Below are 57,671 nucleotides of genomic sequence, written 5' to 3'. Positions count from 1 at the left end.
CAATCAGCCGATGTGATCCAAGTCATGTCCAGAGCGGATGCAATCGATTGGGAGCATCACCATTGGCTCAGCGAGACACCGATCGGCATTATATTTCAGTTGGGCGTCTTTCTATCGATGATTGTTGGCGCAGCGATCGTGTATATGGTTCTTGCGAATGAAGTCGCCAATCGGCTCAGCGAATACGCGACGTTAAAAGCCATGGGTTATACGCAATGGGCCGTTTCCGCCATTATCCTTCGGCAAGCTTGGATGCTCGCCGGACTCGGATTCATCCCAGCGTTTTTAATGGCACAGCTACTATACTGGACCACTGCGATGCTGGCCGATTTGCCAATTTTCATGACAGCCCCTCGGGCAGTAGGCGTGGCTATACTTGCATACGGAATGTGTACAGTGAGCGGTTTGTTGGCGATTCAGAAACTTTCAAGGGCCGAACCGGCTTCACTTTTTTAGCGGAAACGAAACGTGTTTTCTGTCCAGCGAAAAACGCCTTTGGCGTGGCAAAACCTCACCACCAGTTGGCGAAAACTGTTCCTCGCCAGCTGCGGCGTAGGCTTTGCCGTTTTGCTCATGTTTTCGCAAATCGGCTTTCGCAACGGCCTCTTTGACAGCACGGTACAAATCGTTCGGATACTTGACGCCGATCTGTTCATAATCAGTAAGGCTCGTTACACACTTTCGAGCGAACAACGTTTCGATGGTGCGTATCTTAATCGAGCGCGCACGATCAACGGCGTCCGTCGAATTCAACCGCTGTATGTTGGTCGTGTTGGCACCGAGCTGCGCGTCATCGGAAAGCCATCTCGTTCGATTCGTGTTATCGGTGTTCCGTTGGAAGGTCAAGTCTTTAATAGTGAAAGCATGGACGCCAAACGAGAAGCGATACGAAAAAATGGAACAGCCTTGCTCGACAACCGGACCAAACGCATGTATGGACTTGAGCGACGCGACCTCGAGCGACTCAAGAAACAAGCAGTGGAACTTTCTGACAAAACAATCAACTTGGTTGGCTTTGTCGAAATTGGAACAGACTTTGTCAATGATGGCACTTTGGTAATGTCCAGCCAATCTTTTGCTGAGTATTTCCCATTTCGCGACGGTGTAACATCCGATCCTTTAGCATCAGTCGACATTGGCATGGTGCAACTTGCCCCGCGTGCGAATATACGAAATATTCAGTCGGAGATTGAAAGCATAGCGCCCCAACATTGGGAAGTGATGACCAAGCAGGAAATAATTGATCGAGACATCCGGTTTTGGGGACAGTCAACTCCAATCGGGATCATCTTTACCGTCGGGACAGTGATGGGGCTCGTCGTAGGAACAATCATTTGTTATCAAATTTTGTTCACAGAAATTTCTGACCACATCGCTGAATTTGCAACTCTTAAAGCGATGGGTTACCCGCCGTTGTTTTTCTTTCGGTTGATCATGACACAATCGATGTATCTGACGCTGTTCGGATTCATACCGGCTTCTACATTGACCGTTTTGATGTTCTGGGGAATCAGCGAGACGACAGGGCTAATTATGATTCTTACCCCCGCACGAATCGCTACCGTCTTTGTTCTGACGTTGCTCATGTGCTTGACAGGCGGAGCTCTCGCGGTCCGCAAGTTGGTTTCTTCTGATCCAGCGAGCTTGTTTAAGTAACCGTATGAGCTCTTTCAGTAGTGGTCAGACGCACTTACCATAGTCATAATGCAGTCAAGCTGTCCGTGGGATTTTCCCCATTGATGTCAATTCTATATCGCAGGCGGTTAACAGCATGAGAAACTATGACGTCGTATTTAAAATCATCGCGATGGCTTGGCTGACGCTTTCGCCAATTTCGTTGGCATTTGCAGCAGATCCCGAGGCGGTTGCCACAGCCTCAAAGAAGCAGCCCAACATCCTCTTCATTTTCGCTGACGACATGACTTGTCAAGCGATCAGTGCCTACGGTGAAAAGCGAAAGCTGCTTCAAACCCCCAACATGGATTCGCTCGCGAGCAGCGGCATGAAATTTAACCGATGCATGGTGACAAATTCTATCTGTGGACCAAGTCGAGCAACCGTTCTGACCGGCAAGTATTCTCACCTGAATGGTTTTTATAACAACGCGAATAGCCGTTTTGACGGAAGCCAAGTGACGTTTCCGAAGATGCTTCAATCCACTGGTTACAACACTGCGATCGTTGGAAAATGGCACTTGGAGTCAGACCCGACGGGCTTCGACTATTGGCATATCTTGCCGGGGCAGGGAGTCTATTACAATCCGCCGATGATCGATAACGGCAAGCGCGTTAAACATGATGGTTACGTAACGGACGTAATCACAGACCTAACAATAAATTGGCTAGAAAATCGCGATCAAGAGAAGCCTTTCATGATGATGATGCAGCACAAAGCGCCTCACCGTGAATGGGAGCCAGCTCTGCGAGATCTCGGTTGGAACGGAGACGCTTCTTTTGCAGAACCCGATACACTGTTTGATGACTTCGACGGCCGCGGCCTCGCGATTCGCGACCACGACATGGGCATTGCTAATACATTTGGTGATCGAGATCTCAAACTGGTTCCTCCGCCGCAGCTCAACGACGAACAACGCAAGGCATGGGACTCCTATTATGGACCTCGCAATTCAGATTACCGAAAGTCTGCCCGGACGGCAAAGGAGGAGGTACAGTGGCGGTATCAACGCTATATGCACGATTACTTGGCGTGCGTTAAAGCTGTCGATGATTCGATCGGTCGCGTCCTGAAGTATCTAGATAGTAATGGTCTAGCGGACAATACAATTGTAATCTGTACCTCTGATCAAGGTTTCTTTCTTGGCGAGCACGGCTGGTTCGACAAGCGTTGGATCTTCGAAGAATCTGCACGCACTCCGCTGATTGTTCGCTGGCCAGGAGTTGTCTCACCTGGCTCCCAATGCGATGAACTTGTTTCCTTAATCGACTTTGCACCCACATTTTGCGAGCTGGCCCAACTCGAACCAGATCACTCGATGCAGGGACAATCGCTCATTCCACTTCTTCAAGGAAAATCCCCCGAGGACTGGCGTGATTCTCTCTACTACCACTATTACGAGTTCCCGGTTCCACATCGCGTTCGCCCCCACTATGGCTTGATCACTGACCAATACAAGCTCGTACACTACTACGCGCCCGACGTCGACGAATGGGAACTTCTTGATAGAAAAACGAACCCCGAAGAGACGAAGAACTATTTTGAGGACCCAGCGTACAGCAAAATCAAAAGCGATCTTCTAAAACAGCTCGCACTTAAAAAGTCGGAAGCGAAAGACACTGCCCCCACGCCCGCGGAAGCCTATGGAAACCAACGATTTTCCGAATAGATTCCCGATCAAGAATGACGACAAGATAGTTCTTTGTAGGATTGATATCTCACACTTTGTTTCGAACTAAGTTATGTTTGAACGCAAAAGCCTAAAATGGCCGATCACGCTCGCAGTTGTCATGATCGTCTTGATCGGCGGGCTCACCGTCGGCTGGATCCTACTTAACGTATTCGGTGCGAACTCCAGCGAAAAGTCCGCGGGCCTTTACTGGACGTTACTTACCATTGGATCCGTGATGTTCGCCTGTGTGCTCACGGGCGTGATCTTGTATTTGATCCTAACGATCAAGCAGCACAACCTAACCGCAAGGCAGAGTAACTTTATCGACGCAGTCACGCATGAGTTGAAAAGCCCTATTGCGTCCTTGAAACTCTACCTCCAGACGCTTAACCGGCGAAGCATCGAAGAATCGCAGCGACAAGACTTCTATAGTTCAATGTTGCTAGAGGTTGAACGTTTAGATCAGTTGATCAACCAATTGCTTGACGTCGCACGAATCTCCCACCACGAAATTTCCGATGAATCGAGCGTCGAGTGCTGTCGCGTCGACGAATTTGTTCGGGCCGCAATCGATGACGTTTTGAAAAAATACAAACTGAATCCAGATTGCATTAAATCACATCTTGAACCGATCGAGCTCGACTGCCGGAAAGCGGATCTGGAATTGATTCTGCGTAATTTGTTAGATAATGCTGCCAAATATGCGGCAACGCCGCCGATGATCGAGATCTGTTCGGAGTTTGACGGAGCATCGCGAAGCGTTATCACCACGATCGAGAACAATGGTCATACCATTCCACGACATCTTCGACGCCAGATTTTCAAGAGATTTTATCGAATCGGCAATGAACTGGAGAGAACCAAACCAGGAACTGGAATTGGGTTATTCTTAGTCAAATTGATTGTCCGTAGAATGAAGGGCAAAATCGTCGTCGTCGACTCACGAAATCAAAACAGCACAAAAGTAGCACTGACGCTACCCAATGCAAAGCTTGTTCAAAGTAAATCAGTGCAGCAAGTGCCACGCGGCGTAAGAATTGGAAAATAGAATGAGCGTCAAAAAACATATTCTTGTGGTTGAAGACGAACAACATATCGGCGCTATGATCAAGTACAACCTTGAAGCTGAAGGTTATCGAGTCACTCTGGCAACAGATGGCCAAACAGCTTTGAAATTATACGACGCCGATCATTTTGCATTCGACTTGATCATTCTCGATTTGATGCTCCCCGGTATGAGTGGCTATCGCGTCTGTGAAACGATTCGCAAGACAGACGCTGAACTTCCAATCCTGATGTCGAGTGCACGCTCGCTTCCAGAAGACCGTACGCGAGGTTTTGATCTAGGGGCTAATCAATATTTGACCAAACCGTTTGATTTAGATGAATTGCTATCTCGCGTTCGCAACTTGCTGCGAATGCGAACGACGGCGGCAAACGCGGCACATAGCAAGGAAAATCAAAAGGTTACGCAGGAGCCCGTAAAGTTTCTAGAATTCGGTGACTCGGCCGTGAACTTCGAAACTCATGAAGTCTTCGTCGCAGGAAATCGCGTAAAACTTACCACAAAAGAAATTCAACTCTTAAGCTACTTTGCAGCAAACGAGAGTCGCGTCATACCACGTCACGAATTGCTGTCGAATGTTTGGGACGTTCCCGGAGACATGCAAACTCGAAGCCTTGACCAGTTTATGCTCCGACTAAGAAAGGTCTTTGAACCTGATCCAGCCAAACCGCAATACTTTCTGACGATCCGTGATGCTGGCTATCGATTTATTTCCACCGCCGAGTCGCCCGTCAAAAGTGAAACTGATTGATAGTCCAATTTGGCGTTATAGATACATACCGACGAATCCTTGACGGTCTTCCATGTCCTTTTCCAAGGCTTCCATGCGATCAAAAGTACGTTTAAGATCGCCGGCCGCGACGAAACTATTGAACTCCACCAACACAGCTTGACGCACAGTCTCTTTCAACCAATCGACGATCGCTTGGTTCAACCAGTTACAATCTTCGTTACGCAGCGATACGTCCAGGTGAGCTGACATGGCGGCCACGTCTTGCTCACAAGTGCACACGACGCCTTCAAAAACGAAGGCTACCAAACCTTTTGATTCGTCATTGGTAAAATGAAACACACACTCGGCATTATGCAAATAGTAAGTGTTGTGTGTGCCATGCGTTTGAACCGCTTGCTTGATTCGAATCGCCTTTGCAGCCAGTTCCTCGTCAGCATCCAAGGGGGCATCAAATCGAGGCAGACTGCGTAGAGGCAGGCAATCAAATGCGATCTCAACCCAGCGATTCATAAATTCCTCCGTCAATGATGCCCAAGAAGCTGGACACTTACTTTCAAGTTCCCTTAAGCGGGCGACTTGCAATTATGCACGTTGGAAGAATTCTAACCTGTTAAAGGCGACGAAGCAAAGAAGGGGGAGGCATTTGTAATTTTTGCAAACGCCTACCGCACTCGCGATAGACTTGATGGCATCAATTGCGAATGCTGTAAGCTCGTGCCAGTCAAAGCCGGATTCGTGCCAATGGGGCCGTCGTTACCGGCCAGCGACGTCTCAGCCCTCTCGGTCTGCACAGTCGAAACAATTTGCTGTGCGATTTGCGGCCGCAGAAACAGGACGGCTAAGATTAAAAAACCACATTCCGCCCAGTAAGTCCTAGCTTTGCGACCGACTTTTGAACGTCGTCGGGAAAATCTGTCAGCCGAACTTGTAGATCCCAAACGAGAAAGGCTCCGTGCCATACCCTAACCCTCCTAATTTAACATTGGATTCCGTAAGCGCTAGACTTTCGGTGCTCCGTACTATTGAATACGCTAATGACATACCGTCAAAGCAACACTTGAGCCAACGCTGCAGATTTAACCGCAATCTCGACAGAACTCTACGCATGCCTGTGCAGCAAGAAAAGCCCAGTACCAATATCTATTCTGATCGGACTCTATGAAGCTCCCAAAATGGATCAAACTAACGCTGTGGGTTTTCAGCGTCATCGGAGTCCTTGTCACTGGCAATCTTATCAGTCAGTGGTTTTATATTGACTCCAATATTGAAGTGTCTTCCCAGACGACTTTCATAACAGCCCCGCTGCACTCGAACGGCTTGCCGAATTATGCGCAAGCATTTGTCGATCGATGCACAAGCGAACTTAAGTCAGAAAACGATTCGGACGATTTACGTCTCACTGCGTTTATTAACGCGATGTGGCCGGAATTACCGGGAGAGAGTGCGGGAGTACCGTTGTGGCAAAAGGTTGCAACCGAACCAGGGCCTGAAATGGACTTCGACATTCTTGCACTCCAAGCTGGAACGGGCGCGGCGTTTAACACTGCTGAGCTAACTCGCTACGAGTGGACGCGAGAAGACGCTCCAACCGCTGCCGACTGGATCGAATCGCACGCTGCAGATTACAACAGCCTAACTCAAGCGTCTTCAGCTGGCCGGTCGTTTCTACCGGAGAATATTACCGCCGCCAATGCATTTCACGCCGACCGCTCTCGACTGCATGTCGCTTTTGCCTCGGCGGTTGCCAACTTGTGCGCCCGAGCGATGTTGCACCTTGGCAACACTGATTCCGTTCAAGCTTGGCAAGACTGCAAGTCTGCTTTGCAAGTCGTCAACTGCATCCCATCTTGCACGACTGCAGATATTGCGTTGCAATGTCAACTGAAAGGCAACATACTCGATTGTATCGTTTTGATAGCCTGCAAAAACACCTCCACAGTCCAAACATTGCTGGAGATCGAACAGGAGTTAAATCAGCTTAAAATCGATGATCGTTTATCGCGGTTGTTCAATGAACATATCCGTCTGGCAATTTTGGAATCCGCTATTGAAAGCCTTCAAAGTCCCCGCGCCCCAGCCAACCGAAGGTCAATGGTCCTGAAACTTCAGAAGTCTAAAGACCGTATTGATGCCAATATCGTTCTTGCGGAACTAAATGACATTTTGGACGACCTCGTCAAGAAATCGCGAATTGTTCCTGGGATCGACCGCAGTGAATCGATCCGAGAGATTCTTGCCGCTATTCGGGTCAAAGCAAATAGCAAGTTGTCGAATGTCGAATCTGCTTACAGCGTTCGAAACCGATCCAGGCAAGTCGCGCACATCTTAGCGTTACCACTAAGCAACATTGAGAGCCTGATTGTCGCTGCGGATACGACACGCATCCGTGCGCAGGTCCTTCAAGTGACCTGTGCCGTTCATCGCTTTAAGCAAGAGACGGGTGAATACCCGGCTCACTTGACGGATCTGGTGCCCACCTATCTCAACTCCCATCCTTCCGATGTTTACACGCATTCACCTCTGCGTTATCGGGTGAGTAGAAGTGGTTGCATGGTATATTCTTCAGGACTGGATGCCAAAGACAATGGAGGCAATTGCCATTTGCCTGACACAACTGAGCGTGATGAAATTGCACGATGGCAGCCAACGATGTTTTCATTCGCATTGGAGAACTTCAACGCATTAGAATTTAGCGAAACACGCCCTCGACCATCGAAGCAGGTCAACCCCTCTATTCCATTGCCCGCCGACGATATAGCGCTCGTATTTCCACTGCCAAAGTCACTGGCGAATTTCTAGTCCGAGGAATCACGCACGTTCTAGTAGTTACCTGGCGTCGAGAAATCGTGCTGGGCGTTGAACTCGTTGTACTGTTCGGAAGCCTTGTTTGAGAAACGAGTGTAATCTCGCTCCCAAACGAGTTCCACGTCGCCGACAGGGCCATTTCGTTGTTTAGCAATGATTATTTCCGCTGAACCCCTGAGTGCATCAGCCTCTTCACCTCGTGCATAATAGTCTTCGCGGTGCACGAACATCACGACGTCCGCATCTTGTTCGATCGCTCCACTTTCGCGCAGATGGCTCAGCTTCGGCCGGTGATCTTTGCCTTCTTCAGCTTGACGATTAAGCTGAGCCAAACAAAGAATTGGAACTTCTAACTCTCTGGCGAGCATCTTTAGGCGACGCGCGATTTTTGCGACTTGCTCCTGCCGTGGATCTTTAGGATTGTCTGGTTCCAAAAGCTGCAAATAGTCGATAACCAACAACCCAAGCTTGCGTCCATTATCTTTTTTTAGTTCCGCCTGTGTTATACGCCGTGCAACAGCCGCAATTTCACTAACCGTTCGGCTGGGTGCGTCATCAACGTAGAGTGCCGTTTGGCTCAACTCAATCGCTTTATCAAGCAGCCTTTGACGCTCTTCCTGCGAAATCGTACCATTCCGCAGTCGAGAGCCGTTTACACGTGCTACGGAACATAACAAACGGTCGGCCAATTCAATTGCAGACATTTCAAGTGATACAAACAGAGCCGGAGCCCGCTCTTGCATCGCAACTTGCTCAGCAATATTCATGGCGAATGCTGTTTTTCCCATACTAGGACGAGCCGCTAAAATCACGAGCTCGCCACTGTGAAGGCCGCCGGTCATTGCATCAAAGTCGTGAAAGTGTGTTAGCACGCCGTCCGACAATTGTTCGCCTTTCATACGTGCGTTGATACGCTGCATGGCACTCTTGAGAACATCGCTGATCGCAGATGCCGAGTTAGCGCTGCGGTCGTCTTGAATTTGAAAGATTCGCTGTTCCGCTTGTGACGTGAGTTCCTTGGCGTCAAATGATTCCTCGTACGCGTCCTTAAGAATGCTCGTCGACGCTTCAATCAATCGACGCATCGTCGCTTTCTCGCGAACGATCTCGGCATAGTATACGGCATGCGCAGAGTTTGGCACGGAGTTGGCCAGCTTTGCCAGATAAGCCGGACCGCCAGTCAGTTCGAATTCTCCTGCGTCCTTCAGACGGGAAACCAACAACGTCACGTCGATCTTCCGTCCGCTGTTATGCATCTCTTGCAGATGCGTGTAGAGCTTGCGATGTGCGTCATCATAAAAGTCGTCGGGGCGAATAACCATCGTCAGGTCATTCAAGACGTCGGGATTTAGCAGGGTGCTTCCCAGCACGGCCATTTCCGCCGTGAGATCGACGGGTGGGCTGCGGTCGAGGTAGTCGGATGGCCTCGCCAACTTGGGCTCGTCCTTGCGAAATTTCGATTTCCGTTCGTTCTGTGCCATAAAAGTGCTCCCTGCGTTTCGGCAAAGCCTGGACGAATAAAAATGACGCAATAAATACTAAAATCCCAGGAAAAATCACCATTTGCGACTTTCCTGCATCGATTGGCGGTGGTCGCCAACCGAGGGCGTGATATCTTACCAAAGACATTTTTGACGGCGAGACTTGACGTAGCACAATTCTTGCGGACGGCCACGTTCGTCGGGTTTTTTGCTCGAAAGACGCCGCCTTTAATCTTCGCAAATTTTATGGGCGCCGCTTCAAAGTATTGTCGCCCGTGAAGCGGACGCCACTGTATGGACGCGCGATCGACTTGTTGTGTACGATCCTGCTTACCAACTCCCCCTCCTAATTTCGCTCTGATCGTTGGAAATTTTTTAAGAAATATGATGCAAGTTACACCATTCAGTTCCAAGCTGAGCTATTGCATGAATGTTCACCCAGCAACAGATCTAGCTTCGGTCGAATCCAACCTAATCCAGTACGCGGGTGTCATTCGCGCGAATCTTGCTCAGGATGGCACGTACAGCGAGAGCGAACCTTTGGGTGTCGGCCTGTGGCTTTCAGAGCCCGTCGTGGCTGATTTACAAAACCCACAAAATCTTGATCGCCTTAAATCGACCTTACAATCGCAAAACCTTGAGCCATTCACTTTTAACGGATTTCCGCAACATAATTTTCATCAAGCTGTTGTAAAACACGAAGTGTACAAACCGACGTGGTGGCAGTCCGAGCGATGCGAATACACGATGAAGCTTGCGGACATCATGGCCAGCCTACTTCCAGAAAATGCCACTGGGAGCATCTCCACTTTGCCTATCGCCTGGGGCGAGCCGATGCTAACAGATGACCAGCTCCAAGCGGCAGCAAAGAATCTACATAAAGTTGCCTTGCATCTAAATCGAATTTACGAGACTCAGGGCCGGACGATTGTTGTTGCCATCGAACCCGAACCTGGCTGCGCACTTGGAGACTGCTCGTCCATGCGACAGTTCTTCATGCGATACTTGCTCAAAGGAGCCAATGCCGACATTGCGAGGCGGCACTTGTCCGTCTGCCATGATGTCTGTCATGCGGCTGTGATGCGGGAAGATCAGCAACAACAGATTCAAGCTTACCGTGACTGTGGGATAAAGATCGGTAAGGTGCAAGTCTCTTCGGCAATTCACGTTGACTGGGATTTGATGTCGGAGCAAGAACGCGGCGAAGCCTTTGACCAAGTAAAGAGTTTTGCCGAAGACCGCTACTTGCACCAAACAACAATGCGAAATGGACCTGTCGGCTCGGTGCGTTTTGTCGAAGATCTCCGTGAGCTGGTCTTAGGAATAACGGCCCCAGAGCGCCTGGTCGGGAATTGGACGATTCATTTTCATGTCCCCATCTTTATCGAAACCTTTGGCAAACTACAAACCACACAATGGGCGATTCCCGAAGTCCTGACGGCTCTTACCACGCTGCCGTCAACGCCTTGCTCGAATGGCAAAATGGCAGAGGCCGTTGAATACCTCCGGCCAATGCAGCAAAATGAATTAGAGAACTTCTTCACCGGCCATTTCGAAATCGAGACGTACGCGTGGTCGGTCCTGCCTCAACAGTTCCGCGCTAAAGGCCTCGTGCAAGACATTGTGCAAGAGTTCAAATACCTCAAGCCTCAATTGATGTTCGAACGTCAGGTCTCCTCCGTAGCATAGCAACCACACGCAGGCAAAGGGACAAGATGTCTAGAACCGACGAACATATTCAAACAACACCTCTCGGACGTCACAAGAGCAAAGCACGCCGACGAAAGTCCGCGTGGCGTGGCGCGCGACGTGTATCTCCTCCAGGTGCAGCTCCTGGCTCGATGCATATCGATCCGTCCGCAACCCCCACCACAATTCGGGTCATATCTTGCAGCGAAGGCCATTGTACCGACCGCGAGAATGTCTCAGTCGTCGACCTCACGCGCATCTTGCGATCCGCAACGATGACTTGGGTTGATGTGACTGGCCTGGGTACGGATACGACGCTGCGGAAGATTGCAGAGCTAATTGAAATTCACCCCCTGGCGATGGAAGACGTTCTGAACGTCAACCAAAGAGCAAAAGTCGATCAATTCGGGGATACACTTTTCGTTGTAGCACGGATGGTCGACACGAACGATGCTAGTGAAAGCGAACAAATTTCGTTTATCCTCAAACCAGGAGTTGTGGTTAGTTTCCAACAGCGTCCCGGAGATTGCTGGGGCGGTGTTCGAAATCGGCTGCACGATGGCCGTGGAGCAATTCGAAATCACGAAGCCGACTACCTTTTCTATTGCTTGCTGGACTCTGTGATCGATAGCTACTATCCCTTCATCGACAACCTCGCGGATGAATTGGACCAAATCGACGAATCGATCACCCTCCAGGTCGCAGACGGTTCGTTTGATCGTCTGCATCATTTGAGAGCGCAGCTGTTAACACTGCGACGGATCATCCGACCTCACCGTGACATGGTCAATCAACTTATTCGGGATGAGTATGCGTTGATTAAGCCGGAGACTCGCATTTTTCTTCGCGATTGCTATGACCATGTGATTCACGTTATCGATTCAGCCGAGACATACAATGAAGCAGCCAATGGAATTCGCGACTACTACATGACGATGGTCAGCAACAAGATGAACGAGATCATGAAAGTCCTGACAATTATGTCCAGCATCTTCATCCCTTTGTCGTTCATTGTGGGGCTGTATGGCATGAATTTCGATACCAGTTTGCCGGGAAACATGCCCGAGCTAAATCTGCCATATGCTTACTTGGTGGTGCTGGGCTTTATGGCGAGCGTTGCTGTTGGGCTGATACTCTACTTTCGCCGACGTCGCTGGATTTAATATCGGGATTTACGGCGATCGCGAATCTGATGTAACCTGCCAATCCACGCAAACAAATTCGCATTCTGGAGCTTGGGAGGGCAACTATGCCTCGTCCATTAAGAGAGTATGCTGCAAGCGATTGGGTACGCTTGCGACCGCTAACGCATTGGATGAAAACGCGGCGCTATCACCGAATCGATCAACGTTATTTAAGCCAGCCGTGCGAGCCTGGCACCATTTCTAGCGTCCTAAAGCAAATCAGAGATCGCCAGACGATTATCACGATTGCATTTAACGATGTCGAAGCAATCCGCCTTCAAGTCTCTCTCGTCGCAACATACATTCCGCATGCCGTTCATTTGATTGCAGACAATTCGTCAAAGCCCGCAGTTTCGGAAGCGATCTCCGCCGCGTGCGCAGATAGTGGTGTAACGTATCTTCGAGTCCCAACAAACCCGTGGACAGGACGCAACGCAAGTCGTTCCCACGGATTTGCTATGAACTGGGTTTGGCGACATCTCATCAAACCCAGTAAACCAAATCAGTTTGGATTCATCGATCACGATCTCTTTCCCACTGCCCATACCGATCCCTTTCAAGATCTTGCCGGACTACCCTGTTACGGTGACAAGCGTTGGGCTGGAAATCGCTGGTTTTTGTGGGCCGGCTATTGTTTCTACGACTTTCAGCAGATCCAGTCGCTACCGCTCGATTTCGGTCTGGACTGGTTTGCTGGCTTGGATACGGGCGGCGCAAACTGGGACGTTTTGTACAAGGACATGATGCCAACGAAGCTTCGAGAACGTGTCATCCAGCCGCGGCAAGTTTGGCCCGAGATCGATTTGCGAGACGCGTACTTTGAATGGCGCGATGAATGGGTTCACGAAGTCGGACTCGACGGACGGCGCGACCTCAGAGATGCCAAACGAACGGTGCTATTCCAGTTGTTACAACCGTATGCGCACCAGTCCACCAATCTTGAGCGTCAAGTCGCTTAGTGCTCTGGATTTCTTCGGTGTGTTACGCAGCGATCTTCGCAAACGTTAGTTTGTTTTTTGATGTGTAAACATCTGCGAAACTTAAGTAGTCGCTATAGAGTGTTTTGACCGCTGCATAGTTATCCTGGATAGTCCAACTTTCAGCAGCCTGTCTCGCTGCTCTTCCAAGTCGACTTCGCACCTGTGGATCGACTAACAAGGCGAGCAATTCTATCATTTCCTTAGTATGCTTAGCGCTGTCCAGCAGCAGGCCGCTCTCACCATGCACAATCCGCTCAGAAGCTCCGTTGCATTTCGTGGTTATTGCAGGCACACCGCAGGCCATCGCCTCCAAAACTGAAAGGCAGCATGCATCGTAGAAAGTTGGGTGAAGATAGACGTCGGAGGCTGCATAGATACCTAACGCACCGTCAATGGCACCCGTAAAGGTCACTTGATGACTCCCGATCTTAAATTCACGATATCTTTGCCGATGGCCTCCCACGACGAGGAATCGCACGTCCGTAGGAAAGTCCTTCGCAATCTGAAGTGCTTTGAGGACCTGTCGGACGCCTTTTAATTGATGGTTGTGCGCGATGATAGAAACGACAAAGGCATCCCGGGGGATGCCAAGTTTTGCTCGCGATTCAGATCTCAGCAAGAGACATCGTTCAGGATGATACTTCGCAATGTCGACACCGTTGGGGATTACGCGAATCTGGTTTTTCGCAATGGAATCCCATTGATGAAGATCGCTGGCCACCATTTTTGAAACGGCAACATACATTGCTTTTGGATGCGACGACTGAAGTGCTGCAAGGTGTTCGACTCGACGACTGCGGAGTGCGAGCGGACAGGCAATCTTGCGAATTAGTCTTTGTCCGAAAGAAAACGAGTTCGTCTTGCCGCGTTCCATCGCCATCAGCGATCCACAGTGTGGTTGAAAGATGTCGAACTGATACCCCAACCCCATGTCGTGAACGATATCGAAATGCTGAGTTTCCAACCATTTGGCAAGCCGCAGGGCTGCTTCAAGCCTGCTTTTGGAAGCCTTCAGAAGATGAATATTCCGAGCGGGAAATGCGAACTCTGGAGCCACTTTGAGCCCCACAAGGTGCACCTCCTGACCTTGATCCGCCAACCATTTTGCCAGCCCGAGCGACCACGATTCCGCACCTCCGTGCTTGGGATCGAGTTTTGCTGTGGCAATCGCAATACGCATTTTCAGACCTGTGAAAACTACCTTGTCTCCGCCGCTATTTGTTTAGTTATCGCACGCGTTATAGTAAAAGCCGAATCGTTGCGTCTATAGCGTTGCATCAGCATGTTAGACTTTTGCATCGAACGCGAATCGATCTTTCCTCAAACCTGCGATTTGACTACTTTCTGCACGAATTCGCAAGAAATCTTGGCTGAAGCAAGGGGAGAGAAAGAGTTCTTGGGCCCCGCAATCAATCAAGCTGATTCAAAATTGCCACAGCGACGTCACGGAAGACTTCGATGAAAAATTCAAAAATTTGGTTCGACGCCTCCACCGTCAAGAAGCTTCGGAACCATTCCCCAGTCGGCCTGACTCGTGTGGAAGCGAATGTTCTGCAGGCGGCATTAGACTTACCCCAGTCGATTGTCCGATTCTGCACCTTCAATCGCTACGGCAAGAAGATCGAAGAGTTTTCGCGATCGAGTGTCCAAAATTTGCTCGACAATTACGGTTCTGCAGGTGACTCTGGCCATGGTGTGCGAGCCAAACCGTCTAAGTTCCCGAAGGCAATGGGCCGCTTTGTCGAACGTCAAATCCGCGTCGCCTCGCGCAGTGCATCTACGCACTTAAAACAAACGTTTGGCTTAGAGCGACAGTTCCCCGAATGGAACGCTGGTGACGTGTTTGTAATCAGCGGCGCGACATGGGATTCTGTGGACGACAAAGTGCTCGAAAAACTCGTAGTCGACCAAGGGCTCAAGCTTGTCGCCATCGTCGCTGATATGATCCCCGTTATTTTCCCCCACCAGTTTCAAAGCCAGGAAACCCTTGACAGTTTCTCACGGTTTGCCGAATTGGTCGCTCGCTACAGCGCATTGCCGGTATGTATTTCGAAGTCGACCCAAAATGATTTTGAGAATTTTGCGACCGCGCGAGGTATTTCAGCAGGCAAAAGCCAAGTCATCTATCTTGGTTCAGAAACGCCAACTCCTATCGAAAATGTCCCGCCGGGACTTCCCACTTCGCTCGATGATAACGCTTTCGTAATTAGCGTTAGCACGATTCAGGTGCGAAAGAACCATCAACTACTCTATCAACTCTGGCGTCGTTTTGCTGAAGAAGGACGCAATGAAGTTCCTCGCTTGGTTTTGGTTGGCTCGCCCGGTTGGCTCACAAACGATCTACGCTGTCAAATCGCAAATGATCCGTTGGTAAAGGATTCGATTCTTGTTCTCAATCACGTCAATGATGCGCAGCTCAACTGGCTTTACAATCGATGTGAGTTCTCCCTCTATCCGTCGTTGTACGAAGGTTGGGGATTGCCGATTGTTGAAAGCTTAAGTCGAGGCAAGCCGTGCATTGCGTCGAATACTTCGTCGATGCCCGAAGCCAGTCAAGGACTCGCGTTGCATTTGGATCCCCACGACTTCCGCCAGTGGCACAACGCAATACTGCATTGGTCGTCCAATAAGAACGAATTAATGCTTGAATCAGAACGAGTCAAAAGCAACTTTCGTTTTCGATCTTGGGCGGACTTTGGGCAAGAATTTTGCTCCCAAGTTGAAAACCTCGTGCGACCTCCAGTACAAACGAGAGCGGCATGAGCCCAAAAATAAGTGTACTGATGCCCGTATTCAACGGTGCCCAATATCTGCGATTAGCAATTGACTCTGTCCGCAGCCAAACGTTTGAGAATTGGGAGTTGCTTTGTATTGATGACGGATCATCCGACTGCTCAAGAGAAATTGTAAAATCGATTTCGCATCTCGACGCACGTGTTCAACTCGTCGCACTCGAGCACCAGGGAATCGTTCCAGCACTAAACGAAGGAGTGCGCCGAAGTCATACTGAATTCATCGCAAGGCTGGACTCTGATGACCTTGCTAGCCCCGATCGATTTGCTCAGCAACTCGATTGGTTCGCAATTCATCCGAACCTAGCCATGATTGGTGGTGGCTATGAAACGATTGACGTCGATGATAACGTCTGGAAAGTTCAACAGCCATCTTCATCGCCATCAGAGACGAAGCAAGCTTTGCTGCACAGCAACTGTATTGCGCATTCGGCAGTTATGGTGCGTCGAAGTGTACTTGCCAAGTTTTCAGGTCCTTATCGTTCGCATTTCCCTCTAGCAGAAGACTATGACCTGTGGTTACGGATTTCAGAAGAACATGAGCTGGGCAACTGTCCGAGTGTTGTTTTAAAGTATCGACGTGACCTGCAGAACGTCTCGCCAGCTCGCATCATCCAGCAAACATTATCAACCCTTGCAGTTCAGCATTCACATCAATGTAGACTTCGCGGAGAGAGCGATCCCGCGGAGCGCTGGCATGAAGTCGATTTTGCGACATTAGTCAGCTTAGGAATATCGCCAAATATCGTCAAAGCCGCAATTCGCCGGATCTTGCTGTCAGAAGCTCGATTGACTGCCAAACATGGTTTTTCGGCGAAATCTCAAGAACTACTTAAAGTTGCGCATCAATATCGGCCAGCCGACGAAGGCGTTTTGTCCATGTTGGACTACTTATGGCGACGTACTAAAACGCGATTCACCAGCGTCAGCAAAAACTTACCACCACGCAAGCGTTGCGAGAAAGTCGCGTAGCTGTTTTCCAGCCGTGTTGCTGGGGCCGTCTGACAGCGAGCACTTGGCTCCGAGCGACTCAACTCGATAGCCTCGTTTCTGCGCATTTGCTTGTACTGCCTCGACCGACTTATTCAGTTCCCCAAACAGGAAGTCAATCGCGAGTTGAGGTTCAGCAGCCGGCATCCGCATTCGACTTGGACCTCGGTCGTGCCCAAAGTATAGTGCGCGGAAGTCTTTGAGATTCTCGAAGGCTTCGACCAAAGCAATCGTGCCACCTGAGTTGAATCCACCAACGACAAGGCGTCGCGAATCAAGCGTATAGTGATCGCGTAAATGTGCCAACGCTCGGTCAAAAACTTCAAGCTCTTCCATCGACCAGGCTTGTGGAGCCGCGGATGAGACCACACACAAAATATAATCTTGTTCACGACAAAAAGTCTGCCATGCATCAACGATTTTCTTCCGGTCAAGTTCAACACCTGGTTCGGCAGCAACCAAGAATAACCCGACTGGCTGTTTCTTGTCGCCGTCTGGCACGTAGGCAAAAACTTTGTTAGGCACATCAGCAAAGGGAAGATCCACCAATCCCGCTTCGCGCAATTCCGTTTCGCTCGCTTGCTGGTCTTTAATGGCCTCTTTCTTCAACAATTCTTGCAACACGACGACTTGCAACTCACTGGATTCAGGCCATTTTTCGAGAGGAACCGTTACGTCGCGAGAATCGCCGCCTTCTGATCGCACGCTTAACGTTACCGGTTGTCGATAATCGGAAAACGTCAGTTTTGAACTAAAGTCGTCAACCGTTTCGAGCTTCGTTTCGCCAAACGCCAGAAGCGCATCGCCAGGCTTGATCCCGGCTTTTTCAGCAGGTCCGCCTTGTTCGACGGCCAACACGTGCACCGGAGCATCTTCCGAGTCTTTAGCGAGGAGCAAACCGATAAATGGGTTGCTATAGACCGGCAACTCTTTGACCAACTCACACTCCCGGGAAATCAGCTCGCCGTCACGCTCTACCGTAAGTTTAATTGTTTGCCCAGCATCAAAAGGCCCCATCAAGTGACGCAGCTGGTTCACGAACTTGATCTCTTGGCCATTGATTTGTTTTAACCGGTCTCCTTTGCGGAATCCAGCGGCAGCCAGCGGAGTACCAGGAATTACACCTGCGACGACGACGTCCTTGGAAAAATCGTCGCGACTCTCTGGTCGGAAACCAAGCAATCCGGCATGGATATCTTGTCCTGTTTTGAGAATTGGAAGGCGTTGCAAGATATCCTCTAACGGAATCGCAAAACCTACGCCTGAATCATACCATTGCTGGACTTCACCTTCGGTCGCGATCCCCGGATCGATAGGAGCAAGAATCCCGAGCGTCTCACCATAAAGATTGACCAGTGGACCGCCGTAGTTCAATGGCGAAACTTTAGCGTCCGTTTGAATCGCTTTATCCCAAATCCTGCGGACCGCGCTCAGGATGCCAACCGATCTCGAAGCGACTTGCGGATCGAATGTTTTACCAAGTGCTATCGTCCACTGGCCCGTGACCATTTTGCTGCGTGACACCGGCACCGCAATCGGCAATGGCTGGTCGACTTCAACCTTCAACAACGCAAGCTCGCGGTTGTGATCGCGAGCGACAACCCGAGCGGCTTTACGTTGACCATCGGCAAGCACCACAGTGATAGATGCAGGATCATTCCGAAACTGAAAGAGACTGGTAATGATCCAGCCGTCACTATCCACGACTGTTCCTGAAGAAGGCCCTTCCGAGACCGTTTCGTTGGCAACCATTTGCAGTCCGCCGAACGTTTCGATCTGTACAACGCAGTCCTGTACCCGGTCAGCGGCCGCTTGCAGCGCGTCTTCTTCCGCTTGCATCAATTCCATCGAGGCTGTTGATTCCAACGCGCCTTGCCCTACGAGGCTTTGCGCCGGAGCGAGACCTGCCGTGCTGCAAAGTCCGCAAATTGCAAGCAGAAATCGACAATAAAATTGAGTTCGCATAGACCTTTCCATAGTCGATTTGAGTTGCATGCAGTGCACGCTAGGAGTCGGAAAACTGGAACGTGCTGTCTTTGAAGGCCGTCGCAAGCGCTTTGGGCACTTCCGCTTCCGCCAACACCAAAGCCGCTCTGTTCTCCGCAACCTTAGCCTTCATTTCCTGCTCGGTCGCGATCGCTTCTGCTCGACGGCGTTCGGCTTGTGCTTGTGCCATGCGTGTATCCGCTTCGGCTTGGTCAGCACGCAGTCGAGCTCCAATGTTTTGCCCAACTTCGATATTCGCAATGTCTATCGATACGATCCGAAACGCAGTTTGGTTGTCCAGCCCACGCTTCAAAACCTTTTCAGCGATCAAGTTCGGTTTTTCAAGCACCTCTGTGTGGTCCGTTGCCGATCCAATTGCACTGATCATGCTTTCGCCCACACGAGCAATTACCGTTTCCTCCGTTGCACCACCGATTAGCTGATCCAAATTCGTTCGAACCGTTACGCGTGCGGTAACCTTAAGCTCAACTCCATCGCGTGCGATTGCCGACAAAGTTCGATTAGCCGAATGGTAAGGATCTGGGCAATCGATAACTTTGGGATGCACACTTGTTTTGACTGCATCGAGCACATCGCGGCCCGCCAAATCGATGGCTGCAGCTCGATCAAAGTCCAGGTCGATCCCGGCGCGATGCGCCGCAATGATGGCGGTAATTACATTCATCACGTTTCCGCCCGCCAAGTAGTGCGCTTCAAGGCGTTCCGTTGTTATGCCATGCGGGCGTTCGATGCTCAAGCCAGATTGTGCAGCCATAATCTTGGCCGCAACGATGACTTGCGAACGGACTTGGCGAAAATACATGCCCACCAAAGCGGTCATCTTGACGTCAGCGGCCGACATCCAAGCTTGGAACCACAGCGAACCAAAATTCCAGAACACAATGATCAAGACTAAGGCGATGACTGCGAAGAATGCAATCGCGGCGAACTGGATGATTTGCCCAAAAGGTATTCCGCCGCCAAGCTCCTCTTCAAATTGCGCAAGCAAGAAAAAAGCGTTCGAACTAAGTTGCGATAACATGTTAATCATAATTTATGTCGATTTTTCTAGATTGTCATCAATGCGAGATCTCGCATCATTCGGCATGCTCGATCCAGCCGCCACCCAACACACGATTGCCCTCGTAGGCCACTGCCAGTTGTCCAGGCGCGACAGAGTCGACGGGCGATTGAAACGTGACCAGCATCCGATTTTGGTCTCGCTTAATCATAGCTGGGTGCGACGACGAATTGTAACGGATTTGTACACTTACATTCGCATCATCCAAATTTTTGTCAGTCAACCAGTTGCAGTCCTTGGCCTGCAGCGTCGACCGAGCAAGCTCTGCCCGCGTGCCGATCACGACGCGATTCGCTTCGCGGTTTAGCTGGACGACGAAATAGGGTTCCAACATCGCAACGCCGAGCCCTTTGCGTTGACCGATCGTAAAGTTCTCGATACCGTCGTGCATACCGACTTGCCGACCGTCGGTGGTGACAATTATTCCCTTAGGTTGATTGGACGCTCCCGCAATTCGATTGCGGACAAATTCGCCATGGTGCCCGCTGGTGACGAAGCAGATTTCTTGGCTATCCTTCTTGTCCGCGACGTTCATTCCAACGCGAGCCGCAAGCTCTCGAATGCGAGTCTTCTCAAAGCCACCGACCGGCAGCAGCATTCTTGACAGGAATTTTCGATCAATCCCGGCCAGCACGTAAGATTGGTCCTTGCGATGATCGATGCCGCGGAAAAGCCCCAGCGGCGACTCCGGATCGTCTTCGACGGGCAACAGCTGGGCATAGTGCCCCGTCGCGACAAATTCAGCGTCGACAGCGTCGGCGTAGTCGAACAACGCTCCAAACTTGATCCAATTATTGCACTGCACGCAGGGATTCGGAGTCCGACCAGCGCGGTATTCGTCCACGAAATAGTCGACAATTCGGCGGAAATCGGCCTGCATATCGAGTGCAAAAAACGGAATATTCAACCGATCTGCGACTCGGCGAGCATCCATGGCGTCGGTCGCGCTGCAGCAACCTTGCTTGTGGTCGCTACGCCCCTGGACGACTGGCAGGCTGCGAAGATGCGGCCGTTCGTCTAAATCCAACTGGCAAGCGACCGAGGATTCCTCCCCGTGCCGCATGAAAACGCCAATGATGTCGTAGCCCTGTTCCTGCAGCAAGTGCGCAGCAACGGACGAATCGACCCCGCCGCTCATTGCCAACACTACGCGCTTCATAAATGCCTATTTGAGTGAATACCTGGAACACCAAGCAGCATCTTACCGCAAACTGCCTCACTCGAGCAACAAAGGCCGTTCCCCCCGACGTAGCCTCTTCCCCTGGCTTTCCGTTGGCCTTACCATTAATAGTGTCTCCGCCCCGAAATTCGATGACTTATCGAGCGTCCTTAATGTATTTGCGATTCGCCAAGCGACTGCTTCTCGAGACCGACAAAAGGCTTCTCTGGAAGCTCGCATATTCCGCCGGCTTTCGCGGGCTGCGCAGCGTTCAAAAACACAAGAAACGGCTCCGCACGGGCCAGTTTTTTCCTCCGTTTTTGTACCTATCGATCATCAACAGTTGCAACTTGCGTTGCCAAGGGTGCTGGGTCGACGTCGCTGGAAAGCAAACTCGCATCGAATTGGATGCGGCCAATCGCTTGATCAACGAAGCCAAAGCGATGGGCAACGCGTTCTTCGGCATCTTGGGCGGCGAACCCTTTATGCACAAAGACTTGCTCGACATTCTGGAATCGCACCCAGATGCTTACTTTCAAGTCTTCACCAACGGTCATTTTATCACCGACGAAGTTGCCAAACGACTTCGCAAAATGGGCAATGTTACGCCGCTAGTCAGTGTCGAAGGTAGCGAAATCGTTAGCGACACACGACGCGGAAAAATGAATGTGCTCAGCAAGACCATGGAGGGCCTGCAGAACTGCCTGAACAACAAACTCATGACAGGCGTGTGCACCAGTGTCTGCAAAAGCAACATTGACGATCTACTGAACGACCGCTGGGTAGATCGCTTGATAGAAATGGGTGCAATGTATTGTTGGTTTCACGTCTATCGTGTTGTTGGGCCAGAATCTTCGCCTGAACTTGCATTGAGCACCGAAGAACTATCGCGTGTGCGGCGATTCGTCGTCGAAACCCGCGTGAAAAAGCCGATCGTCGTGGTCGATGCTTACCATGATGGTCAAGGTCGCGCCCTTTGCCCGGCTGTGACAGGTTTTACTCACCACGTCGGACCGGGCGGACATATCGAGCCATGCCCGATTATTCAGCTGGCGACAGAATCGATTCACGACCAACGTGCCATGAAGGATGTCTTCAACGAAAGCGAATTCCTACGCGACTTTCGCGAGACAGTAGCCAGCCAAACTCGCGGCTGCGTTGTGCTAGAGCGACCGGACATCCTCATGAAGCTAGCAGAAAAGCATGGCGCCAAAGATACGACTCAGCGTCAAACGGTCATGAACGAACTTGCAGCAATTTCGCCACGACGATCTCAATACGTGCCGGGAACCGAAATTCCTGAACAATCGTGGGCGTACCGACTGGCCAAGTGGTATGCGTTCCACGACTATGGAACGTATACGCGTCATTTCGAACCTCAGGCATGGCAAGACCCCGAGAAGGTATAGCGGCCGTCTGCTCGGGTGCTTATTCTGGTTTGTAGTCTTTCCACATCCAGACCAAGGTATCAGCTAACGTTGCTTGAAATACCTTGCCATCACAGTGCCGCGTTGCTTTGCTGAAGACGTATCGATAATCGTAGCCCTTTGCTTTGAGAGCTTCGGCGGTGCGATTGTTCGCCATAACCCAGTTGTGATAGGTTTCTTCAGGATCTTTCGCTCGCAAGTCATTTTCGGACACATGCGTAAAAATCCGCAGTGGCTTCTTCTCGGAATTTTCAATTAGTTTCATGCTCGAGTGATACTCCCATGCTCCCAGCGGATAATCGGCTTCCTCAGGTGCATCGTCGTCTTGTTGGTCGACAAACGTCCCGGAGTAAGTAATCAGTCGGCGGAAAAGATCGGGGCGAAACCAGCCCATGCTGAGTGCTGCTGCTCCACCAGAACTGCAGCCCATCACGGCTTTACCCCAAGGATCTTCGGTGAAGGCAATATTTGGATACGCAGCTTTGATTTCTGAATTGTTCAGTACTGCGGGAAGGACTTCGTCGTTAATGAAACGAGCGAGTCGATCGGACATCGTGTCATACTCCAGTCCGCGCTGGCTTCCTTTGCCATCATTGCCACCATTCTGTACCGCGATGGCGATGAAGGCCGGCAACTGACGCTCAGCGTCTTTCGATATTGTCAAATTGTCGAGAGCGTTGCGAACTAGGTTCAGATTGCTGGGACCATCGTGCATTACCAAGATCGGTGCCTTTGTACCATCCACATAACTCGCTGGAACATAGACAGTAATAGCGCGTTCGGTCCGAACGTCCTTCGTAGGATCCAATGTTTTGTCATCACCACGGAAGATTTTGCTGTCCGCTAATGGCATCGTAAATTCGAATTGCTTGCCTTTAGGATTACCTTTGTCCGTCAAGTCAGCTTGGAGTTCGTATTCGGGTCCAATTACGAAATTTCCATTTTCACCGGAGGATAGATCCTTGTTATCTGCTTCCTGTGCAAGTGCAAGAGAAGAAAGTGAAACGCTCAGAAGCAGCGTTGCGGATTTGCAAAAGTTCATTGAAAAACGTCGAGCGAGCATCATAAAATAATCGTCCTCAAGAAGCGAAATTGTTCGAACTACCCAGAGATGTACCTTCAATCGTAGACTCCAGACGTGTCGATTGGAATCACCCAAAGCCAGTTGGACAGGTGTGCGTAAGCCACTTTTTAAATGGCTTGGCAGAATGCATGCAAAACGATTCTTGCTGTGGAAATAGCATTTACCGATCTGTTCAAGTGTGAACGTAAGAAAACTGGTTGTCTTTCGTAGATGACTGATATTTCGCTCTTTACCCAAACTGCGCCTCTGGGGTAATGTACTCATATTCATCCCGCATAGGCTCCGCCCAGAAATGATCAGGGCGGTGAAAGTCATTGAAGACAAATGGTTTGGCAAGGAGGCAAGAACGATGCGAGTCGTAAGTATTGATATTGACCCAAAAGGTAACTTACACCGAATTCACTTAGGACCATTCGTCGCAGGTTTAAATGCGGTTTATGGTGCGCGCGGCGCCGGCAAGTCCACAATTGCCAAATTCATCCGCCAGCTTCTGTACAGTCGAAATCGTGATCGCTCTGGGACCGACTATCGAACCACCGACGAATTTGTTGGTTCCTTACAGTGGGCCGATGCCAATGGTAACAGCCGAGTTATCTCGACCTCCGATCCAGTTGATGTTAATGATTACCGCTTCAATGGAGCGTATCACTGGAGTGCTCGGCATGATGCTTTGAGTGCGAATGCATCCGATACCTTTCGACCTTCCGAACAACCCTGGCATCGAATTGGCGGTGAGACCTTTGATGCGGTCTTCTGCGGACGATTGGGAGAGACTCTGCCTGAACGTTTGTGGGCAGCGGCTCGTGAGCTCGGTATTGCGATTCGTTTCGATTTAGAAGACGACGAGACTTACCGCCGTCTTCGCGCTGAAGAGCGACGCCTTCAAGAACGCTTACACCACTTGCGAGTCGACGATCGCGACCAAGCTTGGTGGACGGCGGAGCGTCGACGTTTGGCAAGTCGACTAGAAGAATTACACGCGCACCCGGAACTGGCTCGCAACGAACGCGAACCAAGCCATGTTGCCTTCTCGACTAACGAAGCTCGTCCAGTCGTTCAACAATGGCGTTCACAACTGACGGAACTGCAAAGTCGGTTGGCGACGATGCAACGTCAGGAAGCCGAGATTGCCAAGCAAATTGCTGATACAAAATACAATCTTGACCATTTTGCTACCATCCAGCGCGATGACGCAACCTTTAAAAATGGTTCTGCAACCAATTCCGCATTTCGCCGCTCGACACAGATTCGCAACGATGCCTACGGCTCATGGGTTGGTTATGCTGATCGACTGGATGAAAACGATCCCCATTACACAAGCTCCGTTCGCACGTATGCGACCGGCGCTGGGCCTATTGGCGTAGAAAACTATTCTGCGCTTGAACGAAATATCATTGCGTTGCAAGAACAACGCTTGAAGGTCCGCAACGAAATCGCCAACCTTCATCGCAGTATTCGAACTCTCGAAGGCAATTTGCAAGGCGCTCGCAACGAAGTGCGTGTAGATGCCACGCTGTCTTGGGAAGTAGAAGAACTGCAGAAGCGACTTGCTTACGCTGATGAAGTCCTGCAAAGCTGGACGCTTTATGAGCAAACGCGTGCTCGACTTGCTGAAATACAATCGCAATTGCGAGGCCACGGTCCTTATCGCAAAGGCATGGACACCTCGTTCCTTAACTCAGTCGAACGGTTTGTACGAGAGCTCTCTGCGGGTGCTCTACGTGGGCTGCCAACTTGGGCGATGGAAGCTCTCCGACGAGATCAAAGCTACGTGACCGGTCTTTCCAAGAACGGCAAACCAGAAAGCTATCGCGAGGTATATCGCGACTATCGACCAGACGCTTCGCAGATTGACTTCGTTGTTCCGCCATCGACTGCGCCGGAGCGACAGATTGTCGAGCTGGCTATTCGTATGGCCATCATTGACGCATCTGCCCATCGCATCGGCCGCCTGCCATTAATTCTGGACGACGCTTTGGATGGTTTTCACGGCCAACAGTTAGAGCACTTGGTCCGCGTGATTATGCAATTTGCACGTGACGGCATGCAGGTCCTGTTGCTGACCAGCGAAGAAGAAGTAGCCCAACGTGTTCGAGCGCAACAAGGTTGGGTATCGCACCTTACCGAAGCGCGGACTGCAGACCGGGTCGCAGAGAGCATTGATCGAGCAATCGACTATCGATACATTCCAAACCGAACCGAACACTTCCGCGAACGAGTCGTGCCAGCGGTTGCTTATCAAGCTCCAAGCTATGTTCAATACACGGCTGCCCCAAACTATTCGACGATCGACATCAATCGTGAATTGGCTGCAGAAGCCGAACTGCGATATGCGGCCAGCGAACGCCCCGTCGTTGTGAATCGTTATTATCACACAGAACCTAAGATTGTAGAAACAGCCGCTCCTACCGTTAAACTGCATCCACAGTTTTTCTTGTCGGAAACCAGTCGCGTTGAAGATGCTCCAGGAGTAAGCAATGTTATCGCCGAACGTCTTCGAAAGCTTGGCATTTTAACTGTCGGTCAGTTTATTGAAACCGATGCAAATTGGATCGCCGATTCATTGCGTGTTGTCGATTTCGGTGCATCCGAGGTCCGCTCACGACAACGTGAAGCACTTTTGATGTGCTGCGTTCCTCAGCTACGGGCCTTTGATGCGCGGGTACTTGTGGGCTGTGGTATCGACAAACCGTCGATGTTAGCCGATATGCGACCAGCTCAACTGCTGCAACGGGTAGAAAGCTTCCTTGGTACGGACCACGGCCAAGCGATTCTACGAAGCGGTACCAGTTACGAACTGTCGCGGATTACGACTTGGATTGCCTCCGCACGACGTTCAGTACAGCGAAGTAGCCAACCTTCCGAGAACACTGTTCGTGAGCCACGCTATCGCGATGTCGAACGCCGCTCGCTCCGATCGCCCCGCTCCTACGAATCCTCAAATTCTAGCGACTACGGACCAAGATTCTCAGATCGAGTCCGCGGAGAACGACGGCGAGTTGACCGTGGCGTACGTCCAAGCACTCGGCCCGAGACTGTGCGTGAGCCACGCGAACGTATCTTGAACGAACGCGTTGCCAGTAGCCGTACCGATAGAAGTTTGGAATCACAACGGTCTTCTAATTCGGCCGCCAACCCAGGTTTTGTCCGCGTCGAACGTACAACAACGACTCGGCCAGCGACAAATCGCCCTGCGGCAACGAGGAGTGTGGTTCAAACGACCACGCGAACATCGCAACGTGGCCTCCGCTTCTACCTGGAACTAGATAGCCCCGTTGTTGACGCTCCTAGCATCGGCCCTCGTATGGCCGAGCGACTTGCACCTTTGGGAATACTAACGGTCCGCGATCTACTCGAGTGCAACCCGCAGAGGATCGCTGCCCAGCTTGACGACAAGCGATTCGATGAACAAACCATCATTGACTGGCAAGATCAAGCGCGAATGGTCTGCACCGTTCCCAACTTGCGTGGCCATGACGCACAGATTTTAGTGGCCTGCAATGTTCGCACGGCAGATCAACTTGCGACGCAACAAATAGATTCGTTGCTAGCAAGCTCGACGAGCTATGTATCCAGTAAGGCCGGACAAAGACTGCTTCGCGGTGCCGAAGCTCCAGACCGAGCTGAAGTTACTGACTGGATCAGCTGGTCGCAACAAAGCCGTTCGATTAAAGCGGCCTGAATAGAAATGGCGAGCACAGATCCGGCTCAACTTCCAGCCTAACAAAAGCATAAGCGAGTAGCAGTTCAAAGAACCACTACTCGCCGTCTGCCTTTGGGGTGTCCACCTGTTATCGGCGTTTGCCGCATCGAACTCGACTATTCTTCACCGCTTCCGTTGACAGCTGCATCAAGCGCTTCTACTTCTTCGCTGCTGCTGGACGAATCGGAAAGTGCTGGGGCTACAGGATCAACGATTGGCAATGCATCTTGCTGGTAGTTTGGAGCGGGCAGCGTTTGGTAATTTCCAACCATTCCCGGGTTATAACCACCATCGGAGACCGAATCGGGGGAGACTTTAACAGTCGCGCCCGCGTCTCGTGGTGTAAAATGCCTTCCGCGTTGATAAGCATCGCGGTAAGCCGCGGGCGAATAGCCGACTTCAGCAAGTTGAATTTGGTTATAGGCCAACAGCGAACCCTTCTGAAGATGGAAATCGCGAATAGCAAGCGTATAGTCCGCAAGAGCGCGATGGTAAGCGGCTGTACTGGATGAAAGCTGTTGTTGGGCTTGCAACAAGAAGTTAATGTTGTCGCGACCATTTCTGTAGCGTTCATTGAGAACTTCCACTTGACGCTCGTCCGCAGCCACGCGGTTGTAGTTATTCTGGACTTGAACGTAAGACCTGGAGATACTTCGCGACGCACTACTCAAATCATGAATAATTCTTAGCTCAACTTCGCGGAGCACGCTGACCTCCCGCGCTAGATTCAGTTGAGCGTTCTGTTGGGCCGCACTTGCTCGCCGTAGCCCGATGTTGTACTGCCATTCCAGACCGGCTTGCCACTCTTGGAAATTGCCTTCTGTAATATTTTGGGCCAAACTCTCAAACTGATTGTCCGGATTACGCGAACCGATTAGGTGATCGCCTAAACCTCGCCAACGATAGGCTGTTACCACATCGAGCCTTGCGCGGCGATTCAATCGCGATGCCAGCAATTCCAACTCGCGTCGCTTGATCAGCCATTTTTGCCGGCGAATTTCAACGCGATGCACTAGAGCATCTCCGATCGCACTGTACCAATCAAAGTCAACTTCAGCCAATATCGGTTTATCGATCGGCTTAATCAGTCGCCCGTCTGTCGGCGGAACGCCCATCATGTAGCGAAGCCGCTGTTCCGATGCATACAGCCCATTCGCTCCGGTAAGAGCTTCCGTAACTTGTGTTTCGAACAGATAGTACTGCGAACGAGCTTGAGCTTCAGCATCTGCTTCGCCACCGCGAGCTCCAACCTTTTGCAATTCGTTGATACGTTGCCACGTTCTTAAAGAGCTTTCGCGTCCCAGTAATTGCGCATCTAAATTGCGATAAGCGTAGTACAACTCCCAATACGCAGTTTCGACGTCTCGGATCAAATTAATTGTTCCGCGTTCGAAATCGGCCAGCGAGACGTCGGAGTTGATTCTTGCTATCAAGACCCCGTTATATTGGCCTACGACGTTGCCTGGTCCAGCGATTCGATTGTATGTTGTGCCAGCGCCTTGCATCAAAGGTTGACGCATGCCAGCTTCGATGAAGCCCACAAATGCACTTTGAAACAATCGAGAAGGAATGTTATTTCGATCGTAGGCGATGTTGCTGGTTAAAGAGTACGTCGCACCGGTCGCGGTCGTCTTGCTCAACGTCGAAATGTAGTTCCCTGTCGTCTGCTGCGTTGCAGGTGGGAACAATCCCGCGAAGAATTGGTTGTTAGGCTGATTGTTCTTTTGCCAGAACAATTGCGTGGAAACCTGCGCATCGAATGCAGACAATGCTGCTTCAACGCCGCCTTGCGGATTGGTGTCGGTGACTGCCGGGTCGTAAACAGTTGGCAGCGCAAATCCACCTTGGACGATCGACCCGCCCAAATCACGAAAGATCTGACTGCTTTGAAGCGCTGAAGCCAGTACGTCTTCAAGCCGCATATCCCAGACGGGTAGTTCGGCTGGATTTTGGACTGACAGCGGTAGCGGCGTCGAATCCAAGCCTGGATTGGGACACGACTGAACTTCTGGATATTCGATCTGCGCTACAAAGTTCTGATAGTAAGAAGTGTCGCTACTATCCCGCCATGCTTCGAACCGCTGGACGGGCGACTTGCATCCACTAATAACGACCGCAGCACCAACTATTGCAGCAAGATGCTTTCGCAGCCGTTTCTTTGTATTCCCTGAATCGTTCAAAGCACGATGGATCTTGAATTCCACGTTCATATTGCGACTTCCCTATCGCCCGCCCGAAGGCAAACTTGACTCGTTTTTTGCTAGCAATCCGTCACAGCAGTTATAACTGCGCTAGATGCTTCAGAAGTCATCGGCGTCCCAGCAGCAGTCGGACTACCCTGCATGGTGCAACCGGCCATAGTGCTGCAATTTTCGAGCGATTAAACGTTAGGAAAGGAAGAGATCGCCCGACCGCTAAAGTCGCCGCGGCCCCCGCAAGGGCTCAGTGCGGCCACAGCGTCTGGCCTTTGAACTGGTCAGAAATTTTCGACGATTGCTGCGCACACCAACGAAGCTAGCAAAGTTGTGTATAACAATGCGGTCCTGTTGAACAACGAAACTGTAGCAAGAACCGTTTTTATGAGCCGTAATTTTGGCGTTGGTCTCGTCCTCTTTACAATTTACTGCGTGTTATATCTAGGGTTTGTCCTGATCAATACGTTTTCCCCCACGTTGATGGAGACCCAGCCCGTACTAGGCATTAATTTATCGATCAGCTACGGCTTTGCTTTGATAGTGATAGCTTTCGTGCTCGCCATGATCTACGGTTTGACGTGCCAAGCTAGCAATGACGCGACTGGCCAGCCGATCCGTTCTGCTGATCACCAGAAAGAGGTGCAATCGTGATTTACGAAGCCTCTTGGTTAGCCATCGCCGTCTTTGCGCTGTTCGTTGCGATTACTTTGGGAATCAGCTTTTATTTTGGACGTCGTGCAAAGTCAGCTCAAGGATACTTTGCAGCCCACGGTCAAATTCCCTGGTTTGTAAACGGAGTGGCATTCGCTGGCGACTATCTTTCAGCCGCATCGTTCTTGGGCATCTGTGGCATGATTGCTTTCTACGGTTACGACGGCTTCCTCTACTCGATCGGCTATTTAGCTGGTTGGATCGTAGCGTTGTTTATCGTTGCCGAACCGATGAAGCGACTCGGAAAATACACTTTCGCCGATGCGTTGGACGCGAACTTTAGCTCACCAGGCATCAAGCTGGTGGCCGGAATCAGTACCCTGGCTGTCAGCGTCTTTTACTTGATCCCGCAAATGGTAGGCGCAGGAGCTCTGATCCGCCCTTTGTTAGGTTTCCCCCATTGGGCTGGCGTCGTCATCGTCGGCTTGACTGTCGTGATGATTGTTGTAACCGCAGGCATGGTGTCGACAACCTATGTTCAGTTCTTAAAAGGCTTTCTGTTAGTCTTCTTTGCAGCTGTTTTGACCATGATGCTGCTGGCTCGTGGGTTTGAAACTCGGCAAGGAGGAAACGACGGCTACCAGTTCACTACGATCAACAATCTTTCAGAAGGAGATTGGCGCAGCGAACTGCGCCAGAGACCGGGTTTTGAAGAGGCTACGATCATCGAGCAAGACGGCGTCTGGGCTGAACAACCGTTTGTTCGAATACAACGAGGCGACTCGCCGATGGTTTTTGCGATCTCAGAATCGGAGGGGAAAGTCACTTTGGCGGAATCGCAAACGCTGGTCACAAAGGCCGACGGCACGGTATTGGTCAATGGCAAAGTGAAGGGAACGAAGGCGGGTGAAGCGGAACTGCATCCCGTCGGTTTTTTAGCGGAACTTCCTGACGGAGCACAGGAAACAGGGCCTCTTGGGCCTTTCGAATTTTTTAGGACGCTGCAGAAAAGCAAGGTCGTGTTGTGGTCAGAAACGAAGTTCACCGACGAAGACGGTTCTAGCGTCAGTATCTACTCTCCCCGAACTGCAGATGGCAATCAAGTGTTACGACCTGGCGAGCACCCGGTCTTCAGCGGCATCCGTTCGGAAAAGTTCTCGGATAAACTCAACTTTTTATCCCTGATGTTGGCACTGTTTGGCGGCACGGCGTCGCTGCCGCATATCCTGATTCGTTATTATACGGTCAAAGACGAGGCTAGCGCTCGGAAGAGTACCATCGTGGGAATCGGAACGATCGGTTTCTTTTATATCCTCACGCTCTACCTTGGGTTGGGTGCGATGACCAGCGGAGCGTTGGACGTGACCGATTCGAACATGGCGGCCCCATTGCTCGCACGCAGCATGTCCGAGTTGCTGTTCGCGATCATATCGGCAATCGCCTTCACCACCGTGTTAGGCACGGTGAGCGGCCTGATTCTTGCATCCAGTGGAGCGGTCACGCACGATTTGCTGACCGGCTACTTTGGAATGCATCTTTCAGATGAAAAGAAGGTCCGTGTCGCTAAAGTCGCGGCTGCCGTGGTTGGAATTTTTGCAATTGTGCTCGGGATACTGTTCAAGGAAATGAACGTCAACTATCTCGTCGGATGGGCGTTTAGCGTTGCCGCATCTGCGAATCTGCCATCGCTGGTGATGATGTTGTTCTGGAAGCCAACGACACGCCAAGGAATCATCGCAGCAGTTACCGTTGGTATGGTCAGCTCTTTAGGATGGATTTTGTTGAGCGGTGACACCTACTCGAAAGTCTACGGAATTTCGGCGAGTTTGGCGCCCATGCCATTCAGCCAACCGGGCATCATCACGATACCGTTGGGATTCCTCGTTTTGATCGTTGTTTCGCTAATGACACAACAAAAGAAAGTCGCTTGACCTTAAGTCGTTAGCGTTTTGGAATCAGGGTAAAGAAGCGGCCCCCTTCGCGATGCACTTTTATGGGTACTTTGTAGACTCGGCTGAGCGTTTCGGAAGCGATTACTTGCTCGATTGCACCGGAGGCCGCGACACGCCCCTCATCTAGCAAAATCACTTGCGAAGTTCCCTCAAAGAGTTCTTCGGTGTGATGTGTTATGGTGACGATCGTCAACTCGGGCGTATTGATTCGTTCTCGCAGGGAGGCAATCAGATCGAGCAGCTGCTCGCGTCCCAAGATGTCTAGTCCTGCGGTTGGTTCATCCAACAGAAGAAGCCTGGGCTTCGTTACAAGTGCGCGAGCAATTTGAGCCCTGACGCGTTCTCCAGTACTTGCAAATCGATAATAGCGATCAGCCAAGCGAGCAATTCCTGCGATTTCGAGCATCGCATCTGCCTTCTCAAGCTGGGCGGCACTCGGTTCAAATCGCAACACCATCGTCGACGTAAAACCAGTCAGTACGATCTGTCGCAACGTCAAGTTCGGATCCAAATCAAATCCGCCACCGGGCTGCACCAGCTTGATTTGCGTGCGCAGCCAACTTAGATCCACGCTTCCAAACTTTTCGTTCAGGACTCGCACGCTTCCTTGGGACGGCCACAAGTATCCCATGATGACTCTTGCCAGCGTACTCTTGCCGCTTCCGTTGGGACCTAAAATAGCAGCGTCTACACCTTGACCTACTTCTAAATCCACATGCTGCAGCAACCATGTTGATTCTCGTCGGAGCGAAACATCGCGAAGCTGAATAGTGCTGGCAGGCATCTGAAACTGGTATACCGGAACACGTGAAGTTGTTGACTTGACGGAAGTGGCTAGTCGGCCACGCCATCTTTATCCAGTTGGATTCGAACTTTCGTAACACGGTCATCCGCAACCGACATCACTTTGGCTTGCAGTCCGTCAAGTTTGATTTCGTCACCTGCAGCCAACAACCGTTGCGCTTTGTGCATTAGAAGCCCACCGAAGGTGTCCACGTCAACGTCCTCAAACTTAATTCCTAAACGCGTCTCGACATCTTCAACCGCAGTAGTGCCTTCTATGATAAAGACGCCCTCACCATCGGGCACGATTTCAGGATCCTCAGAATCGAACTCGTCAGTCACATTGCCAACAATTTCTTCGACAACATTTTCTAACGTCACGACGCCGATGATTGTGCCATATTCATCGACAACGAACGCCATATGCTGGTGAGTCGCTTGAAAATGACCTAACAAGCGGTTGATCGGCATGTTCTCCGGAACTTTTTTCGGCGGCCGCATAATACTGCGCCAGTCGAAGTCGGCTGTGACAGTGCGCCCAACCAAGTCTTTGATGTGAAGTATTCCAAGGATATTGTCCAGCGACCCATCGCAGATAGGGTATCGCGTATGCTTGCTGCGACGAATGGAGGCGAGGGCGTCTAAAGGATTCTCGTTAATATCGACGAAATCTATATCATTGCGCGGCACCATGATTCGCCGACAAACAATATGGTCAAAGTCGAATACTGCGTCGATCAACTCGCGTTCAGTACGTGTGACGTTGCCTTGGACCTGCGCCTCGTATAGAAGTGCTCGAATTTCAGGTTCAGTAAAAGCAGCGCTATGAGCATCGCTTTCGTTCAGCCCCAACAATCGGAGGAAAGCCGATGTCGATTTGTTCAAACCAATTACAAACGGATAGCTCGCGAGATAGAAGAACTTCATCAAGGGAGCGCAGATCAGCAACATCGTCTCTGGCTGCCGAATTGCGAAAATCTTAGGAGCTTGCTCGCCAACAATTAAATGGAGTGCAGTGATCACGCCGAAAGCAACGATAAATCCGACTGTATGAATTATGACTTCGGATTGAACACCTACAGCCAGCAAGAGCGGTTCGACCAATTTTGAAAATGCAGGCTCGCCCACCCACCCAAGTGCAAGCGACGCCATAGTGATACCAAGCTGACAAGCGGACAAAGACTGTTCTAACCTAGTGGCTAACCACCTGGCCGTCTTGGCGAACATCCTTCTCTCGTCAATTAATTGTTCGATCCGGCTGAGTCGAAGTTTGACGAGAGCAAACTCTGCTGCAACAAAAAAACCATTTACAAGAATCAAGCCTAAGGCAAGAACCAAGGCAATTATTGTTTTTGTGTTTTGGTCCACTATGGAGGACGATTAAAATTTCAGAGATAGAATAGGTATGTAGAGTCACCGCTTACGCAATTTCTACTCACCGTGAGATTGGTAAGGTTGTATGGTAGCGGTTTTGCAACTTTGTTGCGACCGAGTCGATCATTATAACTCCGAAATTTAGGCCGTAAGGATGCTAGATAAACTCCGCCAGATGTTCCAACGAAAGTCCGCAGTCGATGTGGAAGCTCGTTTCGAGCGAATTCGATCTGCCGTTTCGGGCACGATGAGCAACTTTTATGTCGCAAAGGATCGTGATCGGAATGGCGAAATTGTTGGCGTGAAGCTGTGTGACGCCGAGAAAGTGAAGTTCTTCGAAAGCCGCTTCAAAGGACTCAACAAACCTTTGGAGGGCGAAATCGCCACTTCAATGGTCCATCCGTTGATCGCCAAGACGTATGAATACGGCATGACCAACAAAGGCCTGCCTTACATCGTCATGGAGTTTATCGACGGCCCGGGGCTTCAGGTTGTGATCGCAGAACGCGACGAACGCATTCGCAGCAAAGAGTTGCCGCTCATTCGCCAAATGGCTGAAGCGCTCAATTACGTCCACAAGAGCGGCTATATCCACCGCGACATTTGCCCGCGCAACTACATCTGCACCAAAGATATGAAAACGATCAAGCTGATCGATTTCGGCCTAACAGTGCCCGCAACGCCGCCATTCATGAAGGAAGGCAACCGCACCGGTACGCCACTTTACATGGCACCGGAAATCGTCCGCCGCAGGCCAACCGATCAACGCGTCGATATCTTTTCGTTCGCCGTTACCGTTTATCACATGCTGACGTTCGAACTGCCATGGCCTATCACGGACACGACGGGGATGGCCGCTCTACATCATGACACGTCGGAAGCAAAATCAATTTTCGACTACCGACCAACCCTGGACAAAGCGGTTGGGCGCGCCGTGATGGACGCGATGAATCCCAACGTCAACAATCGCACCGCAAGCATCGAGAACTTCCTCAAGCAAATCTCGAAGTCGACATCGATCGACGTTTGAAGGTCCGTTCAATCGCTCGAGCCCGTGACGCAACGAGTGACGCAGCGTCAAACCTGTTCGGGTGGAAGCTGCCCATTAGACCGCAGCCATTCAACCGCTTCGCGAACCGTTTCTTCCATCGGACGAATGCGGTACTCTAAATCCTGTATCGCGCGGCTTGAATCGTAGTAGTGGAACTGGGAGCCCATGGCTATGGCAGCCGAATTCGTATCAGATTCGCGATCTCCGGGACTCAAGAACAGATCGCTAAAGCGGCCCACGACAAACTGTCCGGGCTTGCGCAGCACGGTGAGAGGCTTGCGTCTTCCCAGTTGATCGCAGATGGCACACCACAGATCAAAGTAGCGGACGTTGTCGCCTGCGAGGATATATCGCTCGCCAAATTTCTGCTGCTCTATTATCGAAGCAATCGCGGCGGCAACATCCCGAACATCGCACACACTGCACCCGCCCGCTGGAGACATCGGCACCCACTTCTTCGCCAGCTCGACGATCATCCGTCCGCTGCTTGGCTTCCAGTCCCATGGCCCTAACATGAAGCCGGGATAGACAATCGTTGCATTGAGAATTCCCGTTCGCATCGCATCACGAACGATTTTCTCCGCTGCTTTCTTGCTGACAACGTACGTCGATGGAATCTGTCCGTCACCTGGAGTATCTTCACTTGCAGGTACGTCCTTCTGCCCCATCGCCAGCACGTTTACAGTCGACACGTGGATCATCGGCTTTTGATACTCTATAGCCGCTTGAACTAGGTTCTCCGTACCGCATTGGTTGATCTCCATCGCTTCGCGACGTTGCTTCCAACCCATATGAATGTGAGCTGCACTATGGATCACAACGTCAGCTCGATCGACCGCTTGGCGAACAATTTCTTTGTCGGAAATATCGCCTTGAAGCACTCGAACGTTGACATCGGCAAAGGCGGGAATCGAATTGCTTTGACGTGTCAATGTTGTCACGTCAGCTCCACTACGAACCAGACGCCGCAGGATATTGTTACCGAGCAGGCCTGAGCCACCGGTCAGCAGGATTTGTGCGTTCGAGATCATTTTGCTGTACATTTACCAATGAAAAAAGCCGCTGAGCTTCTGTTTTCAGAAACTCAACGGCCTCAATTTTAACGGATCTCTTAGGAATTGAACCTTAGAAATCACCACTAGTTAAATTACGATGCTCCGCCCTTGGTGGCGGTTCGCTTTACTGATTTCTTTGCAGCTTTCTTAACGCCCTTCTTTGCGGCTTTCTTAGCTGTCTTCTTTACAGCCTTCTTAGCTGCTGCTTTCTTAGCTGTCTTCTTTACAGCTTTCTTTGCGCCCTTCTTAGCTGCCTTAGCAGTTTTCTTTGACGCTTTCTTTGCACCCTTGGGCGCACCACCTTTTTTGGCCACGGATAAAACCTCCGCTAAACTTTGATGACCTTAACACCAGCTGAACGATTCGAAGCAGTGAATCAGTTCAACGTAACAGTGTCTCGATCGGAAACAAAAAATCTTGCTGCTTGAGCTCCTTCCCCGCATTGTTCGTCAGTCACTTCAAGGCAACTCAAGACGCTCAATTCAAGTCAGACCGGTACAAACGACAAGATTGACATTTGATAGCGATGTATTTGTACGAAACAAGCCTTCCAATGCAACATCCTTTCGCACATTTTTGCTACCTATTTTCATAATATTTTTCTAAACCATGTGTCGACAGAAGTTTCTTGTGTGTTGCCAGGGCCCAAAAGACATCAATCATCTGTCAATTTAAATCACCGACTCAAGTTATTGCACGGGAGAGAAGCACTCTCATGTTAGGTCTAAGTTTTCACTCAATCAACGTCGCTAGTTCACGTCACAAACGAACAACGCGATGAGCCCACTTATGATCGACAACAGCATGACTTGTGATTCGACCTTGCAATTCATTGGTAAATTACGCTTGCTCAAAACGGACCAACGCCGCTGCGCAAGTTTTGCAAGTTGAGAATACCCAACATCAAAAACATCAATCCCATCATGCTTTCGTTGTTGAGTCCCCAGAACGCAACGAGAAATGCCACCACGATGCTGACAACGGTGGCTTCGTACACTGCGTTCCGACCTTGAAACATCGACCATGCATGCTGCAAAATCCGTCCGCCATCCAAAGGCAGTACTGGAAGCAAATTTAAGAGGGCCCAATAGACACTTGGAAGGATCGTGAAGTCGATCAACGCTCTCGTAGCAGCGTTTGTCGGAACCATCAGGTGCGATGTATCAACATCAAAGTAGTTGCGTAGCCACTGCGTAAACGGTGAATGGAATCCTGCAACATATGCAATCAAGCCTACCGCTACAGCAAACAAAATCTGCGCGACAGGCCCTGCCAGCGAGATAAGTAGTTGAGCTTCCGGCCCATAGCCGGTGCGTTTGTTTTTTCCGGGCGAAAACTGACGAAATGTATTAGGAACTGCCAAGCCGCCGAAATGGTACAGCACCACGTACGAGCTAATGTTGTAGTAACGCATTACGAAAGCATGGCCGAGCTCATGAATTAGAATCGACAGAAACACGGCTGCTACCCAGAAAACGAGAAGGACCGCCATGCCCGGCGTTTCTTGGTCGCTCCGAAAGTAAATCTCGTCATATACCGACGCCCATTGGTAGCCTAATCCCGCCGCGACGACCCAGAACAACCAAGTCACTCGTATGTTGAATCCGAACAACTTGAAATGAACGTCGTACGGGCTATTCAGCGGCTCGCCGAGCATGATTGACTCTATCCGTTGCGAGAAATTTACATCTTGAGCAAACTTGAATCATAACGCAGACCGCGCGGCAGCGTCGAGTCAAACTGGGATGAACAAACTTTTTCTGCCCACCAACAAGCAGCCAGGATTGATTACAATAAGCAGGCACACCAAGCCAACAGGGACGCAACTCTTACGGCCTCCCGATTTTGTTCCTTCTCCAAACCCTTCTTCCAATTGATGCTGAAATGAAACGAACTTTCCTCTTATTCGTTTGCTTCACCGCTCTCGTGACCAACGGCTGCCGAACGAAAACCGAAACGGTCGACACGCAAAATCAATCGACTACGGGATCCGTCATACCTGGTGTTGGGTACGCAATGCCTGCCATTGTAGGAAAGTATGAAGTCATCGACATCAACACCGACAACAAAGACCTTGCCTTAGCAAAATCCAATCCAGAATCGGCACTGATCGCCAACCCTGATATCAAGTGCATGGTCGGCCTGTGGGCGTACAATCCTCCTGCCATCCTGTCGGCCCTTGAGAATCGCAACTTGGTTGGAAAAATTGCGATCGTCGGCTTCGATGAAACGTCTGAAACACTAAGCGGCATCACTGACGGTAAGATCTACGGCACCGTCGCTCAACAACCTTATCGCTTTGGCTACAAATCGGTAGAGTACCTGGCTGCCATGGCTCGAGACCAAGAGCTCAACATCCCTGAGAGCAAAATGATCTACGTGCCCCACACTGTTATTACTGCCGACAACATCCAGCAGTTCAAAGCAGAAACAGAAGCGATCCTCGCTGACAACGGGCCCGAACTCGAAGCAGACCAACAGTATGAAACATCTGGATCGTCCGTCAAACTCGCGCTGATCACCAATAGCATTGATCCATTCTGGGTGCTGTGTCAAAAAGGTGTCGAAAAGGCAAACAAAGTTTTCAACGCCGAGTGCCGTGTGGCCATGCCCAGCAATGCAACCGTTGAACAACAAAAGACCGAGATCGAACAGTTGATCAACAACAATGGCCAAGGCCTTGCAATCAGCCCAATCAACGGTTCCAACCAAACCAACATGATCAACGAAGCCGCTGAAAAGATGCCTGTCATCTGCCAAGATGCAGACTCGCCAAATTCAAATCGACGATTTTACATCGGCACCAACAACTACATGGCTGGTCGCGATGCCGGAAAGCTTGTCAAACAAGCGATCCCTGAAGGCGGAAAAGTCGTGCTCTTCGTCGGCAAGCTAGAGGTTACCAACGCTCAAGAACGAAGCCGCGGTGTTATCGACGAACTTGCCGATAAACCCATCCCAGTCGCATTTCAGACATCTCAACAGTAATTACACGAGCTCGCTTGATGCCTGATTCTGCAACTATAAGCGACCGGCGTTTGTTGACGATGACGAATATCGTCAAAACGTTTCCCGGCGTACGGGCACTTCGCAGCGTCAACATGCACGTTGACAAAGGTGAAGTGCTGTCCGTGATCGGCGAAAACGGGGCCGGTAAAAGTACGCTGATGAAGATCCTTGCCGGCATCTACATTCCGGATGGCGGTACCGTCACGTGGGACGGACGACAGGTTCAGTTTGCTTCGCCTGCCGAAAGCATTGCTGCTGGAATCGCGCTGATTCATCAAGAGTTGAATCTGGCAGATAATCTCAGCATTGCTCAAAACATCTTCCTTGGACGCGAACCACATCGCGGCAGCTTTACCTCGGACAAGGCAATCAACCGCGAAGCTGCGATCTGGCTTCAGCGTGTTGGCTTAAACTTGCCACCCTCGACTCCAGTCAAACGTCTTTCAATCGGCCAACAACAGATGGTGGAGATTGCAAAGGCGCTTTCTACGTCGGCTCGCCTGATCATCATGGACGAACCAACAAGCAGCCTGTCATCGAAGGAATCGCAAAGCCTCTTCGATCTCATACGTAGACTTCGAGATGACGGCGTTGCTGTGATGTATATCTCGCATCGGCTAGCCGAAGTCGCCGAACTTTCTGACCGCGTTGAAGTGCTGCGTGATGGCGAGAACGCAGGCAGTTTGGCGCGTGCAGAGATTACGCATGACAGCATGGTTCGCGCCATGGTCGGCCGCGATCTCAACCGCTACTTTCCGCACACAAGCCACCCACTCTCCGACGAACGACTTCGCGTTGAAGGTCTCGTTGTCGCCGGAAGCAGCGGCCAGCCAATCAACTTAAGCATCCGCGGCGGCGAAATAGTCGGCATCGCCGGACTTGTCGGGGCAGGGAGGACCGAACTGCTCGAATGTATCATGGGTCTAAGACAAGCACTCTCCGGTAAAGTGATCGTCGACGGGATCCCGCTACCCTTGAATGAACCCAGCGCAGCCGTTGCAGCAGGTCTCGCTCTAGTGCCCGAAGACCGACGACACCAAGGCCTTCTTACGGCCATGAACGTCGGAGAAAACTTAACATTGCCATCGATTGCCAATCGAGCTCGCCGCGGCTGGCTCAATTTGTCCGCTGACAAATCTGCAGCGGAGTCGCAAGTCAAATTGTTGAAGATCAAAACGCCGAAGCTCTCACAAGTCGCTGCGTACTTGTCCGGGGGTAATCAACAAAAAATTGTCTTCGGGAAATGGCTGCTGTGCAATCCAAAAGTCCTACTGCTGGACGAACCTACTCGCGGCGTAGACATCGGTGCGAAGCAAGAAATCTACGGCCTCATGGAACGACTGGCTAGCAGCGGCGACGCAGTCCTTTTCGTTTCCAGTGAGATGGAAGAAGTTATCGGCATGGCAGACCGTGCGATTGTTATGCACGAAAGCAGAGTCACCGGTGAACTAGCTCGATCCGAACTCAACGAAACCGCGATCATGAATTTGGCGTTCGGAATGACGGCGGCTACAACATAAACTTGACTTGTGCAACTAAACACAGGTCTAAATTTTGAATCTATACGTAAAACCGTTTTGCGCAACAACGAAGCTCGACATGCAATTCAAGAACCTAGGTATCCTCTTTCTTCTCATCTTCGTGCTGATCTTTACGGCGACGCTCAATCCAGCATTCCTGTCCGACAGCAATATCAAGTCTCTTATCCGCTGGACAAGTCTGTTCGGCTTCTGCAGCATCGGAGTCGCGTTTGTCATCATAACGGGCGGGATTGATCTTTCGATCGGTTCGGTAATCGGGTTAAGCGGTTGCCTAGTGTTCATCTTCTTGGACAAACACTGGAGCGCCACCGATGAACGTGCCAGCGTCGTTGACTTTCAAAAGGCAGAGATCGATGACCGTCTAACGGAACTGCAGTTTCCGCCCAATGCGTTTAATGCCAACCGAGACGATAAATTGAGTTTTTCCAATCGCATGGGCGCCCCTAGCGAGGGAACGGTCTATCAGACTCGCAGCGACGAAAGCGGTTTGTATATCACTTTGCGTGAACCAAACTTGCAAGTCGACAAAGGTATGGAGATGCAACGCAAAGCGTTTGAACACCGACCGATGTGGCTCGTTATCACCCTAGTTATGCTGTGCAGTCTCGGCATCGGCTTGTTGCACGGATTATTAATCACGAAAGGTAAACTCCAACCGTTCGTCGTCACCCTCTGCGGTCTCATGATCTATCGCGGATTGGCTCGTGTGCTTACAGGTGATAAGCCCGAGGGATTTGAGTCGACCATGGAAACGACTAAGCAGCTCTTTACAGGCGATGCTTTTTCTTTTCCAGTCCCGTTAGTCGCATACATCTCGCGCGGCGACTGGAGTATCTACGCTACCGATTTAAGAACTCACGAACGCATTTTAGACGCCAGCGGGAATCCTCAGCAGCTTCCCTTTTTTGAATGGGTGAACCTGCCTGTGGCTGGATTGTTCCTCATGATCGCGGCCGTGATTGCATGGCTTTTCTTGAATCGGTCAATTTGGGGACGCTACCTACTTGCATTGGGAAACAACGAGCAAGCAGTCCGCTTTAGCGGCATCGCAACACACCGCATGGTCATATCCGCCTACGTGTTATGTTCGCTTTTGGCTGGTTTTACAGGCATTTTATTCGTATTCGATTTCAATGGTGTCGAACCCTCACAGCTAGGTAACGTGTACGAAATGTACGCGATCGCCGCAGCGGTTATCGGCGGTTGTTCGCTGCGCGGCGGCACCGGCTCAATCTTTGGCGTAATCATTGGTACGGCCGTTATGCGATCCCTTTTTCTCGCTATCGGTGCTCTGCAAATACCGAACAGCTATGAATTTATCGTTATCGGATCTGCCCTTTTGTTAGCCGTTGTAACCGACGAGATAATACAACGCACTTCTGACCGCCGAAGACTTAAAGCTACCAGGAAGCTAGAAGCGTCCTGACCGTCGCTGCCCAACCTGAAAAAGCACTGGAGTGCAGGATACTACGCCTTCGTCTGCCCTATAAACTGGTAGTAGGGGACTCGCGAAAACGGCATGTATGGCATTCGGTTCGTCTGCTCGTTCATTAGTTCTGGATTGAAATGATGCCGCAAGTAGGGCACGTGATCCGGTGAAGGGAACACGTTATCGTTTGAAAACCAGACGGGCCAGAACGCTCGAGTAGACCAACCATGACGGCGCAAATCGCTATCGGGATGCTTGCGCGAGACATAGAAATCGATCACTCCAATTTTTCCGCCGGGCTTTAATATGCGTTTCGCATTGTCGATCGCCGCGAACCAATCGGGAATCATCGTTAGTGAATAAGAAAACGTCACGACGTCCGCCACGCCTTCAGGCACAGTCCACTTCGTAGCATCTGCCGTTACCGCTTGTACATTGGACCATCCGTTGGCTTGACTCCTTTTGTCCACAATCGAAAGCAACGAAGACGCAAGGTCGACGACGTACACCTTGGAAAATTTAGAAATGGAGTTCCCCATGAATTCCAAATTTGCGCCGGTACCGCCCCCCATATCAACCCACACGCCTCCACCAGCCTGATTGGCAAGTTGCTGATAGACCTCTTCGCGTCCTTTTAACAAGCGTTTGCGAAAATCGTCATACGCGTCGGCCTGTCCTGAGTAAAAATTTTCCATCCGCTGTGCGTGATCTGCACCGCGAATCGGCTTGAGAGCCAAGTGGTATAGAACTTTGAAGTCTGAAATTAGAGACATGAATATGTGTCCGTTTGGAAGCTAATCAATCGGCGCGACATCGACACTTACGCTCAACTTCGTAGTACCGCCGCCAACTAAAACGCCTTGAACTGGAGAAACGTCGGAGAAATCTCGTCCCCAAGCAAGCGTTATATGTTCATCTTGGACAAGTTTATCGTTGGTGGGATCGAAATCGATCCAGTCTCCGTTTCCTGCATAAACACTAACCCAAGCATGGCTTGCGTCACTGCCAACCATTTTCGTTTGGCCTGGCGGCGGATGCGTTAGTATGTAGCCGCTGACGTAACGAGAAGGTACGCCCCAACTGCGGAGGCAGGCGATCATGAAATGTGAAAAGTCTTGACATACGCCTCGCCGCTTCTCAAACAGCTCTTCCAGTTTTGTATCGATCGTGGTCGACGCAGCTTTGTATTCGAAGTCTTCGTAAATGCGGTGCATTAAATCGGTTACTGCGTCGACTAAGTTTGCGTAACGGCTCAACGAGACGCCGGCGTAGTCAATGACATCATCTGTCCGATATGCGTATTTGGAACTGAACTGAAATTGTGATGCGAAGCGATCCAGGCTCTTCTGTGCACGTCTGGTCCGCGCCGAAATGTCTCGCCAATCATCGGTGAACATTGGATTCCAAGGCCGCGAACGTTCCACGACACTGGTCGCCGTAACACTCATTAGCTCATGTGGATGTTCGATTGAAAAGAACTCTGCAGTATTCCCAAAAGAATCTGCCCACATCCTGCGTGCCACAGGAATCGGATCGACGCTTACTTCGGTCGAAAGAACGTGCTGACAGTTCATTGCGCGCGGGTGGACGCGAATTTGATTATGCGAAAGAGAAACAGGTCCTCCATAGCGATAAGTCGTCTTGTGCCAAACTCGATAACGCATAATCGTGAGAAAGATCCGCCCCTCATCTCTACCAAAAAATGACTACAGCCCAAAAAGATGCACTACAGATGCAATCATCGACTATCGCCAATTCGCTGCACACTCGCAGTGTGTACAAAAAAGCGATTTGAGAGATAACCGTGCAGTTCGTTGATCGTAAATTCTATGCGATCTGTCAACATTTTAAGGGCATAGCGTTTCTTATCCGATGACAGTAATCCAGGGAAAACTTCGCGAATGCTTCGGGCGTCTTTGTCGGTTTCAACATCAGCTTTAGCCTTGGGGAGTCGGATAATTTCCGGTGGGATCATGGGCAACATTAATTCTTTGGAGCTTGTATTCAGTATCGAAAGCGACTCGGCATCAATCAATCGTATGGCAGCGCGATTGTCGGCTATCAACCCACGCTGTTCAGCCAACCCCACGGCATCGATCACTTGAAGCGCCGCCGTGAGTTCGTCTAAGCGCAATAGCTGAAACGCTATCGCTCGTGGATTAGTCTCGTCCACCAGCAGTAGATCGATTGTGGGATCTATTTCAACACTCATCAAGTATCGGAAGCGATAAGTCATTGAGCTATCCATAATCTCAAGAACAGCTTCTAGCATTGGTGTCATCCATGCGTAGTCGTGCATTAAACACGATTGTAGAACATGCAGCTGATGCTTGATTCGCTCGATACGAACTCCGATGTCCAAAAACAGCCACCCCGGCCCGCGAGTCATATTCTCAGCGACCATCCCGGAGAATGCGGACAGCGACGTCAACATGCCACTCAGCTCAAACAAGGTATCGCCTAAGTCACCAGGATTCGCCAGTTTGTTCCTTCCGCGAAAGGCTACGAGATTCGACAAAAGTTGATATCCGTCTACGCTCAAGCGATCACGCACCATCACCATGTTCGATTCAATCGACCATAACACGCTGCACAGCGAATTAGTGTTATCGCTATCAAGCAACGTTTCATGCAGTCTCTCGCGAACGAATTGCAGAATATCTCCCGAAGTTTCTAGCGGAGACGGCCATGTCCGGTCAGGAGACATGTCCATCGCATCGAAAATCGCAGCATACGACTGCGCGAGATGCAAGTCAGTTTCTTCGATCAAACGGTTCGCCACGGTCCTTGCATGGCGAATCATACATTCAGCGCGTTGAGTACTTCGACCCAGCCAGAATAAATTCTCCGCAACGCGGCTCGGAAGTTCAAAATTGCTTCTTCGCAGCTCAATCGCTTTCTGCGGGGGTCGCCGAAGCGTAAGCGGGACCGGCGGCTCGCTCCCCAACACCCACACATCCTTGCTCAGTTCCCCAGTCCCCAGACTTTCTCCCAGCACCGTCCCGATCGGACCAAGCCTCGCGATGCCTCCATCGAGAACGGCATACTCTTCTTCGGCTAGCGTTGCAAACGCTCGCATCACCATCGGCCACGGCTCAATGCGATCGTTATGCCATACCGGTGCTGTCGAAAATTCAATCGGTTCGATTGCGACAAACTTCCATGGATCGCGTTCTATTTTGCGAAGAAGTTCGTCACGCTCCTCTCGCGATCGGCTTGCAATGGTCGAAGTTTCAGAAAATTCACTACGCTGCAATGCGTCACGAATCTCGAGGCCATCGATATTGTCGCGCACGTATCGAAGCTCCTCAGGCTTGCCACACCAGTGCATTGGAATAGATGGCAAAATCAACTCTTCCCCTAACACTCGCCTGCACAGATCGGGCAAAAGGGCCGCCACCGCAGGCATTTCCGCCCACCCGCATCCAATCGGATTCGCAATCGCGACCGTTCCGTCACGCACAGCTTGACACAAACCTGGCACACCTGCATTCGAAGCGAATTCCAACGGATCGCACTTGTCATCCTGAACACGTCTTAAAATCGATTGCACGCGAACTAGACCACTCAGAGTCTTTTGAAAAACCTCTCCACCCCGGACAGTCAAATCCTCGGTTTGCGCGAGAGTATAGCCAAGGTATCGGGCTAAGTACGCGTCTTCGAAAAAAGTCTCGCTACGTACGCCGGGACTTAATAGAATCGTATTCGCTTCAGGCTGCCGCATGTTTGCGTATGCAGCAATCGTGTCACGCAATGTCGCAAAAAAACCAGCAGAACGCTGCACATGAAAATCACGGAACTCTTCAGATAACACACGCGAAAGTGCAATCCTGTTTTCAACCGTGTATCCGCACCCGCTGGGCCCTTGAGTACGATCCGCGAGCGCCTGCCACTGCCCCTCTCGATTCCGACATAACTGCACCCCGTACAGGTAAATCGCAGGCTCGCCGGCGCGAATCGTCGCCTGCATCGAAGGTATGTAAGACGACGATCCATAAACCAACTCCAATGGCACACTGCCATCGGCAAGCAGCCGCTGTGGACCGTAAAGATCCCGCGTGATTTCGTCGAGAAGCTTGGCTCGCTGGGAAATGCCTGCCGCCAGGGCTTTCCACTGATGCTCTACAATCACCAACGGGATTGGGTCTAGCTCCCAGGTCCGATGCGCCGGCAAAGTTGAACGATTCGATAGCGACGTGTTGTGTTCTTGAAGCCAGTGCTTCACACGTCGCCAACGTTCAGTAATGCATGTCCCAAGTGAAAAAATTTGATCAACGTCGCATCGAACGCAATCCAACGCTTCCGATTCAGTCAACAAATGGAGCCAAGCTACAAACGAGTCATGGTCCAGGTTGGTAAGCTCGTCAAAGCGATTCGCCGGCGCAGAATAATTGGGAAGAATATCGGCAAGGGTTACTTTGCCTGACAACTCGCGGAAGTCTTCCATTACTAGCTTTTTGATCATGGAAAACTATAGCGTTGTTCGGATCGGCCGTGCTTTCGAGAACTGAAAGGTTGCGGCCATTGTAACGTCCACACCATCCAAACACAGCCCTTGCCCCATTGTTTAAAAAACAAAGGGATCCACAATTGAGCGAGACAAACAGCCGCTGTATCGATAGTGCAACATCGCACGATCAGGCAAGCAATCGATGAGAAAATACCCGCAGCTTGAGACCATTGTCCCGTCAGGTCTCGGAACAACGGTCCCAAACTACGGTGGATCGTTCTTATGACGAAGCTCTATGGCATTTAGCTTCACTTACCTAGCTGCGAAGCTAAATCTTCTGCACCGTAAATCTTGCGGAGCGCTTCGAGAACCGCAGCGATGTGAACGGCGACTGCGCGGGCTTTATTGTCGGAATAGTAGTAGTCTGCCGTAACGGACTGAATATTTCCGTCGAAAATGACACCTACAAGCGCGCCTTCGCGGCTGACGACAGGCGAGCCGCTGTTACCGCCAATAATATCGGCGGTACAAACAAAATTCATTGGCGTCGTACCGTCCAGCTCTGACTTGGCCTCATGCCAACTCTTGGGAAGCACCCACGGTTTTGCCTGACCGTGCTTCAGTTCATGCTCAAACGCTTCCCCCATCGTCGTATGCGGAGGAATCATCTCGCCATCGAGTTCATAACCAAGAACTTGCCCAAAAGCGAGCCGCAAAGTGAACGTCGCATCTGGATAAACGGTGTCGCCTTCGATGGCAAATTTTGCTTCTGCAATTTTCGCATAGGCTTGTTTTTCCGTCTCGGCAATCGACTTGGTGATTTCTTCTAAGCGGCGATACTCTGGCGTGAGCAACATCGCTAGCTGCACCATCGAGTCGCTCGATTGATGTACGGCGTTGACGCCAGCCGCAACCAACTCTTTTCGGGCATCTACATCAAACAATCGCGTACCAGCGACCAATTCCGCAGCCCGCTCATGAGGCGATTTACCGGCAAGCAACGTATGGACCAACGGGTCATCTCCTCCGCGGTCATCAATCATGCGTGCGAGCTCATCCGCCAACTCGACGCGTTCCAGATCTTCATACAGCGGTGCTGGTGAGTAAAGCTCTTGCAACAGCGACTCCCGATTGCTGTCGCGATACTCTTCCAACCGCTCCGTATTTGGTTTCGCATCTTCCTCTACCAACATCACCAAGGTTTCCGCAAGACCATACAAACGGCTGCGCAAGGAACCATTCTGGCCGACCAACTCTCGTCGCTGCTGCACTGCAGTTTCGATCTCTTGCCATGCGGAATCGAGACTCGCAAGCTTATCATTTTGCTGCACTTGAGCCCGAAGCTCTGCTTCGCTTGAACGTTTTTGTTCAAAGAACGCAGGATCTTGCAAACCGCTTAACATACCCGAATAAGCCTTGCGGGAATTTTGAATTCCGAACAGATCATCGCGACTGCGGCGATCTTGCTCTGGACCATTCAAAGCATATTGCTGCAACAGAATTTCTTTGCGCCGCAGCAGATCTAACGTTTTGGGCATCGCGATGTCACGTTGATACGCAAGAGCGTCAACTGTGTAAATCCGACGCGTGCGGCCAGGATTTCCCGAGACAAATACTAAATCGCCATCCGTGGCACCTAGCGGATCCATCCTAAGAAAATTCTTGATTGCGGCGGGCTTGCCGTCTTCGTAAACGCGAAACAAAGTAACGTCTAGACAGTACCGTGGGTACTCAAAATTGTCAGCATCGCCACCAAAAAAAGCAGCTTCAGCTTCCGGCGCCCAGACCAACCTCACGTCGGTATACTTTTTGAAACGATAAAGATGGTATGCTCCACCGCCGTACAATGTCACAACGTTTGAACGCAACCCAGTTGCTTGGTTACTTTCCGCTTCAATTTCTGCAATAGCTGCGCGTCTTGCCGTTGCAGCTTCAACCGACGCCTGCCCCGATCCAACAGCATCATTCACGCGTTGCGTCACGTCTTCAATGGATACCAATTGATTCAGCTCTAGATCAGGAGCCTTTAATTCATCACTTTGAGTCTTTGCGAGAAACCCCGACTCGTAATAATTGGCCGATTCGCTAGAAAGCTTGAATAGAGTATCTGCCGCAACGTGATGATTGGTCAGCACCAAACCATCCGAAGACACAAACGACGCCGACCCACCTGAGTTGAATCGAACCGAAGACAACCGCAGATCTTCAGCCCACGCCTCGGTCAAATTGAAATCATACTTCCGCTGGAGCTGCTGCGAGGGAAGATTGGAAAACAACCACATCCCTTCATCACTGATAGCCGTCATTGCGCCTTGCAACCAAACCAAGAAGAACAACAAAATCGTCGAGCTATTTCGTAACATCAATTGCTGTCTCACCAATTTTTATGGGACAATTTGATAACGACTGCAACACTAGCCACTACCAGTTGGAAGGAACGGATCTGGGTGGCTTCAGAAGTTCGTGATGATACGATGACGAAGATCGATCCGCTAGCTGTTGACAGAGATTTTGTAATTGTTATGCCAAGAAAAAATTCCTTAACACAGCTAAATTGTATAAGCGCCGACACGCCAAACCAGTCTCGTGCGCAGTCGCTTGAACGCGATGGCGTACAGCTATGCATCGGAGTACAGCCACTTACCCCGGCGATTCACCCCTGGATGCGAAGTTGGCTCGACAAACCAGCGTGCCTCGCAAATTTGATCCAACAGTTCGGTTCGCCGTTGCACCTGCATTCTACCAAACCAATGCAAGACAATGTCGCGGCCATCGCGAAAGTTGCCGCAGATCGCCAACTGCCTTTTCAAATTCATTTCGCGCACAAAGCTAACAAGTGCAGAACCTACGTTCATGTCGCGAAAAGCTGCAATATCGGAATTGACGTCGCCTCCCTGACGGAGCTTGAAGATGCCCTCCAGGCAGGTTTTCAAGGGCAGAGCATTGTCTATACGGCAGCGATAAAACAATCCGCCGCCATTGATCGGGCGATCGACGCCAACGCTACGATCATCGTCGACAATCTTGACGAAGTCTCCCTAGTTCAGCAGCGAGCGAACTCTCGTAACATTCGCAAGCAAATCTACTGGGCCGTGCGGATCAGCGGCTTTCAGTTGAACAAATCAATACATCGATCAAGGTTCGGCGTCGACCTCGCAGACGCCCTGACTTTTTGCTTGAAAGCCAGAAGCATTCTCCGAACCCCCGACGACTTAGCAACGCTGTGCGGTTTACAGTTTCACATTCATGGCGGTTCAGCGCAGGATCGTGTGGCTTCGGTTTCTCAGCTAATCAGCTTGACTGAGACCCTCAACTCACATGGATTCGACCTGCAGTGGATCGATATGGGCGGAGGCTTTCCCATTTGTTACCTTACCGACGAAAGCCAGTGGCACGCCTATTTAAAAACGACGCACGCGACAGCAACACCTGCCGACTGGCTTGATGACTCAAAACCTTATCCTTACTGGCAGCAACTCGACGCCCCCACTTGGCTCGCAGCGGTCCTCGACACCCCAGCCCACCCAGCATCGCACAACACGCTGGCCGAAGCTCTGATCAAATCTGGCTTGCAACTGCGAGCGGAACCGGGGCGTGCGCTGCTTGACGGTTGCGGCATGACGCTGGCAGAAGTCGCGTTTCGCAAGCAACTCAAATGCGGCACGTGGCTGATCGGCCTGAACATGAACAGCTCCAACTGCCGCACGACCGAACGCGACTTTGGCGTCGATCCGATCGTGCTAGCTACCGGCGATTCGCCGCGCAGCGCCCCCGGCCAAGGTTTCTTCGTAGGCTCGTACTGCACAGAAGACGAGCTTGTCTTGCAACGCAAATTCGACTTTCCAGCCGGCATCGCAGTCGGTGATACCGTTGCATTCGTCAACACAGCTGGCTATTTGATGCATTTCCTTGAATCGCGTGCGCATGGAGGCAACCTACCAACTAACCTGTTTTTAGATAGCATTTCATCAAATGCGTGGCTTCCCGAGACGCCTGATTAAAAAGCCCAATCAAATTGATCGTACAGGCGACTGACTGGCAATTTAGGAAACCTAGGGGCTTTTTACTTCGAAGGTGCCCGTTAGAATGTCGTCAACTTTGTCGGACGGAGACGCCTTAGCTGATGAAACCTTTCGAAACGGGAATCAGGATGATAGGGCGGTTTCGAATGACTATTCTTTCCGCTGTAACAGCGGCAAATTGCCGTCGAGGTGCAGCTGTGCTTCCCAAGCTCTGAAAGCTTAGTTCCCAATGCTTCACAAGCAGTTGTTGAAAATCACGTGTGGCTTGCTGTTCGTATCGGCTGCGTCTAACTTTCTTGAAGAAGTTGGCTCGCCACAACTCGCGCGCGGCCAGTCCGCGGTTGTAGTTCCACCGGCAACTTCGACAGTCATATTGCCATACGAGAACGGTGCTGCCAATTATCCGTCCGCAGCAACTCCATCCCCATACAACAGTTACAGCCAAACTACATATCCGGCTGTTTCCATGGCCCCCTTCAACTGGACGACTGCGATTGAAAACGCACGTCGGTCGCTAAACAAGGAAACACTTCCCAAACCGGACATTGCCCGACAAAAGCTTGAAGCATCGATTTCAAATTTGAAAAACTTTTTTGCCCAGGGCGGTCCGCAACGCCAAGCTGACTGGCTCAAGTTTTTGCAGATCGACGCGTTGCAAACTGAACTAGATAAGCCAGTTCCGCTGACGCATGAATTAACGCAGATTGAAAAAAACACTCGGCAGAATTACCAAGGCTTGGAACTGAGCGTCGTAACTCAGTTCCGAACGGACCTTATTGACTACATCGATTCGCTTCGATTTGGCAAGGAACCAGAAGAGACAATCAAGTCGCTGGATGCACGGCTTGCCGCTCTTGCCAAAGTCATGGAAAAAGAAGACGAAATGTCGCTTCTGGAAAAGCAGCGCGACCTCGGTTTAATCGCAGGCTTTCTAAAATCTTCTCGACAAGCGCCCGAGTTCTTGAACCTCATCAAGTCCCAGTATCGCAAGCCCACAGCGCGCGTCCTCGTAAGCTCACAGTTTTTGCAAAGAGCTTTCAGTCGTCCGGTCAATCAACCAACACCGGTTCGAGAGAACATTCTCGGAACACAACTAACTGGACAGAGCATATTGAATGGACAAGTCACGCCGCTGTTAGTAAACAACGATTCCGCCGCGACGATCCGATTAACGCTGAATGGCCAGTTTTCCAGCACGAACGTGGGCGTAAACCGCGGTGTAAAACTGCACACATCTAGCAGCGCAAATGTGGCTGCATGCGAGACCATCCAGCTAACCGATCACGGCTTAATAACACTTAATGACACCGGTGTAGACTCAACGTTTCACTCACAAATCAACTCAATCCAGCACCGTTTTCGTATAGTTCGGAAAATTGCAACTAAAAAGGCAGCGGAACAAAAGCCACAGGCTGATGCGATCGGTCAATCAAGGCTTGAGGGACGCCTCTCGTCTCAGTTCCACACACAGCTGGCGGAACAGATTTCCGAATCGAACGGCAAACTTGCTCCACCACAACTTCCCGCTCTTACTCGCTTGGGAGTCAAACGTCCTGAAAGAAAGACTTGGTCGTCTCCTCACTTTTTGGCCCTGCTCTGGAGTTCGCAAGATAGCGAGCAGTTAGCAGCCGAAGGCTCCTGCCCACTGATTGTTCCGACGGAGGGAATCACGGCGCAAATTCACCAATCAATGCTGATCAATTACCTCGACCCAATCTTGTCGGGCAGAGTTATTCGCAATAAAGATCTCGTAAGCTTTGCAAAACAGTTCGGCGCACAGGCTTCGGACGAGTTGCTTAAAGAACGAAACGAAGAACCTTGGGAAATCACCCTCGCGGTTTATCATCCGGTTGAAGTCGAATTTGATAATGACATGGTCAGTTTTCAGATTCGTACGACGAAGTTTCAGAAGGGCGATAGCGTCTTGAACCAGAATGCAACTATCCGAGCTGACTATAAAGTGGAACTAGTTAATGGTGCCATTCAACTGCGGCGTCAAGGCGATGTCGACATCCAGTTTTCTGGCCGAGCCCAACGCGGCGTTCGAGGCGTGACGTTGCGAAGCGTGCTGAAGTCTAAGTTTGACGTTGCGTTCAAACCTGAACTATTCCCGCAACCCGTCCGCCCCACCGACCGACTTCCGGCTGGAGCTCCACCGCTCTCGGTCGTATCGATGGAGTCAAACCAAGGCTGGTTGCAAGCAACGCTCAACTGATTGATTCAACAACTAATCGAGTCGTTGCCAGTTGACAGGCACGATCTTACGCTTGCGGCTCGGTCATGCTCATTGGGTCAAGCGCACGCTTAAGGTCTTCCGGTGAGACAACGCCTTGTTCGGTACACAGCTCGCGAATCGTTTTACCCGTCTTGAACGCCTCTTTCGCAAGGGCGCTCGCTTTTTCGTATCCGATCAGCGGATTCAAACTTGTCACCATCGACAGGCTCTTTTCGACACCAGCACCGCAAGCTTCTTCGTTGGCTTCCAAGCCGTCCATACAGAACTCGATGAATGCATTCACCCCGTTGCTCATCAGATCGATACTCTCCAGGACTGCGTGCCCCATGATGGGCATCATGATGTTTAGCTGGAAGTTGCCCCCGGCCGCCCCGCAAAACGTGATCGTCGTATCATTTCCAACAACTCGCGCAGTCAGCTGCATCATCGACTCGCACATCACCGGGTTGACTTTGCCCGGCATGATCGAGCTGCCGGGTTGTCGGTCCGGCAAAATGACTTCAAAGAAACCACAACGTGGGCCGGATCCTAACCAGCGAATGCTATTAGCGACATTAAATAGGGTCGTCGCGATCGTTTTAAGCTGACTATGGCATTCGACCAGACCGTCTCGTTGCGAGTTTGCTTCAAAGTGATCGACCGCTTCAACAAATGGTATGCCCGTCTGATTCGCCAAACTGGCGGCGACTCTCGCACCAAATTCAGGATGTGTGTTGATACCACTGCCAACCGCCGTACCGCCGACCGGCAACTCGAGAACAGCGTTCATCGCTTGCTGCGCGCGCACGATTGAAAGTTCGATCTGCCTGGCGAACCCGCCAAATTCCTGCCCCAACCGCAGGGGCGTAGCATCCATCAAATGCGTGCGACCGATTTTGATGATCTTGTCCCAAGCCTTGGCTTTCCCAGCAAGATCTTGATGGAACGCTTTCAGTGCGGGGATCAACCTGTTCTTAATTTCAAAAGCCGTCGCAACATGAATGGCTGTTGGGAACGTATCGTTGGTACTCTGCCCCATGTTCACGTGGTCGTTAGGATGAACCGGTTTTGACTTTGAAAATCGGTCACCTCCAAGCAGTTCGATCGCTCGATTCGAGATGACTTCGTTCACGTTCATGTTGCTGGACGTGCCCGAGCCGGTCTGGAAAACGTCGATAGGAAATTCGCTATCAAACTTTCCATCGACAACTTCCTGAGCTGCATCCAACATCGCTTTCACTTGGTCGGCACTCAAGCGGTTCTTGCCAGAATCAGTAAGTTTGCCGAGATCGCGATTCGCAACTCCGCAAGCAAGCTTTACACTTCCCATTGCTCGGATCATTGCTGCTCGCAGGTGCCAACCGGAAATTGGAAAGTTTTCGACGGCTCGCTGAGTCTGAGCACCGTAGTATGCTTGAGAAGGGACTTTGACTTCGCCCATGGAGTCGGTTTCAATTCGGAATTGGCTCATGTTCGTTTTCTTCTAACCTAAAATGGAATTGTGGTTGCTCGGTATATCCTATCGAGGTTCGAATCAGCGTCCAAGGCACCGCCGTAGACAACTTTCGTAAACTCGGCATATCAAATATCAATACTTCGACGGCCGCGAAAGACCTTGTAAACGGGCTGTGAAGGTACTATCGTTTGCGTACAATTCCAAATTCGCTCGATGACATTTTGCCTATTACCGAAGTAAGAACCATGCAGCTTGCCCACGTCGTATTTTTCACCCTCACCGATGCTTCTGACGCGAAAGTGAAGGAATTGATTGCCGGATGCCATAAATACCTGGACGATCATCCTGGCGTCATCTATTTCTCGGCTGGCACATTGAATCCCGAGCTAAAGCGGCCAGTTAACGATCACGACTACCACGTCGCCATTCACGTAATTTTTGACTCGCGGGAATCGCACGACATCTACCAAACAGCCCCACGCCATTTGCAGTTTATCGAAGAGTTTAAACCCAACTGGGCCAAAGTTCGCGTCTTCGATACCGACCTTCATGCCGCATCTTAGCATGCCTGCGGCGAGTATCAGGTTCTCGAGCTGACACTAAGCTGTTCGAAACTGGTTATGCGTGGTCCATCATATGTGCCGGGTAGTTCTGAATTGCCCGGCCGCACGACGGCCGCAGATTGCAGGCCCGCTATTTCTGCCGCCTCCAACTCCTGCGCAATATCGCTAAGGAACAGCACCGAGCTCGGTGCCGCTTCCAGTGCCTGGCATATCTTCACGTAAGAAGTTGCGTCACGTTTCAGCCCAGTCGTTGTATCAAAGTTCGCTTTGAACAAGCCGTTCAAGTCACCCTGAATAGTGTGTCCAAAGAAGAGCCGCTGTGCTGCAATACTCCCTGAAGAATAGATCGCCAGATCGATACCTCTGGAATTCCAATGCTGCAAACAAGGCGCAACATCATCGAACAGGTGCGATTTGAGCTCGCCCGATTCAAAGCCCGACTTCCAAAGCAGACCTTGCAAAGCCTTAAGCCCAGTCGCTTTGCTGTCGCTATCCATCAACTGTGACGCAAATTCTATGACAACAGTGGTTTGCTGAGAAATATCCAGCGTTTTAAACCAGTCGCGTGACGATTCGAAACCTGCGTCTTTGGCAAGCAGCTCGACGACTTCACTCAAGCCCTCGCTCCCCCAATTATTGTGACAATATCCAGCGAGATGCCGACGGGCATAGGGAAACATTTGGTCGTACACAAAGGCAATGCTGGACGTCGTGCCTTCAACATCCAGCAGTATTGCACTGACAGACATCTCGATCAAAGTTTTATCACCGATTCGATCTTATCCCCGGACGACTTAAGATAAGAGTTTCCGAAACACAGCGGTTCATATTTTGCGTGAACACTCTCATCCACGTATTCTGGTGCCCATCCGCTCTTATCTAAAAACAAACGAATGCACCTGATATTTCGTTCTGTACAAAGATTGAACCAGTGCCGTGTCCCGCGAGGCACGTTGATCAAGTCGCCACCTTCCACCGTGACTTCAAAAACAGGTCCACCGTCAGGGTTAACGTGAAAGACCCCTTTACCGCTGACAGTAAAACGGACCTCGTCCTCACTGTGCGTATGCTCTTTATCGAATTTCGCCAGCATCACATCCAGATTGGGAGTATCGCTACACACATTGATCACATCTGCAGTGACGTACCCACCTTCTGTTTTCAATCTGTCAATCTCGGGCGCATAAGTGGCCAAAATATCTTGATCGGTCGGGTTTTCGGGAAGCCTTCCGGCAACTTCCCAACGCTCGTACCAAATGCCGAAGGGTTTCAAGAATGAACGGATCTCGTCGGGTTCCGTTAATTTTTTGTCGTGATCTGCTATGTAAACCGAAGCCATAAAAGCCTCCTGAATTTCCAATTCCAACGTCGTAAACCGAAGCCAATTTAACAAAAAACGTTAGCCGTGCATACCGATCTCGCCAAACCCGCCACAGCACCGAGCCATCTTACTCGCGTCGAAGCCGAGCGTACACTTCCATCGCTTTACGATTGGACTCAAAAGCCATTTCAGCGACCGTTTCCTGGTCCAATTTGCGATGTACAACTTCTGCCACCTCATCTTCCGCCAACAACATTTCACATCCATGCCGGATGTCTGCGGAAAAAAAGATATCAAGAACGGGCGTTATGATGTTTTGGTAAAGATATGAATTAGGAAACGTGGCAACGTACCTAAGGTTTTCGATCTCAACACCGATTTCCTCCTGAGCCTCGCGACACGCGGCGATTTCTGCCGTCTCGCCTATGTCAATGAAGCCACCTGGCAGTCCAAGCTTGCCCTTGCCCGGATCTCTATTTCGCCGGATTAGGAGAACTTTTCCCTCGGCATCAGCCACGATAACCCCGACCGCCACGATCGGATTGAAATGCACAACGTAAGTGCAAACTGGGCAACGATAAGCGCCGCCAACCACCTGTGACTCGCGCGGCGCACCACACTGAACGCAGTGCTTATACGCGTCCGAAATGCTTTGGGCGGGCGGGCTTTCAAACGAGTTCATCTGTTAAGCTTGAAACGAGGGCGGATCGACGAACTCAGGCACAACCAGTCGGTCGATCGCGCCAGTTTCGTAGCCTCGCTTCAATAGCAACTCGACCGCCTTCCGACCGCGATCTCCAAAATCAAGCGTCCAGTCGTTCACGTACATGCCCACAAACTCGTCGGCTTTATCACGCGCCAACCCGCGGCCCCAGCTCAATGCATAATCAAGCGCTTCTTTGCGATGGTCCAAGCCATGCTTGATACTCATGTACAAATATTCGTTAATTTTTTTGATGTTCTCTGCACCTAAATCTTTACGTACAGCGTTCGCTCCCAGCGGTAGAGGTAAACCCGTTTCGCGCATCCACCATTTCCCTAAATCTTCGACTAGGTGCAAGGCCTCATCCTGATAGGTCAGCTGGCCTTCGTGAATGA

At 50.8% G+C, this 57,671-nt stretch carries 44 protein-coding genes and 1 pseudogene (2 of these 45 only partly in view); 23 read left to right on the top strand and 22 right to left on the bottom strand.

Annotated features, from left to right (window positions below; translation table 11 throughout):
- From devC to SH451x_RS03550, 5 genes are all read left to right on the top strand, one after another.
- Positions 1-456, top strand: the final stretch of a protein-coding gene (devC, locus tag SH451x_RS03570) for an ABC transporter permease DevC (protein WP_479361025.1). 729 nt of this gene lie to the left of the window's left edge; the window shows 456 of its 1,185 coding nt (coding positions 730-1,185); the start codon falls outside the window, past its left edge; the stop codon is at positions 454-456.
- 12 nt (positions 457-468) lie between these two features.
- Positions 469-1,656, top strand: coding sequence for an FtsX-like permease family protein (locus SH451x_RS03565; protein WP_479361024.1), 1,188 nt, complete (start codon positions 469-471; stop codon positions 1,654-1,656).
- 115 nt (positions 1,657-1,771) lie between these two features.
- Positions 1,772-3,343 (top strand): sulfatase family protein, encoded by a 1,572-nt coding sequence (locus tag SH451x_RS03560; RefSeq protein ID WP_479361022.1) that lies wholly within the window; start codon positions 1,772-1,774, stop codon positions 3,341-3,343.
- A gap of 73 nt (positions 3,344-3,416) precedes the next feature.
- Positions 3,417-4,394, top strand: coding sequence for a sensor histidine kinase (locus tag SH451x_RS03555; RefSeq protein ID WP_479361021.1), 978 nt, complete (start codon positions 3,417-3,419; stop codon positions 4,392-4,394).
- 1 nt (position 4,395) lies between these two features.
- Complete coding sequence (locus tag SH451x_RS03550) at positions 4,396-5,163, top strand: response regulator transcription factor (RefSeq protein WP_479361020.1); 768 nt, start codon at positions 4,396-4,398, stop codon at positions 5,161-5,163.
- A gap of 15 nt (positions 5,164-5,178) precedes the next feature.
- On the opposite strand, the gene SH451x_RS03545 is transcribed toward SH451x_RS03550, so the two are convergent.
- Complete coding sequence (locus tag SH451x_RS03545; protein ID WP_479361018.1) at positions 5,179-5,655, bottom strand: hypothetical protein; 477 nt, start codon at positions 5,653-5,655, stop codon at positions 5,179-5,181.
- Positions 5,656-6,303: 648 nt separating this feature from the next.
- On the opposite strand from SH451x_RS03545, the gene SH451x_RS03540 reads away from it, so the two are divergent.
- Positions 6,304-7,944: a hypothetical protein gene (locus SH451x_RS03540; protein ID WP_479361017.1), complete on the top strand. Its 1,641-nt coding sequence runs from the start codon at positions 6,304-6,306 to the stop codon at positions 7,942-7,944.
- A 20-nt stretch (positions 7,945-7,964) separates the two neighbouring features.
- Here the strand turns inward: SH451x_RS03540 and dnaB are convergent, their stop codons facing one another.
- Entirely contained in the window at positions 7,965-9,431 is a 1,467-nt protein-coding gene (gene dnaB / locus SH451x_RS03535; protein ID WP_479361015.1) for a replicative DNA helicase, read from the bottom strand.
- A 384-nt stretch (positions 9,432-9,815) separates the two neighbouring features.
- Between dnaB and eboE the strand changes: the two genes are divergently transcribed.
- From eboE to SH451x_RS03520, 3 genes are all read left to right on the top strand, one after another.
- Positions 9,816-11,120 (top strand): metabolite traffic protein EboE, encoded by a 1,305-nt coding sequence (gene eboE, locus SH451x_RS03530; protein WP_479361013.1) that lies wholly within the window; start codon positions 9,816-9,818, stop codon positions 11,118-11,120.
- 26 nt (positions 11,121-11,146) lie between these two features.
- The gene (gene corA, locus SH451x_RS03525; protein ID WP_479361012.1) at positions 11,147-12,283 is read left to right on the top strand and encodes a magnesium/cobalt transporter CorA; all 1,137 of its coding nucleotides are present in this window, start codon (positions 11,147-11,149) and stop codon (positions 12,281-12,283) included.
- An 86-nt stretch (positions 12,284-12,369) separates the two neighbouring features.
- Positions 12,370-13,263, top strand: coding sequence for a hypothetical protein (locus SH451x_RS03520; RefSeq protein WP_479361011.1), 894 nt, complete (start codon positions 12,370-12,372; stop codon positions 13,261-13,263).
- A 22-nt stretch (positions 13,264-13,285) separates the two neighbouring features.
- On the opposite strand, the gene SH451x_RS03515 is transcribed toward SH451x_RS03520, so the two are convergent.
- Positions 13,286-14,464 carry a glycosyltransferase family 4 protein gene (locus SH451x_RS03515; RefSeq protein WP_479361010.1) on the bottom strand — a complete coding sequence of 393 codons (1,179 nt, stop codon included), beginning with the start codon at positions 14,462-14,464 and terminating at the stop codon, positions 13,286-13,288.
- 278 nt (positions 14,465-14,742) lie between these two features.
- Between SH451x_RS03515 and SH451x_RS03510 the strand changes: the two genes are divergently transcribed.
- Both SH451x_RS03510 and SH451x_RS03505 read left to right on the top strand, forming a co-directional pair.
- Complete coding sequence (locus tag SH451x_RS03510; RefSeq protein WP_479361009.1) at positions 14,743-16,047, top strand: glycosyltransferase family 4 protein; 1,305 nt, start codon at positions 14,743-14,745, stop codon at positions 16,045-16,047.
- Positions 16,044-17,048, top strand: a complete 1,005-nt coding sequence (locus tag SH451x_RS03505) for a glycosyltransferase (RefSeq protein ID WP_479361008.1) — start codon at positions 16,044-16,046, stop codon at positions 17,046-17,048. Before SH451x_RS03510 ends, SH451x_RS03505 begins: the two co-directional genes overlap by 4 nt.
- Here SH451x_RS03505 and SH451x_RS03500 read toward each other — a convergent pair.
- From SH451x_RS03500 to mnmA, 3 genes are read right to left on the bottom strand one after another with little or no spacing between them, the layout of a single operon-like run.
- Complete coding sequence (locus SH451x_RS03500; protein ID WP_479361006.1) at positions 17,013-19,031, bottom strand: PDZ domain-containing protein; 2,019 nt, start codon at positions 19,029-19,031, stop codon at positions 17,013-17,015. The two genes, SH451x_RS03505 and SH451x_RS03500, sit on opposite strands and share 36 nt — an antisense overlap.
- A gap of 40 nt (positions 19,032-19,071) precedes the next feature.
- Positions 19,072-20,103, bottom strand: a complete 1,032-nt coding sequence (gene floA, locus SH451x_RS03495) for a flotillin-like protein FloA (RefSeq protein ID WP_479361005.1) — start codon at positions 20,101-20,103, stop codon at positions 19,072-19,074.
- Between the two features lie 46 nt (positions 20,104-20,149).
- Positions 20,150-21,292, bottom strand: a complete 1,143-nt coding sequence (gene mnmA, locus SH451x_RS03490) for a tRNA 2-thiouridine(34) synthase MnmA (RefSeq protein WP_479361004.1) — start codon at positions 21,290-21,292, stop codon at positions 20,150-20,152.
- 173 nt (positions 21,293-21,465) lie between these two features.
- Between mnmA and SH451x_RS03485 the strand changes: the two genes are divergently transcribed.
- A complete protein-coding gene (locus SH451x_RS03485) occupies positions 21,466-22,701 on the top strand; it encodes a radical SAM/SPASM domain-containing protein (protein WP_479361003.1) in 1,236 nt (411 codons plus the stop codon).
- Between the two features lie 19 nt (positions 22,702-22,720).
- On the opposite strand, the gene SH451x_RS03480 is transcribed toward SH451x_RS03485, so the two are convergent.
- Complete coding sequence (locus SH451x_RS03480) at positions 22,721-23,761, bottom strand: alpha/beta hydrolase (protein ID WP_479362874.1); 1,041 nt, start codon at positions 23,759-23,761, stop codon at positions 22,721-22,723.
- 391 nt (positions 23,762-24,152) lie between these two features.
- Here SH451x_RS03480 and SH451x_RS03475 point away from each other — a divergent pair, with 391 nt between their 5' ends.
- Positions 24,153-27,485 carry a DUF4332 domain-containing protein gene (locus tag SH451x_RS03475; protein ID WP_479361002.1) on the top strand — a complete coding sequence of 1,111 codons (3,333 nt, stop codon included), beginning with the start codon at positions 24,153-24,155 and terminating at the stop codon, positions 27,483-27,485.
- A 137-nt stretch (positions 27,486-27,622) separates the two neighbouring features.
- Here the strand turns inward: SH451x_RS03475 and SH451x_RS03470 are convergent, their stop codons facing one another.
- Positions 27,623-29,716, bottom strand: a complete 2,094-nt coding sequence (locus SH451x_RS03470; RefSeq protein WP_479361001.1) for a TolC family protein — start codon at positions 29,714-29,716, stop codon at positions 27,623-27,625.
- 369 nt (positions 29,717-30,085) lie between these two features.
- Between SH451x_RS03470 and SH451x_RS03465 the strand changes: the two genes are divergently transcribed.
- Together SH451x_RS03465 and SH451x_RS03460 are read left to right on the top strand one after the other, a co-directional pair.
- Positions 30,086-30,352 (top strand): DUF485 domain-containing protein, encoded by a 267-nt coding sequence (locus SH451x_RS03465; protein ID WP_479360999.1) that lies wholly within the window; start codon positions 30,086-30,088, stop codon positions 30,350-30,352.
- Positions 30,349-32,283 carry a sodium/solute symporter gene (locus SH451x_RS03460; RefSeq protein WP_479360998.1) on the top strand — a complete coding sequence of 645 codons (1,935 nt, stop codon included), beginning with the start codon at positions 30,349-30,351 and terminating at the stop codon, positions 32,281-32,283. The genes SH451x_RS03465 and SH451x_RS03460 overlap by 4 nt, the downstream gene beginning before the upstream one ends.
- A gap of 10 nt (positions 32,284-32,293) precedes the next feature.
- Here SH451x_RS03460 and SH451x_RS03455 read toward each other — a convergent pair whose 3' ends face one another.
- Together SH451x_RS03455 and SH451x_RS03450 are read right to left on the bottom strand one after the other, a co-directional pair.
- Entirely contained in the window at positions 32,294-33,088 is a 795-nt protein-coding gene (locus SH451x_RS03455) for an ABC transporter ATP-binding protein (RefSeq protein WP_479360996.1), read from the bottom strand.
- Between the two features lie 50 nt (positions 33,089-33,138).
- Positions 33,139-34,455, bottom strand: coding sequence for a hemolysin family protein (locus tag SH451x_RS03450; protein WP_479360994.1), 1,317 nt, complete (start codon positions 34,453-34,455; stop codon positions 33,139-33,141).
- A 181-nt stretch (positions 34,456-34,636) separates the two neighbouring features.
- Between SH451x_RS03450 and SH451x_RS03445 the strand changes: the two genes are divergently transcribed.
- Positions 34,637-35,491, top strand: coding sequence for a serine/threonine-protein kinase (locus SH451x_RS03445; protein ID WP_479360992.1), 855 nt, complete (start codon positions 34,637-34,639; stop codon positions 35,489-35,491).
- A gap of 47 nt (positions 35,492-35,538) precedes the next feature.
- Here the strand turns inward: SH451x_RS03445 and SH451x_RS03440 are convergent, their stop codons facing one another.
- The 3 genes from SH451x_RS03440 to SH451x_RS03430 form a co-directional block, all read right to left on the bottom strand.
- Positions 35,539-36,543: an NAD-dependent epimerase/dehydratase family protein gene (locus SH451x_RS03440; RefSeq protein ID WP_479360990.1), complete on the bottom strand. Its 1,005-nt coding sequence runs from the start codon at positions 36,541-36,543 to the stop codon at positions 35,539-35,541.
- 116 nt (positions 36,544-36,659) lie between these two features.
- Positions 36,660-36,881 carry a hypothetical protein gene (locus tag SH451x_RS03435; RefSeq protein WP_479360989.1) on the bottom strand — a complete coding sequence of 74 codons (222 nt, stop codon included), beginning with the start codon at positions 36,879-36,881 and terminating at the stop codon, positions 36,660-36,662.
- A gap of 536 nt (positions 36,882-37,417) precedes the next feature.
- Positions 37,418-38,224, bottom strand: a complete 807-nt coding sequence (locus SH451x_RS03430) for a site-2 protease family protein (protein WP_479360987.1) — start codon at positions 38,222-38,224, stop codon at positions 37,418-37,420.
- 227 nt (positions 38,225-38,451) lie between these two features.
- Here SH451x_RS03430 and SH451x_RS03425 point away from each other — a divergent pair, with 227 nt between their 5' ends.
- The 4 genes and pseudogenes from SH451x_RS03425 (at position 38,452) to SH451x_RS03410 (ending at position 42,543) form a co-directional block, all read left to right on the top strand.
- Positions 38,452-39,555, top strand: a complete 1,104-nt coding sequence (locus tag SH451x_RS03425) for a substrate-binding domain-containing protein (protein ID WP_479360985.1) — start codon at positions 38,452-38,454, stop codon at positions 39,553-39,555.
- A 17-nt stretch (positions 39,556-39,572) separates the two neighbouring features.
- A pseudogene (locus tag SH451x_RS03420) lies at positions 39,573-40,091 on the top strand (ATP-binding cassette domain-containing protein); the annotation flags it as partial.
- Complete coding sequence (locus SH451x_RS03415) at positions 40,086-41,096, top strand: sugar ABC transporter ATP-binding protein (RefSeq protein WP_479362873.1); 1,011 nt, start codon at positions 40,086-40,088, stop codon at positions 41,094-41,096. The pseudogene SH451x_RS03420 and the gene SH451x_RS03415, both read left to right, overlap by 6 nt.
- A gap of 79 nt (positions 41,097-41,175) precedes the next feature.
- Positions 41,176-42,543 carry an ABC transporter permease gene (locus tag SH451x_RS03410; protein ID WP_479360983.1) on the top strand — a complete coding sequence of 456 codons (1,368 nt, stop codon included), beginning with the start codon at positions 41,176-41,178 and terminating at the stop codon, positions 42,541-42,543.
- A 41-nt stretch (positions 42,544-42,584) separates the two neighbouring features.
- On the opposite strand, the gene SH451x_RS03405 is transcribed toward SH451x_RS03410, so the two are convergent.
- The 4 genes from SH451x_RS03405 to SH451x_RS03390 form a co-directional block, all read right to left on the bottom strand.
- Positions 42,585-43,319, bottom strand: a complete 735-nt coding sequence (locus SH451x_RS03405) for a class I SAM-dependent methyltransferase (RefSeq protein ID WP_479360981.1) — start codon at positions 43,317-43,319, stop codon at positions 42,585-42,587.
- Positions 43,320-43,340: 21 nt separating this feature from the next.
- A complete protein-coding gene (locus SH451x_RS03400) occupies positions 43,341-44,210 on the bottom strand; it encodes a transglutaminase family protein (RefSeq protein ID WP_479360980.1) in 870 nt (289 codons plus the stop codon).
- A 74-nt stretch (positions 44,211-44,284) separates the two neighbouring features.
- Positions 44,285-47,011, bottom strand: a complete 2,727-nt coding sequence (locus tag SH451x_RS03395; RefSeq protein ID WP_479360979.1) for a circularly permuted type 2 ATP-grasp protein — start codon at positions 47,009-47,011, stop codon at positions 44,285-44,287.
- A 293-nt stretch (positions 47,012-47,304) separates the two neighbouring features.
- The gene (locus tag SH451x_RS03390; protein ID WP_479360977.1) at positions 47,305-49,359 is read right to left on the bottom strand and encodes a S46 family peptidase; all 2,055 of its coding nucleotides are present in this window, start codon (positions 49,357-49,359) and stop codon (positions 47,305-47,307) included.
- An 84-nt stretch (positions 49,360-49,443) separates the two neighbouring features.
- Here SH451x_RS03390 and SH451x_RS03385 point away from each other — a divergent pair, with 84 nt between their 5' ends.
- Together SH451x_RS03385 and SH451x_RS03380 are read left to right on the top strand one after the other, a co-directional pair.
- Positions 49,444-50,997, top strand: a complete 1,554-nt coding sequence (locus SH451x_RS03385; protein WP_479360976.1) for a type III PLP-dependent enzyme domain-containing protein — start codon at positions 49,444-49,446, stop codon at positions 50,995-50,997.
- A 250-nt stretch (positions 50,998-51,247) separates the two neighbouring features.
- Positions 51,248-53,233 carry a hypothetical protein gene (locus SH451x_RS03380; protein ID WP_479360974.1) on the top strand — a complete coding sequence of 662 codons (1,986 nt, stop codon included), beginning with the start codon at positions 51,248-51,250 and terminating at the stop codon, positions 53,231-53,233.
- Positions 53,234-53,279: 46 nt separating this feature from the next.
- On the opposite strand, the gene SH451x_RS03375 is transcribed toward SH451x_RS03380, so the two are convergent.
- Positions 53,280-54,704, bottom strand: coding sequence for a class II fumarate hydratase (locus tag SH451x_RS03375; RefSeq protein ID WP_479360972.1), 1,425 nt, complete (start codon positions 54,702-54,704; stop codon positions 53,280-53,282).
- A gap of 230 nt (positions 54,705-54,934) precedes the next feature.
- Here SH451x_RS03375 and SH451x_RS03370 point away from each other — a divergent pair, with 230 nt between their 5' ends.
- Positions 54,935-55,252 carry a Dabb family protein gene (locus SH451x_RS03370; protein ID WP_479360971.1) on the top strand — a complete coding sequence of 106 codons (318 nt, stop codon included), beginning with the start codon at positions 54,935-54,937 and terminating at the stop codon, positions 55,250-55,252.
- A gap of 17 nt (positions 55,253-55,269) precedes the next feature.
- Here SH451x_RS03370 and mtnC read toward each other — a convergent pair whose 3' ends face one another.
- From mtnC to SH451x_RS03350, 4 genes are all read right to left on the bottom strand, one after another.
- Positions 55,270-56,001: an acireductone synthase gene (mtnC, locus tag SH451x_RS03365; protein WP_479360970.1), complete on the bottom strand. Its 732-nt coding sequence runs from the start codon at positions 55,999-56,001 to the stop codon at positions 55,270-55,272.
- A 5-nt stretch (positions 56,002-56,006) separates the two neighbouring features.
- Positions 56,007-56,591: a 1,2-dihydroxy-3-keto-5-methylthiopentene dioxygenase gene (locus tag SH451x_RS03360; RefSeq protein WP_479360969.1), complete on the bottom strand. Its 585-nt coding sequence runs from the start codon at positions 56,589-56,591 to the stop codon at positions 56,007-56,009.
- 109 nt (positions 56,592-56,700) lie between these two features.
- Positions 56,701-57,255, bottom strand: coding sequence for an NUDIX hydrolase (locus SH451x_RS03355; RefSeq protein WP_479360967.1), 555 nt, complete (start codon positions 57,253-57,255; stop codon positions 56,701-56,703).
- Positions 57,256-57,258: 3 nt separating this feature from the next.
- Positions 57,259-57,671 carry the end of an MqnA/MqnD/SBP family protein gene (locus tag SH451x_RS03350; protein WP_479360965.1) on the bottom strand. Its footprint extends 472 nt past the window's final position, so the window shows 413 of its 885 coding nt (coding positions 473-885); its start codon lies off the right edge, out of view — the gene reads right to left on this strand; the stop codon is at positions 57,259-57,261.

It is taken from the genome of Njordella aestuarii (assembly GCF_056494165.1).
Note: the sequence above shows the minus strand (reverse complement) of the source record. Positions and strands in the feature narration are given on the sequence as shown.

Coding starts and splice junctions, on each gene's coding strand:
- SH451x_RS03475 (WP_479361002.1), top strand. CDS start 24,153: ATGCGAGTCGTAAGTATTGATATTGACCCAAAAGGTAACTTACACCGA.
- SH451x_RS03430 (WP_479360987.1), bottom strand. CDS start 38,224: ATGCTCGGCGAGCCGCTGAATAGCCCGTACGACGTTCATTTCAAGTTG.
- dnaB (WP_479361015.1), bottom strand. CDS start 9,431: ATGGCACAGAACGAACGGAAATCGAAATTTCGCAAGGACGAGCCCAAG.
- SH451x_RS03550 (WP_479361020.1), top strand. CDS start 4,396: ATGAGCGTCAAAAAACATATTCTTGTGGTTGAAGACGAACAACATATC.
- SH451x_RS03480 (WP_479362874.1), bottom strand. CDS start 23,761: ATGAACTTTTGCAAATCCGCAACGCTGCTTCTGAGCGTTTCACTTTCT.
- SH451x_RS03445 (WP_479360992.1), top strand. CDS start 34,637: ATGTTCCAACGAAAGTCCGCAGTCGATGTGGAAGCTCGTTTCGAGCGA.
- SH451x_RS03510 (WP_479361009.1), top strand. CDS start 14,743: ATGAAAAATTCAAAAATTTGGTTCGACGCCTCCACCGTCAAGAAGCTT.
- SH451x_RS03425 (WP_479360985.1), top strand. CDS start 38,452: ATGAAACGAACTTTCCTCTTATTCGTTTGCTTCACCGCTCTCGTGACC.
- SH451x_RS03395 (WP_479360979.1), bottom strand. CDS start 47,011: ATGATCAAAAAGCTAGTAATGGAAGACTTCCGCGAGTTGTCAGGCAAA.
- mtnC (WP_479360970.1), bottom strand. CDS start 56,001: ATGTCTGTCAGTGCAATACTGCTGGATGTTGAAGGCACGACGTCCAGC.
- SH451x_RS03540 (WP_479361017.1), top strand. CDS start 6,304: ATGAAGCTCCCAAAATGGATCAAACTAACGCTGTGGGTTTTCAGCGTC.
- eboE (WP_479361013.1), top strand. CDS start 9,816: ATGATGCAAGTTACACCATTCAGTTCCAAGCTGAGCTATTGCATGAAT.
- SH451x_RS03440 (WP_479360990.1), bottom strand. CDS start 36,543: ATGATCTCGAACGCACAAATCCTGCTGACCGGTGGCTCAGGCCTGCTC.
- corA (WP_479361012.1), top strand. CDS start 11,147: ATGTCTAGAACCGACGAACATATTCAAACAACACCTCTCGGACGTCAC.
- SH451x_RS03370 (WP_479360971.1), top strand. CDS start 54,935: ATGCAGCTTGCCCACGTCGTATTTTTCACCCTCACCGATGCTTCTGAC.
- SH451x_RS03520 (WP_479361011.1), top strand. CDS start 12,370: ATGCCTCGTCCATTAAGAGAGTATGCTGCAAGCGATTGGGTACGCTTG.
- SH451x_RS03465 (WP_479360999.1), top strand. CDS start 30,086: ATGAGCCGTAATTTTGGCGTTGGTCTCGTCCTCTTTACAATTTACTGC.
- SH451x_RS03390 (WP_479360977.1), bottom strand. CDS start 49,359: ATGTTACGAAATAGCTCGACGATTTTGTTGTTCTTCTTGGTTTGGTTG.
- SH451x_RS03415 (WP_479362873.1), top strand. CDS start 40,086: ATGGACGAACCAACAAGCAGCCTGTCATCGAAGGAATCGCAAAGCCTC.
- SH451x_RS03555 (WP_479361021.1), top strand. CDS start 3,417: ATGTTTGAACGCAAAAGCCTAAAATGGCCGATCACGCTCGCAGTTGTC.
- SH451x_RS03410 (WP_479360983.1), top strand. CDS start 41,176: ATGCAATTCAAGAACCTAGGTATCCTCTTTCTTCTCATCTTCGTGCTG.
- SH451x_RS03405 (WP_479360981.1), bottom strand. CDS start 43,319: ATGTCTCTAATTTCAGACTTCAAAGTTCTATACCACTTGGCTCTCAAG.
- SH451x_RS03545 (WP_479361018.1), bottom strand. CDS start 5,655: ATGAATCGCTGGGTTGAGATCGCATTTGATTGCCTGCCTCTACGCAGT.
- SH451x_RS03360 (WP_479360969.1), bottom strand. CDS start 56,591: ATGGCTTCGGTTTACATAGCAGATCACGACAAAAAATTAACGGAACCC.
- floA (WP_479361005.1), bottom strand. CDS start 20,103: ATGATTAACATGTTATCGCAACTTAGTTCGAACGCTTTTTTCTTGCTT.
- SH451x_RS03500 (WP_479361006.1), bottom strand. CDS start 19,031: ATGCGAACTCAATTTTATTGTCGATTTCTGCTTGCAATTTGCGGACTT.
- mnmA (WP_479361004.1), bottom strand. CDS start 21,292: ATGAAGCGCGTAGTGTTGGCAATGAGCGGCGGGGTCGATTCGTCCGTT.
- SH451x_RS03375 (WP_479360972.1), bottom strand. CDS start 54,704: ATGAGCCAATTCCGAATTGAAACCGACTCCATGGGCGAAGTCAAAGTC.
- SH451x_RS03470 (WP_479361001.1), bottom strand. CDS start 29,716: ATGAACGTGGAATTCAAGATCCATCGTGCTTTGAACGATTCAGGGAAT.
- SH451x_RS03515 (WP_479361010.1), bottom strand. CDS start 14,464: ATGCGTATTGCGATTGCCACAGCAAAACTCGATCCCAAGCACGGAGGT.
- SH451x_RS03380 (WP_479360974.1), top strand. CDS start 51,248: ATGCTTCACAAGCAGTTGTTGAAAATCACGTGTGGCTTGCTGTTCGTA.
- SH451x_RS03560 (WP_479361022.1), top strand. CDS start 1,772: ATGAGAAACTATGACGTCGTATTTAAAATCATCGCGATGGCTTGGCTG.
- SH451x_RS03400 (WP_479360980.1), bottom strand. CDS start 44,210: ATGCGTTATCGAGTTTGGCACAAGACGACTTATCGCTATGGAGGACCT.
- SH451x_RS03455 (WP_479360996.1), bottom strand. CDS start 33,088: ATGCCTGCCAGCACTATTCAGCTTCGCGATGTTTCGCTCCGACGAGAA.
- SH451x_RS03485 (WP_479361003.1), top strand. CDS start 21,466: ATGTATTTGCGATTCGCCAAGCGACTGCTTCTCGAGACCGACAAAAGG.
- SH451x_RS03505 (WP_479361008.1), top strand. CDS start 16,044: ATGAGCCCAAAAATAAGTGTACTGATGCCCGTATTCAACGGTGCCCAA.
- SH451x_RS03355 (WP_479360967.1), bottom strand. CDS start 57,255: ATGAACTCGTTTGAAAGCCCGCCCGCCCAAAGCATTTCGGACGCGTAT.